The sequence below is a fragment of the Inquilinus ginsengisoli genome, from assembly GCF_050434925.1.
Lineage (GTDB): Bacteria > Pseudomonadota > Alphaproteobacteria > DSM-16000 > Inquilinaceae > Inquilinus > Inquilinus ginsengisoli_B.
This window is the reverse complement of sequence record NZ_JBNDJK010000001.1, coordinates 5983694-6037909: the sequence shown is the minus strand read 5'-3', so window position 1 is coordinate 6037909 and position 54216 is coordinate 5983694. Positions and strand designations below refer to the sequence as shown.

Here is a 54216-nt window from a genome sequence, read left to right as displayed (position 1 = left end):
AGGCGCGTGTCGGCCCGCTCGACGCTGCGCTGGAAGTCGGTCTTGGCAGTCGCCTGGACGGGCTTCAGCTGCGGCCATCTGCGGTTGTCGAGTGGAGTGACCATCCAGACGCCCTTCCAATGATGCCGACCAGCTTGGCCGATCAGGCAAGAAGAATCCAATCTCGAATTCCGGAATTACAGAGTGATTCGCCCTGTTCGACCGACACGGCGGCGACATTGAAGCAGACGGACGCGACGTCAGGCTTCCAGGAACTGGAAGAAGATCGAGGAATAATCTGCTTCTATTTGGATTTTCGGCGAATGCAATGATTCTGCAACGCTATGTCGTCCGGCCCGGACAGGCTCATTCCAGGGCGGAGCCGTCCTGGTGTAAGAGGGGGGGCATGGATGCCCTGACCGACCTCGCCATCGACGTGCTGGAGACGGCGGACCCGCTTCGCAAGATCGAGCTGAGCCATCAGGCTGCGGCGGCCTGGCGGCAGCGCGCGATCCCTGTGCTGGGCACGCGCCGCCCATCGCTGCGCCCGGCCCGGCCGGCGGCGCCGGAGCTGCGGCGGCCGGGAGACATGCCGAAGCGGCGGCTGGGCGGGGAGGCGGGGCGGATCGCCCTGCTGCACGCCTTGGCCCATATCGAGCTGAACGCGATCGACCTGAGCTGGGACCTGATCGCCCGCTTCGCCACGGCGGAGACGCCGGAGGGATTTTTCGACGACTGGGTCAAGGTCGCCGACGAGGAGGCGACGCATCACGGGCTGTTGTCGGTGCGGTTGAACGAGCTCGGCTCCGCCTATGGCGCCCTGCCGGCGCATGACGGGCTGTGGCAGGCGGCGGAGGAGACCGCGGAGGACCTGCTCGGCCGGCTCTCGGTGGTGCCGCTGGTGTTGGAGGCGCGCGGCCTCGACGTGACGCCGGAGACGGTGGAGCGGTTGGAGCGCGCCGGCGACGCCGACAGCGCCCGCATCCTGCACCGGATCTACACCGACGAGATCGGCCATGTCGCCGCCGGCCGGCGCTGGTTCGAATGGGAATGCGGCCGCCACGGCAGGGCGCCGATCCCAACCTATCACGAGCTGGTGCGGCGCTATTTCCGGGCCCGGCTGAAGCGGCCCTTCAACGTGCCTGCCCGCGACCTCGCCGGCTTCGCCGCCGCCTTCTACGAGCCGCTGGCGGAGTAGGGATACTCAACCCTTCCGCTCGTAGATCACATACAGCTTGCGGGCCGGCGTCAGGTTCCGCCAGGTGCCCTCGAAACCGGCCGGGATGACGAAGCTGGCCCCGGCCTCGAAGCGGCGAGTGTCGCCGTTGCCGTCGGCCAGCTCCACCGTGCCGGACAGCAGGTGGCAGAACTCCTCCTCGGTATAGTTGACGCGCCAGGCACCGGCCGCGCCCTCCCAGATTCCGGCGGAGAACTGGCCCGTCGGGTCGCTGTAGAAGTTGCGCGCCCTCTGCAGCGGATCGCCGTCCAGCACCTTGGTCGGGTCCGGTCGCCAGGTCGAATCCTCGGACCGGGCGGCGGCGAAGTCGATGATGTCGGCGGCGGTCTTGCTCATGCGGGCCTCGCTGGCGGGATGCGGCGAGACTGCCGGCTTCAACTGCGGCTGTCGAGGCTCCAGGACGGGCGGGCGAAGCGTTCGGCCAGGAAGTCGACGAAGCTGCGGACCTTGGCCGACAAGGTGCGGGCCGGCGGGTAGACGGCGTGGATGCCGATCTCCGGCAGCCGCCACTCCGGCAGCACCTGCACCATCCGGCCGGCGGCGAGGTCGGCGGCGGCGATGAAGTCCGGCTGCCGGGCGATGCCGTAGCCCTCACGGATCGCCGCCTGGATGGCGTCGCCGTTGTTGACCTGCAGCCGGGCGCTGACGCGCACGCGCACCTCACCCTCCGGTCCGGTCAGCACCCAATCGCCCCGGTCGCCGCCATAGGCATAGGCGATGCAGCGGTGCCGGGCGAGATCGAAGGGATGCACCGGTGTGCCGTGGGCTGCGAGATAGGACGGGGCGGCGCAGAGCAGGATGCGGCAGGGGGCGAGACGGCGGGCGATCAGCGAGGAATCGGCCAGCCGGCCGATGCGAATCGCCAGGTCGTACGCGTCTTCCACCAGATCGATGACCCGGTCGTTCAGGGTCAGGTCGACCGAGACCTCGGGATAGCGCTCGAGATAGGCGGCCATGGCCGGGGCGACATGCAGCACGCCGAAGCTCATCGGCGCGTTGACCCGCAGCAGGCCGCGCGGCCGGGCGTGCAGCGCCGTGGCCTCCTCCTCGGCCTCGGCGACGTCGGCGGTGATGCGCTGCGCCCGGCGATGGAAGGCGGCGCCGGCCTCGGTCAGGCTCAGCCGGCGGGTGGTGCGGTTCAGCAGGCGGGTGCCGAGCCGGGTCTCGAGATCCAGGATCGCCCGGCTGGCCAGCGCCCGCGACAGGCCGAGCTGCTCCGCCCCCGCGGCGAAGCTGCCGGCATCGACGATCCGCACGAACAGGTCCAGTGTGGTCAGGCGATCCATGATTGTCAAAAGTGGATCAACAATCTTTTGATGTCACGCCGGATTATCAAAATCGGCGGAAGGCGCAATATGAGCATCGGCGGATGGCCCGCCCGTGCCGCATATCCGCCTGGAGATCGATCATGTCCACGATGCCCGCGCTCTTCGTCTCCCACGGCTCGCCGATGCTGGCGCTATCGGATGAGCCGGCGGGTCGGTTCTTCGACGCGCTCGGCCCGTCGCTGCCGCGGCCGCATGCGATCCTGCTGGCCTCCGCCCATTTCGAGACCGAAGTGCCGACGCTGGGCGCGGTGCAGCAGCCGGAGACGATCCACGACTTCCACGGCTTCCCCGAGCCGCTGTACCAGGTCCGCTACCCGGCCACCGGGGCGCCCGGCCTGGCGCGCCTCGCCGCCGAGCGGATCGCCGCGGCCGGCCTGCCGGTCGCGATCGACGACAAGCGCGGCCTGGACCATGGCGCCTGGGTGCCGCTGCGCCGGATGTACCCGGCCGCCGACATCCCGGTCGCCACCCTGTCGATCCAGCCGCATCTCAACCCGACGCACCATTACGCGGTGGGGCAGGCGCTGCGCGGGCTACGTGAGGAGGGGGTGATGATCCTGGCCTCCGGGTCGCTGACCCACAATCTGCGAGCCCTGGACTGGCACGGCGGCCCGGACGCCCCGGTCTCCGGCTGGGCCCGGGCGTTCATCGACTGGGTGGCGGCGGCGGTGGACGAGGGCCGCACCGAAGACCTGCTGAACTACCGCCACCTGGCGCCCGAGGCGGTGAAGAACCATCCGGCGGACGAGCATTTCCTGCCGTTTTTCGTCGCCCTCGGGGCCGGCGACCTGCCCGGCCGCCGGCTCCATGCCAGCGTCACCATGGGCGCGCTGGCGATGGACGCGTACTCGTTCTAGAGACCAAGGGCCGGGTCAGGCTGCCAGCTTCGCCCGGCCCAGCGCGTCCTCCAGGCCGATCTCACCCCGGAAGCCGCCGGTGCCGCGGGCCGGTTCGCCGCGTTCGATGGCATGGGCGAACTGCACTGCCGGGTCGGCCTCCAGCCGCTCGAACAGGCGTTGCAGCCCCGGGTAGTCGCGGCGGTCGACCACGTCGTGATACTTGGTCCAGCGGGCGATGCCGATGAAATAGGCGTCGGCCAGCGTCCGGTCGCCCAGCAGCCAGTCCCGGCGGCCGAGCATCGCCTCCAGATCGGCATGGGCCTTCGCCACCTTGGCCGCGCCATAGGTCTTGAGCGCGTCGCGCTCCACACCCTCGGTGCCATGCTCCAGCGCGTACCACAGCGGGCTGAAGGCGTTGAAGAAGGCGGTGTTGAGAAAGCCCAGCGCCTGGTTCAGCCGGTCGAAGCCCGGCGTGCCCTGGGCGAAGGACAGGCCCTTGTCGATCCCGCGAACGCCGAGATGGTTCAGGATCGCCATGCTTTCGCTGACCAGCCGTCCGTCCGCCGTCATCAGCGTCGGCGTCTCGCCGACCGGGTTGAGGCGGCGATAGGCCTCGCCCTGCACCACCTCTGGCATCTCGATGCGGCTCAGCCGGTACGGCTCGCCGAGCCATTCCAGCGCCACGATCGAGCCGAAGGAGCAGCCCGACGGCACGCCGTAGAAGAGGATTGGTTCCATGATGGGGTTCCCTGAGTTTCGGTCACAGGAACATGCCTATGTGGACTTCGAGGCTGTAGCCGTGCTTTCGTGAACCCAAGGTCCACAGATATGGACAATGGATGTGCTCAACCTCAACGACCTGATCCTGTTCGTCCGGGCCGTGGACAGTGGCGGCTTCGCTGCGGCTGGGCGGCGGCTGGGGCTGCCGAAATCGACCATCAGCAAGCGTGTGGCGGAGCTGGAGGCGGCGCTCGGCGCCCGGCTGATCCACCGCACCTCGCGCAGCTTCGTGCTGACCGAGCTGGGGCGCGATTTCTACGACCATGCCCAGGCATCGATGATCGAGGCGGAAGCGGCCGAGGCCGTGGTCCGCCGCCGCCTCGCCGAGCCCAGCGGCACGGTCCGGATGACCGCCTCGGTGCCGACCGCGCAATCCCGGCTGTCCGAACTGCTGCCGGCGCTGGCCCGGGCCTATCCGAAGATCCGGCTGCAGTTGCATGTCACCGACCGCTTCGTCGACGTGGTGCAGGAGGGCTTCGACATCGCGGTGCGCAGCCACTTCGCGCCGCTGCCGGATTCCGAGCTGGTGCAGCGGCGAATGGCGGTCGAGCGGATCACCCTAGTGGCGGCGCCGGACTATCTGGCACACCGCGGCGTGCCGCAGGAGCCGGCGGATCTAAAGGACCATGACGGGCTGCTGACCGGCCCCTCGGCCACGGTCTGGCGGCTGCGCCACCGCGACGGCCGCGAGGCGCAGGTCGCACCGGCGTCCAGCTTCGTGGCCGATGAATCGATCGTGCTGCTGAAGGCGGCGGCCGCCGGGCTGGGCATCGCCTGCCTGCCCGAAACCATGACCGCCGACGCACGCGCCGACGGCATGCTGGCGGAGATTCTGCCGGGCTGGCGGGCGGGAACGGTATGGACGACGCTGCTGACGCCGTCCCGACGCGGCCAGCTTCCTGCCGTCCGCGCCGTCATCGACTTCCTGGCGAAGGAGGCCGGGTAGCTGATCTCATCGAGAGGAGGCGTCGCGGCTACCTCTTCCACAAATTGCGGAACGACCATATTTCTGGTGTAGGCTGACCGACAACAACCGACAGGTTCCGGCCTACATATGACCGACGAAACCACCAACCTGGTGCTGGAGCACCTGAAGCGAATGCAGGCCGAACTGACCGCAGCGCGGGAGCGCGATCAGGAGATCCTGTCGCGGCTCGCGCAAATCGAGATCGGCTTGGCCCGGCTCGCCCGCGATCAGGCGTCGAACTATGCCGAGACGATCGAAGACCGGCACGTCGTCGACAAGATCAAATCTCGGCTCGACCGCATCGAGCGGCGGCTCGACGTGGTGGAGCATCCGCCTCAATAGCAGCCGTCGGCGCCGCGGCTACCCTTTCGCCGCGGCCAGCACCGCTTCGACGTGGCCGGGCACCCGCACGTCGCGCCACAGGCCGCGGACGATGCCCTGCTCGTCGACCAGCACCGTGGACCGGTCGATACCCATGTATTTCCGGCCGTACATCGACTTCTCGACCCAGGCGCCGTAGCGCTCGACCGTGTCGTCGTCCTTGGCCGAGGCCAGGGTGAAGGTCAGGCTGTATTTCGCCGCGAACTTGTTCAGCGCCGGCACCGGGTCCTTGGAGATGCCGATGATCGCGGCGTCGACGCCCTCGAACTCCGGCAGCGCGTCGTTGAACCCGCAGGCTTCCTTGGTGCAGCCGGAGGTGTCGGCCTTCGGATAGAAGTAGACGATCACCTTCCGGCCGCGCAGGGCCGAAAGCGAGACCGTCCCGCCGCCCGCCTTGGGCAGAGTGAAATCGGGGGCGGGCTTGCCGATCTCGACGGTCATGGGGAGCACTCCAGACGGGGTTCGCTGCGCTTGACTAGGATGCCGCAGGCTTGGAGGCAAGCTCGTCCATCGGCGGCGGCCCGATCAAACGATCGAACACGGCCATGACCTCGGCGGCTTGCCGCCGCATCCCGGCCGCGGCGGCGTCGAGATCCTCCGGCGGGTCGGCGGCGGCGTCCTCGGCCACGGCGCGCAGCAGGCCGCGGATCATGGCGTCGGAGGCCTCGGCCGGGTCAAACTTGTCCTCGACGGCGAAGCGCAGGAAGGCCTGCACCCGCTGCCAGGTCGCCAGCGCCCGCAGCAAGGTCTCGGCCTCTGCATCGGGCAGGGCGCCGGCCGCCACGGCGCGACGCAGCACCTCGGCGGTGGCCTGGTACAGGATCTCGGGATGCTCGGCGGCGTGCCGCAACTGCAGGTACTGGGCGATGAACTCGATATCGACCAGCCCGCCGCGGAAATGCTTGATGTTCCAGACATCGCCGGTGTCGCGCTGGCGCGCCATCCGGTCGCGCATCTCGGCGATGTCGCGGCGCAGCTTGTCCGGGTCGCGGGACAGCCCCAGCAGCGACCGGATCTCGGCTTCGATCCGCTCGCGCAGCGGGCCGTCGGCGTGGATCACCCGGGCCCGGGTCAGGGCCATGTGCTCCCAGGTCCAGGCGTCGCCGCGCTGATAGGCACTGAAGGCCTCCAGGCTGGTCGCCAGCGGCCCGGCATTGCCGGAGGGGCGGAGCCGCATGTCGACCTCGAACAGCGCGCCCTGCGCCGTCGGCGCGGTGATCGCCGAGACAAGGCGCTGGATCAGCCGGGTGTAGTAGACCATCGGCCCGATCGGCTTCTCGCCGTCCGACATCTGATCGGCGCCGGCATCGTGGATCATGATCAGGTCGAGGTCGGAGCGGATGGTCATCTCCCGCCCGCCGAGCTTGCCCATGGCGAGCAAAGCCAGCCCGCCTTGCGGGAAGCGGCCGTGCCGCCGCGCGAACTCCGCCTCCACCCGCGGCACCAGGGCCTGCAGCGCCACCTCGGTGACGTCGGACAGGAAGGCGGCGCAGGTCGGCGTCTCGGACAGGCGGCGCAGGATATGCACCGCGGCGCGGAAGCGCTGGTCGTTGGTCCAGCGCCGCAGCACGTCGAGCATGTCCTCGAAGTCGCGCGCCGTCGCCAGCTCCGCCGCCAGTCGCTCCTGCAGCCGCTCGCGCCCCGGCAGGTTGCTGAAGAAGCCCGGCGCCAGCACCGCCTCCAGCTGGCCGGCATGGGCCGTCAGATAATCCGCGATCCGGCCGCCGAAACCGAGTATGTCGATAAGAAGATCAAGGAGATCTGGGTTGACGTTAAACAAAGCGAAGAGTTGGACGCCGGCCGGCAGCCGGGCCAGGAACCCGTCCAGCCGCTGCAGCGTGGCGTCGGGGTCGGAGGTGCCGCCGATGATCGACAGCAGCCGCGGCACCAGCCCGGTGATCAGGCCGCGCGCCCGCTCGCTGCGCAGGGCCCGGTAGCGGCCGTGCAGCCAGCCGCGCACCACCGCGATCGCCTCGGACGGCCGGGCGAAGCCCAGGCGCTGCAGCGTCTCGACCGTGCCGGGATGGTCGTCGACGCCGGCGAAGACCAGGGTGACGGCGCCCTCCGGCGGCCGATCCTCCTGGAACAGCTCGGCATAGCGGCTCTCGACCAGCCGCAGCGTGTCGGTCAGCGTGGTGCGGAACGACGCCGGGTCGGGGAAGCCCAGAAAGGTGCCCAGCGCGTCGACCTCGCGCGGATCCTCCGGCAGCGCATGGGTCTGGTGGTCCTCCAGCATCTGGATGCGGTGCTCGACCCGGCGCAGGAAGCGATAGCATTCAGCCAGGCTGGCGGCGGTGCCGCGGTCGACCCGGCCGGCCTCGGCCAGCGTGTCCAGACCGGCCACCGTGCCACGCAGACGCAGCTTCGGCTCGCGGCCGCCGAAGATCAGCTGCTGCATCTGCACGAAGAACTCGATCTCGCGGATGCCGCCGCGGCCGAGCTTCAGGTCGTGGCCCTCGATGGCGACGGTGCCATGGCCGTGATGGTGGTTGATCTGCCGCTTGATCGCGTGGATGTCCTGGATCGCCGCGAAGTCGAGATTGCGGCGCCAGATGAAGGGGGCGAGGAAGTCGAGGAAGTCGTCGCCGGCGGCGCGGTCGCCCGCCACCGGCCGGGCCTTGATCATTGCCGCGCGCTCCCAGCTCTGCGCCAGGCTGGTGTAGTAGCTCTCGGCCGCCGCCAGCGATACCGCCGGCGGCGTCGCGCCAGGGTCGGGCCGCAGTCGCAGATCGGTGCGGAACACATAACCGTCGACCGTCCGCTCCTCCATGATCCGCACCAGGTCGCGGGCCATCCGGGTGAAGGTCTGGCCCAGGTCGTCCGGCCGGTCGGTCGGCACCTTGTCGGCGTCGTAGAGGATGATCAGGTCGACATCGCTGGAATAGTTCAGCTCACGCGCGCCCAGCTTGCCCATGCCCAGCACGATCAGCCCGGACGCGTCCGGCGCCACCGCCTCGGGGCGCAGCAGGCCGCGCGCCGCGGCGCGCGCCAGGAGATGGGCGACGGCCAGGTCGAGGGTGGCTTCGGCGAGGTCGGACAGGGCGCCGGTCACCCGCTCCAGCGGCCACTGCCCGCCGATATCCGCCAGCGCGATCAACAGGGCGATGCGACGCTTGGCCAGCCGGAACGCCTGCATCAGCCGGGTGGTGTCGGTCTCGGCGGCGGCGTCGGCGCGCAGCGCCGCCAGCTCGGCGGCGACCGCGGCATCCGGTCCGTCGGCGAGGAAGCGCCGGACCGTCGCCGGGGTCTTCAGCGCCAGCTCGGTCAGGTAGGGGCTGCCGCCGAACAGGGCCTCCAGCAGCGCGCGCCCCTGCGGCTCGGCGGGCAGCGCCACGGCAAAATCGCGAAGCTCGGGATCGGATTGCTCGGTCGCGCGTTCAAGCCACCGTTCGACTCCGCGCCGGGCACGGTCGGGATCGCCCGCGCGGGGCCAGACGGCATCAGCCAATACGCTGTCGGAACGTGGCATCGCGCTGTCCATGTGCCTAAGGTGCGGGCGCAGCATCGGGGTCCCGCGGGGATGGGTCAAGCGAGGGTGAAACGTTCGGGATGAGGGCGCTGAAGATCCTGGCCGAGATCGTCGGGCTGGCGGTCGCCGGCTTCGCCCTCGCCGCCGTCGTGCTGGCGTGGCGGCTGTCCACCGGGCCGCTGGAGATCGATTTCCTGACCCCTTACGTCGAGGAGGCCCTCGCCGACCGCAACGTCACGGTCGAGATCGGCGCCCTGTCGCTGCGCTGGGAGGGGTTCGACCGGCCGGCGGTGCTGGCCGCCCGCGACGTGCGGGTGCGGCAGCGGGACGGGACGCTGGTCGCGTTCACCCCGGAGGGGACGGCCGATGTCAGCATGCCGAAGCTGCTGCGCGGGGTTGTGGCGCCGCTGCGGATCGACCTGATCCGGCCGCATCTGCGGGTGACCCGGACGGAGGCCGGCGAGTTCAGCTTCGGCCTCGGCGAAGGCGAGACCGGCGAGGGCGGGGCGTCGACGCCGGCGGAAGGGGCGCCGACCCGTGACGTGGTCAAGGACCTGCTGGCGGCGCTCGACGCCCGGCTCGGTGCCGAGGACAGCCCGATCGCCTCGCTGACCCGGCTGACGCTGGTCGACGGCAGCGTCCGCATCGACGACCGCATGCTGGGACGGAGCTGGATCGCGCCCAAGGCGTCGGCCGATCTCCGCCGCAGCACGACCGGCGTCGAGGGCCAGGCGTCGCTCACCGTCATCTCCGGCGATCGGATGGCCCAGTTCGGCGGCGAGATCCGCTATCTGCGGGCCAACCGCAGCGGCAGCGCGACGGTCACCTTCGCCAATGTCATCCCGGCGGCGCTGACCCGGATCTCGCCGGTGCTGGCGCCGCTGGAGGCGATCGAGAGCCCGGTGTCCGGCCGGCTCGAGGTCGATTTCGATTCCCGTTTCCAGCCGATGACCGGCCGCTTCTCGCTGACCAGCGTCGAGACCCGGCTGAAGCTGCCGCCCCTGTGGACCGCGCCGCTCAGCGTCGCCCGGACCAGCCTGTCGGGCTCGGTCGACCTGCCGAAGCGGCGCCTGATGCTCGATGATTTCAGCATCGATCTCGGCGGGCCGAAGATCTCGTTGTCCGGCCAGGTCGACGCGATCGGCGATACGATCGAGGCGATCACGGCCGGGACCGTCACCGACCTGCCGGTCGATCTGCTGGACAGCCTGTGGCCGCCGGGCGTGCCAAGCGGGCTGCGCGACTGGATCACCGCCAACTTGCATGATGGCGTACTCGACCGCACCGAGTTCAGCCTGCACGCCCGGGCGCCGCTGTCCAACCCCGAGGCGGTGACGCTGGTCGCGGCCGACGGCACGATGCAGGCGCGCAACATGACGGTGACCTATTTCGACGGGTTGCCGCCGATCACCGGCCTCAACGCCGCGGCCAGCTTTAACCAGTCGACCATGCGCATGGCCACGGCCGGCGGGCAGGTGCAGGGCATCGCGCTGCAGCCCTCCGACATCACCATCACCGGCCTCGACCAGCACGACCAGGTGATCGACATCGACGCCCGGGTCGAGGGGCCGGTGAAGACGATCATGTCGGTGCTCGACCTGCCGCGGCTCGGCTACGCCAAGCGGGTCGGGCTGGTGCCGGACCGCATGTCCGGCCGGGCGACGGCCCGGATGCGCTTCGGCTTCTCGCTGCTGGCCGACCTGCCGTTCGAGGCGGTCCGCATGAGCGTCGAGGGCACGCTTGCCGATGTCGGCATCGCCGCCGTCAAGCCGGGCTACGACCTGGCCGGCGCCGACGCCAGGCTGGCGCTCGACAAGTCTGGCATGACACTGGCGGGCAAAGCCCAGGTCAACACCGTGCCGATCGCCTTCTCCTGGCGCGAGGCGTTCGACGATTCGGCGGTGCAGACCAGGGTCTCGGCCCAGGTCACCCTGACTCCGGCGGCGCGGGAAGCCCTGAAGATGCCCGGGTTCGGACCGGTCGACGGCACCATCGGCGCCGATCTCGACCTCGCCAAGCGGTCCGGCGGGGCGACGACGCTCGACGCCAAGCTCGACCTCACCGACGCCCACATCGCGATCGACCCGATCGGCTGGGTCAAGCCGGCGGGCGGCAAGGCCAATGCGACGGTCAGCCTGGCCCTGGCCGGCGAGCGCGTCGCCAAGGTCTCGCAGTTCAGCGTCTCGGGCGGCGACATCACCGCCTCCGGCAGCGCCGACTTCGCCCGCGACGGATCGCTGGCGCAGCTCAGCATCGCCTCGTTCCGGCTGGGCCCGAACGACGTTAAGGGCCAGGTCGAGATGCTGGGGCCGGACAGTTACCGCCTGGCGCTCAGCGGCCCGCATCTCGACGTCTCAGGCCTGCTGGAGCAGCGCCGCGCCGCGAAGGGCAACACCGCCGATTCCGGCTCCGCCGTCGACCCGCTCCCCGGTCCGCGGATCGACGCCACCTTCGATGTCGGCGAGCTGTCCTTCGGCGAAAAGCGTTCGCTGCGGGCGGTGCATGGGCGGGCGATCGGCCGCACCACCAACCTGCAGGACGTCACCCTGGCGGCGCAGTTGCCGGGCGGGCGCCCGATCGACCTGCGCCTGACGCCGCAGCAGGGCCAGCCGGACCGCCAGATCCTGACCGTGCGCAGCGAGGATGCGGGTGAGACGCTGCGCATCTTCGACATCGCCGACAACATCACCGGCGGCAGCCTGCTGGCCACCGGCACCCGCAACGGCGTCACCGGCGCGATCGAGGGCCAGTTCGACGCCCGCAACTTCGTGTTGAGCCAGGCGCCGGGCGTGGCGCGGCTGCTGGCCGCCACCTCGCCCTCCGGCCTGCAGGACCTGTTCGGCACCAGCGGGCTGACCTTCAACCGGCTCGACGCGGACTTCACCTATGCCGCGGCGCAGCGGCGGATCACGCTGAAGCAGGGGCGGGGGGCCGGCGGCGATCTCGGCCTGGCCTTCGACGGCCTGATCGACCTGCGGGCCGAGGCGATCGACCTCGCCGGCACCATCGTGCCGATCTACCACATCAACAGCGTGATCAGCTCGATCCCGCTGATCGGCGACATCCTGACCGGCGGCGAGGGCGGCGGGCTGTTCGCCTTCACCTACACGATCCGCGGCTCCTTCGCCGACCCGTCGGTCTCGGTCAACCCGCTGTCGGTGCTGGCCCCCGGCTTCCTGCGGCGCCTGTTCTTCGAGGAGACGCCCTCCGCCTCGGACGGGGCGCCGCGGCCGCCGACGCCGCCGCGGCCACAGCAACCGCCACACGACCGCGGCAGCGACCGATAGCTACTCGCCCACCGCCAGCCCGGCCGGCCTGCGATTGTCGTTGGCGCCGTAGACGAAGCCGGGCAGCATCTTGCCGCCGAAGGCGCGGTCGTTGCCGGAGGAGGCGGCGCCGGACACCGCCGCGGCGGCCGAGGGCTGCAGCGCGATCAGCTCGGCGGCGCCCCAGGGCGATTGCACCGTCACCTTGTGGCCCATCTGCTCCAACAACTTCACCGTGTCGGGCGACAGGGAATACGGCTCGGCATAGACCTCGTCCGGCAGCCATTGGTGGTGGATGCGCGGCGCGTCCACCGCCTCCTGCGGGGCCATGCCGAAATCGATCATGTTGAGGGCCGCCTGCAGCGTGATGGTGATGATGCGCGCCCCGCCCGGGCTGCCCAGCACCAGCACGACCTCGCCGTCCCTGGTCACCAGCGTCGGCGCCATCGACGACAGCGGCCGCTTGCCCGGCGCGATCGCATTGGCCTCGCCCTGCACCAGCCCGAACAGGTTCGGCACGCCGGGCTTGGACGTGAAGTCGTCCATCTCGTCGTTGAGCAGGAAGCCGGTGCCGGGCGCGATCACCCCGGCGCCGAACAGCCCGTTGATGGTGTAGGTCACCGAGACCGCATTGCCGTCCTTGTCGACCACCGAATAGTGGGTGGTCTCGGTCTTCTCATGCGGCATAGCGCCGGGCTGGACCTCCTTCGACGGGGTCGCCTTGTCCGGCAGGATCCTGGTGCGGATCTGGGCCGCGTAATCCTTGCTCAGCAGCCGGTCGAGCGGGTTGTTCACGAAGGCCGGGTCGCCGAGATAGGTGTTGCGGTCCATATAGGCGTGGCGCATCGCCTCCACCATCAGATGCACCCCGGCGGCGGAATGCCAGCCCAGCGCCTTCAGGTCGTAGCCTTCCAGGATGTTCAGGATCTCGCACATCGTCGTGCCGCCGGAGGATGGCGGCGGCGAGGACACGAAGACGTAGCCGCGATAGCTGCAGGTCACCGGCGCCGTCTCGGTCACGGTGTAGGCGGCGAAATCCTGCGCGGTCATGATGCCGCCCCCGGCCTTCATCGCCGCCTCGACCTTCTGCGCCACCGCGCCCCTGTAGAACGCGTCCGGCCCGCCCTTGGCGATCGCCTCCAGCGTGTCGGCCAGGTCGGCCTGCACCAGCCGGTCGCCGGGCTTGAACGCCGAGCCGTCGGGGCGGAAGAAGATCTTCGCCGCCACCGGGTCCTGCTTCAGCAGCTTGGCGCCGGCGTCGAGGATGTCGGTATCGCCGCGGGTCAGGATGAAGCCCTCGCGGGCCAGCCTGATGGCGGGCGCCATCACCTGCTCGCGCGGCAGGGTGCCGTAGCGCTGCAGCGCGGTGTCGAGGCCCAGCACGCTGCCCGGCACGCCGACGGCCAGATAGCCGTACAGGCTGGCGCCCTTGATCGGGTTGCCGGCGGCGTCGAGATACATGGTCCTGGTCGCGGCCGCCGGGGCGATCTCGCGGAAGTTCAGGAAGGTGTCGCGGTCGTCCTTGGCCAGATGGATGACCATGAAGCCGCCGCCGCCGATATTGGCGCAGCAGGGGTTGGTGACCGCCTGGGCGTAGCCGGTGGCCACCGCAGCGTCGACGGCGTTGCCGCCGGCCCGCAGGATCTCCGCCCCGGCGTCGGAGGCGAGATGCTGCGACGACACCACCATGCCGTCCGGCGCCTCGACCGCGGGCGGGGAGGCGGCCTGGACGGCGACCGGCCCCAGGGCGCAAACCGCCAGCGCCAACGATGCCATTGCATGCCGGATCATCTGCCTCTCCTGTCGTCGCTTGGCCGCGCCGGCTTCGGGCGCCGGCTTTAGGACCGCATGCTGCCCTGGCCGCCCCTCCGCCGCAATGCCGGCGCAGTGCCGCCGTTCGGCCATGCTTCGGATACGGACGATACACCTAAGCGGGCGGCGCGACATCCGCCCGATACACGATGCACCCCATTCTCCTGCGTGTCCGGGCCGCCATTCTGGTGGCCCGACCATGACGGAGAACGACAATGGCGGTGTATTTCGGAGATGCCGGCGACAATGTGATCTTCGCCGGTGACGAGAACGACCTGGTGCACGGGCTGGCCGGCAACGACACGCTCGCGGGCGGCATCGGCGACGACATCCTGAACGGCGGCGACGGCAGCGATGTGCTGAACGGCGAAGCCGGGAACGACACGCTCAATGGCGATGTCGGCGACGATTTCATGCGCGGCTCGACCGGGGCTGACACGCTGAACGGCGGGGCCGGGACCGACTGGGCCATCTATGATGCGAGCCCGACGCTCGGCGGCATCACCGTCACCATCGGCGGCGGCGCCGGGGCCGGCGGCGACGCGCAAGGCGATCTGATCGGCGCGGATGTCGAGAACATCGAGGCGACCAATTACGACGACGTCCTCACCGGTTCGGCCTCGGCCAACTATTTCCGGGCCAATGACGGCAATGACATGCTGGCTGGTCTGAGCGGGAACGACCAGCTGCTCGGCGGCCTGGGCGACGATCTGCTCGAGGGTGGCGCGGGAGCGGATGTCCTGACCGGCGACGACGGAGTCGACACGGCCTCCTACGCGGCGAGCACGGCCGCCGTCACGATCGATCTCAGCACGTCTTCCGCCGCTGGCGGCCATGCCGCAGGCGACAGCATCGGCATCGATGTCGAGGACGTCCAGGGTTCGGCCGGCTTCGGCGACACCTTGACCGGCAATGCCGGGGCGAACCGCCTGATCGGCCTGGGCGGCGCCGACACCCTGAACGGCCTGGACGGCGCCGACGTTCTGGTTGGCGGCGACGGCAACGACGTGCTGCGTGGTGGTGCCGGCGGCGACACCCTGATCGGTGATGCCGGCATCGACCTGGCGAGCTACTACTACAGCGCGGCCGGCGTGACGGTCAGCCTGGCGACCGGGTCCGGCACGGGCGGTGAGGCGCAGTTGGACGTCCTGTCGGGCATCGAGAACGTCAATGGCAGCTCCGCCGGCGACACCCTGATCGGCGACGCCGGCGCCAACGCGCTGAATGGCTGGGTCGGCAAGGATGTGCTGACCGGTGGGGCCGGGGCCGACCGTTTCGTCTTCACCGCCGGCAGCCACAGCGTCGTCGGCGCCAATGCCGACCGGATCACCGATTTCAGCCACGCCCAGGGCGATCGCATCGACCTGGCGTCGCTCGACGCAAACAGCGGCGTCGCCGGGGACCAGGCCTTCAGCTTCATCGGCGCCGGCGCGTTCACCGGGGTTGCCGGGCAATTGCACTACGTCGTTTCGGGCGGACAGACCGTGATCAGCGGCGACGTCAACGGGGACTCGGCGGCCGATTTCAACATCGTCCTCACGGGCGCCCTGAGCCCCGTGGCTGGCGACTTCGTGCTGTAATCGGATGATGGCCGGCCATCATGCGGCCGGCCACCGATCTCTCCTGCTCGCGGCGGGCCTCAGGCCGGCCGCACCAGCGCGTGCTTCTTGCGGCCGGCGGACAGCTTGATCACCCCGTCAGCACCGATGTCGCCATCGCCGATCGGCTGCTCCGGATCGGCGATGGCGGTGTCGTTGACGCGGCCGCCGCCGCCCTGGATCAGCCGGCGGGCCTCACCGTTCGAGGCCGCCAGGCCGGCCCGGACGAACAGGCGGAGGGCCTGGATGCCGGCCGCCAGCTCGGCCCGCGGCACGTCGATAGAGGGCAGGCCCTCGGCCGACACGCCCTGCTCGAAGGCCTGGCGCGCGGTCTCGGCCGCCGCCTCGGCCTTGTCGCGGCCATGCACCAGCGCGGTCGCCTCGGTCGCCAGGATCTTCTTGGCCTCGTTGATCTCGGCCCCGCCCAACCCGGCCAGCCGTCCGATCTCGTCCAGCGGCAGCTCGGTGAACAGCTTCAGGAAGCGGCCGACATCCGCGTCCTCGGTGTTCCGCCAGTACTGCCAGTAGTCATAGACCGGCAGCCGCTCCTCGTTCAGCCAGACGGCACCGGCCGCGGTCTTGCCCATCTTGGCACCGGAGGAGGTGGTCAGCAGCGGTGAGGTCAGGCCGTACAGCTCGCGCCCGGCGATGCGACGCGCCAGGTCGATGCCGTTGACGATGTTGCCCCACTGGTCCGACCCGCCCATCTGCAGCACGCAGTCGTGCCGCCGTGCCAGCTCCAGGAAGTCGTAGCCCTGCAGGATCATGTAGTTGAATTCGAGGAAGGTCAGCGGCTGCTCACGGTCCAGCCGCAGCTTGACCGAATCGAAGGTCAGCATGCGGTTGATGGTGAAGTGCCGCCCGACCTCGCGCAGGAACGGGATATAGGCCAGCCCGTCCAGCCAGTCGGCATTGTTGGCCATGATCGCGCCGCCCTCGAAGTCGAGGAAGCGCGCGAAGACCCGGCGGATCGAGGCGATGTTGGCCGCGATCGTGGCGTCGTCGAGCAGCGGCCGCGCATCGTCGCGGAAGGACGGGTCGCCGATCTTGGTGGTGCCGCCGCCCATCAGCGCGATCGGCCGGCCGCCGGTCTTCTGCAGCCAGCGCAGCATCATGATCTGCACCAGATGCCCGACATGCAGGCTGTCCGCCGTGGCGTCGTAGCCGATATAGGCCGTGACCGCTCCCTTGGCCGCCAGGGCGTCCAGGCCCTCGGCATCCGTCACCTGATGGATGAAGCCGCGCGCCTCGAGGGTGCGCAGGAAGTCGGAGCGGAATCCGGTCATGATCGTCGACTGCTTGTCGGAGAGGACTGTCTGTCAGCGGGCTGACGGACAAGGGCTGTAGCACGAGCGCCGTCCGTGCCTCAAACCGAACTTCCCGGCGCGGCGGATCACGCCGTGGCGGTGACGATCCAGGCGGCCGTATCCAGCAGCACGCCATCGGCGGTCTGGTGCGGCGCCAGGGCTTCGCGTACCGCGGCGGCGACGGTGTCGCGCTTGTCCTCGTGCTCGCGCAGCAGGGCGCCGACCGGGCCGCTGCGCAGCACCAAGGCGAGGGTCTGGTCCAGGTCGCCGACCCCGGCCTTGGTGTCGAAGGCCGTGACCCCGATGCCGGAGAAGCCGGCGCGGCCGAGGATGCCGCGGACCCGGTCGGGATCGGCGAAGGCAAAGGCGCCCGGCGTGCCGGGGGGCGGAGGCGGCGGCGCCGGCAGGTGGCGCAGCGCCGCGGTCAGCGACACGGTCGCCCAGCCGTTCTCGGCCATGGTGCGCCAGCATACGAAGGCAAGGCGCCCGCCCGGCCGCAGCGCGCCGTGCAGGTTGCCGAAGGCGGCGACCGGATCGTCGAAGAACATCACGCCGAAGCGCGAGAACAGCCCGTCGAAGCCGCCCGGTTCGATCCGGGCGGTCTGGGCGTCGGCCTCGACGAAGCGGACATTGTCCAGGCCGGCCTCGGCCGCCCGGCGCCTGGCCAGGCCGAGCATCGGGGCGGAGATGTCGAGGCCGAGCACCTGACCGCCGGGGGCGACGCGGCGTGCCAGCTCCAGCGTGCTGCCGCCGCTGCCGCAGCCGATGTCGAGCAGCCGCTCGCCCGGCGCAGGGGCCAGCACCTCGACCACCTGCCGGCTGAACGGCGCGGTCATGCGGTCGAGCTGCGCCTGCATCTCGACCCAGACCGATCCGCCGGCCTCGTTCCAATAGGCGATCTGGTCGGCGTTCGGCGTCTCGGCTTCGTTGGTCGCCATGCTCGATCCCCTTTGCCCGGCGCCGACGCCGGCGGTTCAGTCCGCGGACTGCGGCGGCGCCAGCTTCACCGATTTGGTCAGATAGTCGTCGATATGGGCCAGCAGCTGCTCGTTGTGCAGCGTGAAGAAGTGGTTCGCCCCCGGGATCACCCGGTAGTCGATCTTGATGTCCTTCTGCTGGGACAGCTTGTTGACCAGCTTCTGCACCGAGTCATGCGGCACGGTGTCGTCCTTGTCGCCCTGGACGATCAGGCCGGAGGAGGGGCAGGGCGCCAGAAAGGTGAAATCGTATTTGTTCGCCGGCGGCGTGATCGAGATGAAGCCGTCGATCTCTGGCCGGCGCATCAGCAGCTGCATGCCGATCCAGGCGCCGAAGGAGAAGCCGCCGACCCAGCAGGCCTCGGCGTTCGGGTTCAGCGCCTGCATCCAGTCCAGCGCCGAGGCGGCGTCGGAAAGCTCGCCCTCGCCGCGGTCGTGGATGCCCTGGCTGCGGCCGACGCCGCGGAAGTTGAAGCGCAGCACGGTGAATTCGTGCTTCTTGAACGCCTGGTACAGCGTGTGCACGATCTTGTTGAACATCGTCCCGCCGCCCAGCGGATCCGGATGCAGCAACAGGGCGATCGGCGCGTTGGTGCGCTTGCTCGGGGTGTAGCGGCCTTCGAGGCGTCCCTCGGACCCGTTGAAGATGACGTCCGGCATCGGCCGTTAAGCTCCTCGAGATAGCGACGGGGCGGACCGGATCACCGGCTCGGCGTCTTGCGGTGCCGCCTGGCGGCGCGGTGGGGCGGCTTTCTTGACCATTGCACTCGGATATCTATATCTAAGCGGTCACTCACCCTGCCACGACGCGGACCGTGCCGGCCACTGCCGTCAACACGATCCACGGGAATTGTTCGTATAGCATCGGGACGGCCTTCGTGTTCAAGCGTCTTGATCGAGGCATACCGGGCGGGTCGGGGCTGAGAAACGCGGATTGCGCCGCAGGCCGGGGCGCCCGAGATGGTGGGCATCCGGTCGGCGGTGTGGGCAGCAGTCGCAATTTCGGTCCGGCGGGCAGGTCGGATCGTTGGGGGCGCCGAAGATGCGTTTGAGCACCAAGGGACGCTACGCCGTGATGGCGATGGTCGACCTGGCGCGGCACGGGGCCGATGGCCCGGTGGCGCTCGCCGACATCGCGCTCCGCCAGGAAATCTCGTTGCCGTATCTGGAGCAGCTGTTCGCCAAGCTCCGCCGCGGCGGCCTGGTCCGCAGCGTGCGCGGGCCCGGCGGCGGCTATCTGATGGCCCGGCCGTGCGGCACGGTGCGGATCTCCGACATCATCTTCGCGGTGGACGAGCCGATCCAGGCCACCCGCTGCGAGAAGCACAGCCCGCTCGGCTGCCACAGCGACAAGAGCCGCTGCCTGACCCACGATCTGTGGGAGGAACTGGGCAACCAGATCCACATGTACCTGTCCTCGGTCACGGTCGAGGACGTGGTCAACCGCCGCGTGCTCGGCTCCAGCCACCTGTTCTCCTCCGGCGTGACCGTCGCCGCCGAGTGAGGCGGGTGCCGCTATGAGCTCCGTCTATCTCGACCACAACGCCACCGCGCCGCTGCGGCCCGAGGCGCGCGACGCCATGCTCGCGGCGCTGGACTCGGTCGGCAACCCGTCCTCGGTGCACCGCTTCGGCCGCGAGGCCCGGCGGCTGGTCGAGGCGGGACGGGCGCAGGTCGCCACCCTGGCCGGGGTCGGCCCGGCCCAGATCGTCTTCACCGGCAGCGCCACCGAGGCCAACGCCCTGGTCCTCACCGGCCTCGGCCGGCGCCGGATCCTGACCTCCGCGATCGAGCACGACAGCGCCCTGGCCTGGGCCACGGACCGGATCCCGGTCGGCGGCGACGGCCGGGTCGACCTCGACGCCCTCGACCGGATGCTGACGGCCGATGCCGAGCCGGCGATCGTCTCGGTGATGGCGGTGAACAACGAGACCGGGGTGATCCAGCCGGTGGCCGAGGCCGCCGCGATCGCCCGCCGCCACGGCGCGCTGGCGCATTGCGACGCGGTCCAGGCCGCCGGGCGGATCGCGCTGCCCGCGGTCGGGGCCGAGGTCGACGCCCTCAGCCTGTCCGCGCACAAGCTGGGCGGGCCGCAGGGCATCGGCGCCCTGGTGCTGCGCGACGGCTTGCCGCTGGCGCCGTTGCTGCGCGGCGGGGCGCAGGAGGGGCGGCGCCGGGCCGGCACCGAGTACGTCGCAGGCATCGCCGGCTTCGGCGCCGCCGCGGCGGCCGTGGCCGACAGGGCCGAGATGCCGTGGATCGCGGCGCTGCGCGACGAGTTGGAGCAGAGACTGACCGCCGAGGGCGCGGTGGTGCTGGGTGCCGGCGCGCCGCGCGTCGCCAACACCAGCTGCGTCGCCATGCCGGGCGTCACCGCCGAGACCCAGGTCGCGGCGCTCGACCTCGCCGGGGTCGCGGTCAGCGCCGGCTCGGCCTGCAGCTCCGGCAAGGTCCGCCGCAGCCATGTGCTGGAGGCGATGGGGCTGCCGGCCGACCTGGCCGAAAGCGCGATCCGGATCAGCCTGGGGCCCGGGACCGACGCCGCCGCGATCGACCGCTGCGTTGCCGCCTGGGCCGGTCTCTCCCGGCGGAGGCGCAGCCGTGCGGTGGCCTGAGAGGAGGCATGAGGTTTCGCCGGTTGCCGCCTTTCCGCGGCTTGCGTAGAACACCACGTCTTCGAGCAGGAGTACGGGCCAGCATGCCCAGGATCATCTTCATCGAGCCGGACGGAAACCGGCGCGAGATCGACGTCCCCGCCGGGCTGTCGATCATGGAGATCGCGCACAAATACAACGTCGACCTGGAAGGTGCCTGCGAGGGCTCGCTGGCCTGCTCAACCTGCCATGTGATCGTCGAGCCGGACTGGTACGGCCGGCTGCTGCCGGCGCGGGAGGACGAGGAAGACATGCTCGACCTCGCCTGGGGGCTGACCAAGACCTCGCGCCTCGGCTGCCAGATCATCATGAGCGACGAGCTGGACGGGCTGACGGTGCGGCTGCCCGGCGGCAGCAACAACCTGATGTAGTTTGGGAACTGACGCCGGCGGGCGGCATGAGCGAGCCGCATGCCGGGGTCCAGCAAGGCGCGGCTGAGAACGACTCTCGCGGTCGGGTTTTCGCTGGCAATCGCCGTCGAAACGCCTATCTATTGGCGAGGGAAGGGCGGCAACACTGGCCCTCCAAGGACTATTCCTCGGGGCCTTCCACATCGGAGTACCCGACTAGCCAACTTGGTTAATCGGTTCTGGCACAGGGTTGAGGAGCGAGGCATGGCGGCAGTCCAGGAGACGGTCCGGCAGGTCGAAGAGATCACCAACAGCCGCTACAAGCACGGCTTCTTCTCGGACATCGAGATGGAAACGGCGCCGAAGGGGCTGACCGAGGAGACCGTCCGCTTCATCTCCGCCAAGAAGAACGAGCCCGAATGGCTCCTGGATTGGCGGCTGCGCGCCTTCCGGCTGTGGCAGACGATGGAGGAACCGCACTGGGCGCGGATCAGCCACCCGCCGATCGACTATCAGGCCGCCTACTACTACGCCGCGCCGAAGAAGAAGCCGAAGCTCGGCAGCCTGGACGAGGTCGATCCCGACATCCTGGCCGTCTATGAGAAGCTCGGCATCCCGCTGCGCGAGCAGGAGCGCCTGGCCGGCGTCGCGGTCGACGCGGTGTTCGACAGCGTCTCGGTGGCCACCACCTTCAAGGATCAGCTCGAGAAGGTCGGCGTGATCTTCTGCTCGATCTCCGAGGCGGTGCAGAAATACCCCGAGCTGGTGCGCCAGTACCTCGGCTCGGTGGTGCCCTATTCCGACAACTACTTCGCCACGTTGAACTCCGCCGTCTTCACCGACGGGTCGTTTGTCTACATCCCGAAGGGCGTGCGCTGCCCGATGGAGCTGTCGACCTATTTCCGCATCAATGCGGAGAATACGGGCCAGTTCGAGCGCACCCTGATCATCGCCGACGAGGGCAGCTACGTCTCGTACTTGGAGGGCTGCACCGCGCCGCAGCGCGACGAGAACCAGCTGCACGCCGCGGTGGTCGAGCTGGTCACGCTGGACGACGCCGAGATCAAGTACTCCACCGTCCAGAACTGGTATCCGGGCGACGAGGACGGCAAGGGCGGCATCTACAATTTCGTCACCAAACGCGCCGCCTGCCGCGGCCGCAACTCCAAGGTCAGCTGGACCCAGGTCGAGACCGGGTCGGCCATCACCTGGAAGTACCCGAGCTGCATCCTGCAGGGCGACAATTCGGTCGGCGAGTTCTACTCGGTGGCGATCACCAACAACCGCCAGCAGGCCGACACCGGCACCAAGATGATCCATATCGGGAAGAACACGACCTCCCGGATCATCTCCAAGGGCATCTCTGCGGGCAAGTCGGACAACACCTATCGCGGGCTGGTGCGGATCCTGCCGGGCGCCGAGGGCGCGCGCAACTTCACCCAGTGCGACAGCCTGCTGATCGGCGACCAGTGCGGCGCCCACACCGTGCCCTATATCGAGAGCCGCAACCCGTCGGCGCAGGTGGAGCACGAGGCGACCACCAGCAAGGTCAGCGACGACGTGCTGTTCTACTGCCGCCAGCGCGGCATCGGCACGGAAGAGGCGCTGGGCCTGATCGTCAACGGCTTCTGCCGCGAGGTGCTGCAGGCGCTGCCGATGGAGTTCGCGGTCGAGGCGCAGAAGCTGGTCGGCATCAGCCTGGAAGGCTCGGTCGGCTGAAGACACGCCGCATCCGTGCGGCTTTGCGAATTCGAGGATAGGCCGCAGTGAAGCGGCGAGGGAACGCGGAATGCTGGAGATCAAGGACCTGCACGTCGCCGTCGACGGCAAGGAGATTCTGAAGGGTGTCTCGCTCGCCCTGAACAAGGGCGAGATCCACGCCATCATGGGGCCGAACGGCTCCGGCAAGTCGACGCTGAGCTACGTCATCGCCGGCCGCGACGGCTACGAGGTCACCGGCGGGTCGATCACCTTCGACGGCGAGGACCTGCTGGCGATGGAGCCGGAGGAGCGCGCGCGGGCCGGCGTCTTCCTGGCCTTCCAGTATCCGCTCGAGGTCGCCGGCGTCGGCACGGTCACCTTCCTGCGCACCGCCTACAATGCCCACCGCAAGCATCGCGGCGAGGCCGAGCTGGACCCGATGCAGTTCACCAAGCTGCTGCGTGAGAAGGCCAAGGGCCTCGGCATTGAAACCGACATGCTGAAGCGCTCGGTCAATGTCGGGTTCTCCGGCGGCGAGAAGAAGCGCAACGAGGCGCTGCAGATGGCGCTGCTGGAGCCCGCCCTCGCGGTGCTGGACGAGACCGACAGCGGCCTCGACATCGACGCGCTGAAGGTGGTGGCCGAGAGCGTGAACAAGCTGCGATCGCCCGACCGCTCCTTCCTGGTGATCACGCACTATCAGCGCCTGCTCAGCTACATCGTCCCCGACCACGTGCACATCCTGGCCGACGGCCGGATCGTCCGGTCCGGGGGCAAGGATCTGGCGCTGGAGCTCGAGGAAAAAGGCTACGCCGGCGTGATCCCGGCGGCCGCGTGAGGCAGAGATGAGCGAACGGATCGCCCCTTCGCCGATCGTCGCCGCCCAGCGCGAGCGTTTCGCCGCCGGCCGCTCGGCGCTGCCCGGTGTCGGCCACAGCGCCGTCGCCCGCCGCCGCGAGGCGGGAATGGCCCGGTTCGAGAGCCTGGGCCTGCCGACGCGCAAGCTGGAGGCCTGGAAATACACCGACCTGCGGCGGCTGGAGAAGCTGGGACTGAACGGCGCCACCGCGCCGGCCGACGTGGCGCTGCCGGACTCCTTGCGCGTCTTCGTGCCGGCGCAGGGCCCGTCCATGGTCTTCGTCAACGGCCGGCTGCGGCCAGAGCTGTCGCATCTCGACGCCCTGCCGAAGGGGCTGCGCCTGGACGGCTATGCCGCGGCGCTGGAGGCCGGCGATCCCGAGGTCGAATCCCGCTTCGCCGCGCCGGCTGACGCCGCCTCGCTGGTCGAGTTGAACACCGCCCTGGTCGAGGACGGCGCCGTGCTGCGCATCGCCCCCGGCGCGGTGATCGAGGCGCCGGTCCGCCTGGTCTTCCTGACCGCCCCCGGCGCCGTGGCGGTGGCCAGCCATCCCCGGATCCTGGTCCTGGCCGGCGCCAACAGCCAGGCGACGGTGATCGAGGCCTATCACGGCACCGACGACACCGGCTATTTCACCAATGCGGTGGTCGATGCCGAGATCGGCGACGGTGCCCGGCTGCGCCACTACCGGCGGCAGAGCGAAGGCCTGAACGCGGTGCATCTGCTGAACGGCAGCGCCACGATCGGCCGCGACGCCACCTATGACAGCTTCACCCTCAGCCTCGGCGCCGACCTGGCGCGGACCGAGGTGGTCGCGACCTTCACCGGCCGTGGCGGCAACGGCCATGTCACCGGCGCCTATCTGGCGGACGGCACCCGCCACATCGACACCACCACGCTGATCGACCACGCGGTGCCGGACTGCCGGTCGCGCGAGGTGTTCAAGGGCGTGCTGGACGGCAAGGGCAGGGGCGTCTTCCAGGGCAAGATCATCGTCCGCCGCGACGCCCAGCGCACCGACGGCTACCAGCTGAATCGGGCGCTGATGCTGTCGAAGACGGCCGAGATCGACAGCAAGCCCGAGCTCGAGATCTACGCCGACGACGTCAAGTGCAGCCACGGCGCCACGGTGGGCGAGATCGACTCCGAGGCGCTGTTCTACCTGCGCGCCCGCGGCATCGACGAGCGCGTCGCCCGGGCCATGCTGGTCGAGGCCTTCCTGCGCGAAGCGCTGGAGGAGGTCGCCGAAGAGGCGGTCCGCGAGGAGTTCGGCTCCGCGGTCGAGCAGTGGCTCGCCGCGCGGCACCAGGAGGGTTAGGTCAGATGGACACGCGGCTGCACATGAGCGGCATCAACGCCTATGACGTGAACGCCGTGCGGGCGGATTTCCCGATCCTGTCCCGCACCGTCTACGGCAAGCCGCTGGTCTATCTCGACAACGCCGCCTCGGCGCAGAAGCCGCGCTCGGTGATCGACGCCGAGAGCCGCGTCTACGAGCAGGAATACGCCAACGTCCATCGCGGCCTGCATTATCTCAGCGGCGCCGCGACCGACGCCTTCGAGGCGACGCGCGAGGCGGTGAAGCGCTTCATCAATGCCGCCTCGATCAAGGAGGTCATCTACACCCGCGGCACCACCGAGGCGATCAACCTGGTGGCCCAGAGCTATGGCCGCGCCTTCCTGAAGGAAGGGGATGAGATCATCGTCTCGGTGCTGGAGCACCACTCCAACATCGTGCCCTGGCAGCTGCTGGCGCAGGAGAAGGGGCTGGTCCTCAAGGTCGCCCCGATCGACGACGACGGCAACTTCCTGCTCGACGAGTTCGAGAAGCTGCTGTCGCCGCGGACCAAGCTGGTCTCGATCACCTACATGTCGAACGCGCTCGGCACCATCGTCCCGGTCAAGGCGGTGATCGACCGGGCGCATGCGGTCGGTGCCAAGGTGCTGCTGGACGCCGCGCAGGCGATCACCCACATGCCGGTGGACGTCCAGGCGCTGGGCTGCGATTTCCTGGCCTTCTCCGGCCACAAGCTGTACGGCCCGACCGGCATCGGCATCCTCTACGGCCGCGAGGAATTGCTGGAGGCGATGCCGCCCTGGCAAGGCGGCGGCGAGATGATCCGGACCGTCAGCTTCTCCGGCACGACCTTCGCCGAGCTGCCGGCCAAGTTCGAGGCCGGCACCCCGGCCATCGCCCAGACCATCGCGCTGAAGGCGGCGATCGACTACGTCACCGCCCTAGGCCTCGACACCATCGCCGCGCATGAGCGCGACCTGCTGAACTACGGCGTCGAGCGGCTGTCGCACATCCCGGGCCTGACCATTGTCGGCCGGGCGAGGGAGCGTGCCTCGATCATCTCCTTCGCCATGGACTGCGCCCATCCGCACGACATCGGCACGGTGATCGACCAGGCCGGTGTCGCCGTGCGGGCCGGCCACCATTGCGCCCAGCCGCTGATGGAACGGCTGCAACTGCCGGCCACGGCCCGCGCCTCCTTCGCCCTGTACAACACCAAGGCCGAGATCGACGTCATGGCCGAGGCGCTGGGCAAGGTGGTCAAGCTGTTCGGGAAATGACCATGCAGGCCAGGCTGTCCCAGGAAGAGCTGGAGGAGAACTTCTCCCTCCTCGACGATTGGGAGGAGCGCTACGCCTACATCATCAGCCTTGGCGACGCGCTGCCGCCCTTCCCGGAGGCCGAGCGGGTCGAGGCCAACAAGGTGCATGGCTGCCAGAGCCAGGTCTGGCTGATCGCCCGGCCTGAGGACCAGGCGCCGGACCGCATCGTGTTCCAGGGCGACAGCGACGCCCGCATCGTCAAGGGGCTGATCGCCATCGTCACCGGCGTGTTCTCCGGCCGCCGGCCTGAGGAGGTGGCGGCGATGGACCTGCGCGGCCTGTTCACCCGGCTCGGCCTCGACACCCACCTGACCAGCGGCCGCCGCAACGGCCTGGCCTCGATGGTCGAACGGATCAAGGAGATCGCGCGGCGCCACCTGGCCGCGCGGGAGGCGACATCATCATGACCCGTCCTGCCTTTTTCCCCGATGACGGCCTCGGCCTGAACGACTTCATGCGCGCCGGCACGCTGGACGTGCCGGAGCCGGACTGGATCCACGTCGTCACGCCGCTGTCCAAGGTCGCCTACCCTCTGGACGTCGAGGCCACGCGTTCGGCGGTGATGGACAACCTGACCCTGGTGTTCGACCCGGAGCTGCCGGTCAACATCGTCGAGCTCGGGCTGATCTACCGGGTCGAGGTGTCGCCGGAGGGCAAGGTCGAGATCGACATGACCCTGACCGCGCCGAACTGCCCGGTGGCCGGCTCGATGCCGGCGATCGTCGAGCGCGGCGCCACGGTGGTGCCCGGCGTGACCGAGGCCAAGGTCAACCTGACCTGGGACCCGCCCTGGTCGATCGAACGTGCCAGCGAAGATGCCCGGCTGGCGCTGGGCATGTGAGGAGAGGCGGGCAGGGCGGACCAGCCCTGCAGCCGCAAACCGTTGAAGTCTTTTCCCGACCGGCCCATCTTGTGGGTCGAGGACAAGAGGTGAACAGGATGCGCGCCCTACCGCCGCCGATTTCCCTGACCGACAGCGCCGCCGACCGCGTGCGCGAGCTGATCGCGAAGTCGCCGAAGCCGATCCTAGGCCTGCGGGTCGGGGTCAAGGCGCGCGGCTGCTCCGGCCTCAGCTACTTCATGGAATATGCCGAGGAGCGGAAGAAGTTCGAGGATGTGGTCGAGAGCAAGGGCGTCACCGTCCTGATCGACCCGTCGGCGATCATGTTCCTGCTCGGCACCGAGATGGACTGGGTCCAGGAAGAGTTCGGCGCCCGTTTCGTCTTCAACAACCCGAACGAGGTCGATCGCTGCGGCTGCGGCGAGAGCTTCCGGGTCGCCCAGCCCGAGGGCAAGGAGCCGGCCCCCGTCGGGGCATGACGGATCCGGTCGGCCCCGCGCCGGACCTGACTCCCCGAACCCTCCGCCGCCTGCTGTCGCCGCCGCGCCTGCGGCGGCTTCTGCGTTTTGCCGTCGGCGGCCTGCTGGTCGGCTGCATGGCCGTCGCCTTCGCCAAGGCCGCGGACGAGGCGCAGAGCCTGTTCTTCCGGATCACCGACGGCCGGCTGTGGCTCGCGCCGGTCCTCGGCGCCGTCGGCTTCGGCGTCTCGGCCCTGGCGGCGCAGCGATGGTTCCCGGCGGCGCCCGGCAGCGGCATCCCGCAATGCATCGCCGCGATGCGCCGGCCGCTGGAACTGGTGCCGACCCAGTTGAACGTCCGCACCGGCATCGGCAAGATCCTGCTGTGCCTGGTCGGCCTCGCCTGCGGCGGGTCGATCGGGCGCGAAGGGCCGACCGTCCAGGTCGGCGCCGTGATCCTGGCCTGGTTCACGCCGCACGCCACCCCGGCCCGGTTGCGCCGGGTGATCACCGCCGGCGGTGCGGCAGGGCTGGCCGGTGCCTTCAACACCCCGCTCGCCGGCATCGTCTTCGCGCTGGAGGAGCTGGCCGGCGGCTTCGACATCCGCAACCGCATGGCGGTGCTGGCCGCGATCTTCCTGTCCTCCGCCGTCGCCATCGCCGTGCTCGGCGACTACACCTATTTCGGCCGCCACGCACTGGACTTCACGCCGGGGGCAATCCCGGTCTTCCTGCTGGTCGCGGTGCTGGCGGGCATCCTCGGTGGCCTGTTCGGCCGCTGCGTCCTGGCGCTGACCCGGCTGCTGCCGCGGCTGTTCGCCCGGTTCGGCCGCTGGTCGGTGCTGACCGCGGCCGCCAGCTGCGGCCTCCTCGCCGGGCTGATCGGCTTGGCCGCCGGCGGCGCCACCTTCGGCACCGGCTACGAGCCGACGCGGCTGGCCCTGGAGGGCGGGCAGCCCCTCGCCTGGTGGTTCTTCCCGGCCAAGTTCGCCGCCACCGCCCTGGCCTCCTCGGCCGGTATTCCGGGCGGGCTGTTCGCGCCCTCGCTCTCGGTCGGCGCCGGCTTCGGCGCCATCTTCGCGCCGCTGGTCGGCCCCGACCTGGTGCCGTCGCTGATGCTGGTCGGCATGGCCGCCTACCTGACCGGCGTCACCCATTCGCCGGTCACCGCCCTGGTGCTGCTGGCCGAGATGACCGGCGAATCCCGCGGCTTGGCGATTCTGATCCCGGCCGTCGGCCTGGCCTGGGCCGGATCGCGGCTGGTTCTGCGGCACGGCCTATATCATTTGTTGGCCGAGCGAATTCTTGCGCGAGGCGGCTGGAATCCTTCAGGGACAACCTGATATCGTCTGCCGCAAAGGAAAAAGCACCTTCGGGGGTTCAGGTGAGATTCGGTCTTCCGGCGTTGATCGCGCTGGCGCTCCTCGGCTGCGCCCAGAAACAGCCGGATGAGACGCCCGCCGTGCTGTCGCGGACGGTGACGGTGAACGGCCTCGACATCGGCGTCACCCGGCTGACGGAAACGACCTGGGGCGCCTGGCTGGTGGGGCCGAGCCTGATCGGCCCGTCCCCGGCCAAGGTCCGAGCCGCCGAGCGCAAGGCGATCGAGCAGGTGTCGGCCTGCAAGGTGACCAAGGCCACCCCCGGCGACAACCCGATGCGGGCCGAGTATGTCGAGCTGACGGTGGCCTGTTAGGCCTCAGACCAACACCGTCATCGCGAGGAGCGAAGCGACGTGGCGATCCAGCGGCTGGATCTCGGGAGCGCCACGCCCATTCGGGGGCTCGCCATGACGGCGAGAATATGAAGGCATCCGTAGCGGCCTTCACCCTGTCGGCAGCTTCAGCTCATAGCGCTCGGTCCAGCGGCTGCGGTCATAGGGCGGCTCGCCGGATTCGGCGAAGACCTCCACCGCCTCGGTGATCTGGCCGTCGCGCAGGCGGTACAGTGAGACGGCATGCACGATATCGTTGCCGTCAGTCAGCAGCACGCGGGAGACCGCCCGCTCGCCCGCCTGGATCAGCTCCTGCAGATGGCAGCGCCAGCGGCCGGGATAGTTGGCGTTGAGAGCGATGAAAGCGTCGGCACCACGGACGCGCTCACAGGTCTGCGGCCAGTCCGCCACGAAGTCGTCGGCCAGCAAACCGAGGGCACGAGCCCAGTCGCGCGCATCGAAAGCACGCCACAGAGCGGTGACGACATGGTCGTCCATGGCATTTCGGTCAATTTGTTCCCAATTTGTTCATTATGCCGAAGACAGTCCTGCCTGTCGAGGGTCCTGTTGAGGATAAAGAATGACGTTTAACTAATGTATTTTATGCAAGTTATTTCTACAGTATCCTTCGATATAAGCAATCAACAGCCCGGGATCGTTGATCCCGCCGGCCGAAAGGACCGATCATGATCACCCTGTCGCGCCGCCTGCTGCTGGCCGGCTCGATCGTCGTTGCCGCCCTGGCTCCGACGCTTGGCCGGGCCGCCGATCCGGTGTCCGGCATCACCCTCGACTGGGCCTATTACAACCCGGTCAGCCTGGTGCTGAAGGACAAGGGCTGGCTGGAGGAGGCGCTGAAGCCGCAGGGCGTGTCGGTGACCTGGGTGCAGAGCGCCGGCAGCAACAAGGCGATCGAGTTCCTGAACTCCGGCAGCGTCCAGTTCGGCTCCACCGCCGGTGCCGCGGCGCTGCTGGCGCGGATCAACGGCAGCCCGATCAAGGCCGTCTACTCCTACTCCCGGCCGGAATGGACGGCGCTGGTGACCAATGGCGACAGCCCGATCCAGTCGGTCGAGGAGCTCAAGGGCAAGCGTGTCGCCGTCACCCGCGGCACCGACCCCTACATCTTCCTGCTGCGCGCCCTGGCCGATCACGGCCTGACGGAGCAGGACATCGAGGTGGTGCTGCTGCAGCACGCCGACGGCCGCAACGCCCTGATCGGCCATCAGGTCGACGCCTGGGCCGGGCTGGACCCGATGATGGCGCAGGCGGAGCTGGAGCAGGGGGCGCGGCTGTTCTACCGCAAGCCCGAGCTCAACACCTATGGCGTGCTGAACGTGAACGAGCAGTTCGCCGCCGACCACCCGGAGATCGTCGAGACCGTGATCCGCACCTATGAGCAGGCGCGGACCTATGCCCTGGCCCATCCGGACGAGTTGCGCGCCGCCCTGGTGCAAGCCGCTGGGCTGAGCGATGCGGTGGCCGCCAGGCAGCTGGAGCGCACCGAGCTGACCGGCCCGGCGATCGACTCGCCGAAGCGCGACACCATCCTGGCCGCCGGGGTGGCGCTGCAGAAGGCGGGGGTGATCGAGTCCTCGGTCGATGTCGCGGCCACCGTCGACGCGCTGCTCGACGCCCGCTTCAAGACCGCGATCGCGAACTGACCATGGCCAGCTTGGACCCCGCCGTTGGAGCAACCATCCGCGAGCCGCGCGCGGCCGGCGCGCTCGGCGCCGTGGTGGTCGGGCTGATCCTGCCGGTCGGGCTGGCCCTGGGCTGGGAGGTGCTGGCCGCCCTCGGGGTGGTCTCCACCCGTCTGCTGCCGCCGCCGTCGCAGATCCTGAAGACGCTGGGCGACCTGGCGGCCCGCGGCGTGCTGCTCGACCATGTGCTGACGACGTTGTGGCGGGTTTGGTGGGGCTTCCTGCTCGGCGCCGCCGCCGGCACGGCTCTCGGCGCCGCCACCGGCGTCTGGCCGCTGGCGCGCCGTCTGCTGGACCCGAGCATCCAGGCGTTGCGCAGCATCCCGTCGATCGCCTGGGTCCCGCTGTTCATCCTGTGGTTCGGCATCTTCGAGACGCCGAAGGTGCTGCTGATCGCGGTCGGCGTCTTCTTCCCGGTCTATCTCACCCTGGCCAGCGCCATCGCCTCGGTCGACCGCAAGCTGGTCGAGGTCGGGCGGATCTACCGCTTCGGCACCTGGGACCTGGTGCGCCGGATCCTGCTGCCGGCGGCCCTGCCGACCTACATCACCGGCCTGCGCGGCGGGCTCGGCCTCGGCTGGATGTTCGTGGTGGCGGCGGAGTTCATGGGCGCCAGCAAGGGCCTGGGCTACCTGCTGGTCGACGGCCAGATGACCGGCCGCCCGGCCACAATCCTGGCCGCGATCCTGCTGTTCGCAGTGCTCGGCAGGCTCAGCGACATGGCCCTGGCCACGCTCGGTGCCCGGCTGGTGCGCTGGCAGGATGGGTTCCGTCCGGAGGGAGTGTGACCATGCTGTCGCTGAAGGGCGTCGCCAAGCGCTATCCGAACGGGCTCGATGCCCTGGCCGGCATCGATCTCGCGGTCGAGCCCGGCGCCATCGTCGCCGTGGTCGGCGCCAGCGGCTGCGGCAAGAGCACGCTCTTGCGCCTGATCGCCGGGCTGGAGCGGGCGACGGCCGGCACGCTGGCGGTCGCCGGCCATCCGGTCGACGGGCCCGGCGAGGATGTCGGCGTGGTGTTCCAGGAGCCGCGGCTGATGCCGTGGCTGACCGTCGAGGCCAATATCCGCTTCGGCCTCGGCCGGCTGCCCCGGGCCGAGGCGGCGCGGCTGGCGGCGGAGGCGATCGCCCGGGTCGGGCTCGCCGGTTTCGCCGACGCCTGGCCGCGCCAGCTCTCCGGCGGCATGGCCCAGCGCGTCGCCATCGCCCGGGCCCTGGTCGCCCGGCCCCAGGTGCTGCTGCTGGACGAGCCGTTCAGCGCGCTCGACACCTTCACCCGGCGCGACCTGCACCGTCACCTGCTGGAGATCCGCGACTGGCTCGAACCGACCTTGATGCTGGTGACCCACGACATCGACGAGGCGCTGGCTCTGGCCGACCGCGTGGTGGTGCTGGCCGGCCGCCCGGGCCGGATCGCCGCCGACATCGCCGTGCCGGTGCCGCGGGTGGAGCGGGCCGGGGCGCCGGAACTGCTGCGGCTGCGCGAGGCCGTGCTATCCTCGCTGGCGCCGCCGCGGGATGCTGCGGCCGGCCGCGATACGGGCGCCGCAGGGGCCCGGGTGTCGGCCGTGCCCGTCACGATCTGAGAGACGACGATGGATGCCGAGTCGCTGCGCGCCTTGCAGGCGCCGCTGAAGGACAAGTATCGCGAGGCGCCGGATGCGGCCCTGATCACCCTGCGCGCCAAAGGGCGGCTGGGTGAGGAGGGGGTGACCTGCAAGGTCGAGACAGGCAGCGCCCTCGCTGAGGCCGGGCTGCACCCGGCGACCGGCGGCGACGGCCTGTCGCTGTACTCCGGCGACATGCTGCTGGAGGCGCTGGTGGCCTGCGCCGGGGTGACGCTGAAGGCGGTGGCCACGGCGCTGGCCCTGCCGATCACCGGCGGCACCGTCTCGGCCGAAGGCGACCTCGACTTCCGCGGCACGCTCGGTGTGGCTAAGGACGCGCCGGTCGGCTTCCGCGCCATTCGCCTGAACTTCGCGGTCGAGGGCGACCTGACCGAGGAGCAACGGGCCACCCTGCTAAAGCTGACCGAGCGCTACTGCGTCGTCTACCAGACGCTGCGCCAGCCGGCCGAATTCATGGTCGATCTGGTGAATGCTTGAATTCAGGACTGATTTGCCGAAAATTCAAGCCGAATCCTTGTGTTGACACTTGCCTAATATTTGCCTGGTCCGGTGCCTTTTGGTTCGGCACCGGATGGGAATCCGATCGACCGCTGTGACGCCGGGGACAAGGCTTTCCCGTTCTGGCATCGTTCTTGCCACTTCTGGCATCGTTCTTGCTGTGGTCGTCATCCGCGGCGGATCGCTCCGCCGCGACTGTCGAAGGGGCACGATCGATGCAAGAGGAACAGGGGGACGGCGTCAGCCGCCGCGGCCTGCTGTCGCTGATCGGGATGACGGCGGGCAGCGCCGCCATGTACCAGGCGATGACCAGCCTCGGCCTGGCGGCGGAGTCCGGCTACAAGGGGCCGGTCGATCTGGGCGGCGACCCGAAGGGCGCCACGGTGCTGGTGCTCGGCGCCGGCCTGGCCGGCATGACCGCGGCGCTGGAGCTGCGCCAGGCCGGCTATTCGGTCCAGCTGCTGGAGTTCAACGACCGGCCGGGCGGCCGCAACTGGACGCTGCGCGGCGGTGACCGCTTCATCGAGCTGGGCGGCGCCACCCAGACCTGCGGCTTCGACCAGGGGCTGTACATCAACCCCGGCCCCTGGCGCATCCCGTACCATCATCACGGCGTGCTGGCCTATTGCCGGCGCCTGGGCGTGGCGCTGGAGCCGTTCCAGCAGCTCAACCACAACGCGCTGCTGCACAACACCAAGGGCTTCGGCGGCAAGCCGCAGCGCATCCGCGAGATCAAGACCGACTTCCAGGGCCATGTCTCCGAGCTCCTGGCCAAGGCGACGCAGCAGGGCAAGCTGGACCAGGCGGTGTCGAAGGAGGATCGCGAGATCCTGCTGCAGGCCCTGAAATCCTGGGGCGCCTTGGACAAGGACTACGGCTACAAGGCGGGCGAGACCGCGTCCGAGTTCCGCGGCTTCCAGAAGGATGCCGGCGGCGGCCTGGGGGCCGAGCCGGTGCCGGGCGAGCCGATCGGTCTGTCCGACATCCTCAATTCGCGGCTGTGGCGCAGCCTGCAGAGCTTCGCCCTCTACGAGTTCCAGACCACCATGTTCCAGCCGGTCGGCGGCATGGACATGATCGGCAAGGCCTTCGCCGCGCAGCTCGGCGGCCTGATCCGCTACAATTCCAAGGTCACCCGGATCCAGCAGGGCGAGGGCGGGGTGACGGTGACCTATGAGGACGCCAAGAGCCCCGGCGGCCCGCTGCAGGCCAAGGCCGACTGGTGCGTCTGCACCATCCCGCTGACCGTGCTCAGCCAGATCCCGATCGATGTCGGCGCCAAGATGCAGGCGGCGATCGAGGCCGTGCCCTATGCCTCCTCGGTCAAGGTCGGGCTGCAGTTCAAGCGCCGCTTCTGGGAGGAGGACGAAGCGATCTACGGCGGCATCAGCTACACCGACCTGCCGATCCGCCAGATCTCCTACCCCAGCACCGGCTACAACCTCGGCGGCAAGGGCGTGCTGCTCGGCGCTTATAGCTGGAACGGCCCGAACTCCTACGAGTTCACCGCCATGGACCCGGCCGAGCGGGTGCGCCGCGCGATCGAATACGGCAAGCAGATCCATCCGCAATACGAGACGGAGTTCGAGACCGGGATCTCCGTGGCCTGGCACCGGGTGCCCTTCACCCTGGGCTGTGCCGGCGACTGGACCGACGAGGCACGGGCCCAGCATTACGACAATCTGTGCCAGATCGACGGCCGCATCGTGCTGGCCGGCGAGCACGCCTCCTACATCCCGGCCTGGCAGGAGGGGGCGATCCTCTCGGCGCTGAACGCGATCGAGCGGCTGCACCATCGGGTGATCGCCGCATGACCCGCCTGTCCCTGAGGAGCCCTGTCATGATCGTCCGTTCGGCGGCCCGGCTGGCCGCGATCCTGCTGCTGCCCGCGGCCGCGGGCGCCGCCCAGGACGCCCCGATGCTCAGCCCGGCCTCGACCTTTGCCGAAGCCGATGGCGCCGCGTTGTTCGCCAATGTCTGCCAGGCCTGCCACATGCCGGCGGGGCAGGGGGCGGCCGGCGCCGGCCACTACCCGGCCCTGGCGAAGAACGCCAATCTCGAGACCGGGGCCTATCCGGTCTATGTCGTCGTCCACGGCCTGAAGGGCATGCCGCCGGTCGGCAAGATGATGACCGACGACCAGGTGGCCGCGGTGGTGAACTACCTGCGCACCAGCTTCGGCAATTCCTACACCGATCCGGTGACGGCCAAGGACGTGGCCGACGCCCGCAACTGACCCAAACGCCTGAGGGGGAGAGAGCCTTGAACAAGACGATGATGATGGCCGCGATCGGCTTTGTGGCGATGCTGGCGGCCGGCGGGGCGGCGGCCCAGGACGTGATCCGCCACAAGACCCCGAACTCGGACTTCCCGATCGCCCGGGCGGTGGAGATCCTGGCCGGCAAGACCACGGTCTATGTCAGCGGCGCGGTGCCGCCGGTGGCCGATGCCAACGCGGCCAAGAACACAGTCGCCGCCTATGGCGACACCAAGGCCCAGACCATCGCGGTGCTGAAATCGATCGAGAAGACGCTGAAGGATCTCGGCCTCGGCCTGGGTGACGTGGTGAAGATGCAGGTCTTCCTGGTCGGCGACCCGGGCAAGGAGGGCAAGATGGACTTCGCCGGCTTCATGGAGGGCTATCGCCAGTTCTACGGCACGGCGGAGCAGCCGAACCTGCCGGCGCGCTCGGCGATGCAGGTCGCCGCCCTGGTCAATCCCGGCTATCTGGTCGAGATCGAGGTGACCGCCGTTCGCCCCTAGCGCAGGCTGGCGGTTCATGCGATCAGGGCGATAAGATCGGACAAAACCACGGAGACTTCGACGTGATCCATGTCATCGCCCTGCTCACCGCCAAGCCGGGCAAGCGCGCCGCCCTCCTGGAGGAATTCCGCAAGATCATCCCCGAAGTCCATGCCGAGCAGGGCTGCATCGAATACGGCCCGGCGATCGACGCTGCGGGCAGCCCCGATAGCTTCGGCGACGACACTTTCGTCGTGGTCGAGAAGTGGGAGAGCCCGGAGGCGCTGAAGGCGCATTCGGTCGCGCCGCACATGAAGGCCTATGGCGAGCGTGCCAAGGACCTGCTCGCCGGCCGGGCCGTCCACGTCCTGACGCCGGCCTGACCGGTCACCGGCGGCGGGCCTTCTGAAAATGGTCGATGAAGGCCCGCAGCCCGGCTGAGGGCAGGCGCTGGCGTGGGTAGTAGAGGCACAGGCCCGGGAAGGGCGGGGTCCAGTGCGCCAGCACCTGCCGCAGCCGGCCCGACGCAAGATCCGCCGTCGCCGTCCGGCCGCTGACGAAGGCCAGGCCGACGCCGGCCAGTGCCGCCTGCTGGCTCAGCTCCGGGCTGCCGATGGTCAGCCGGCCGGGCGGGTCGATGCGGATCTCCTCGCCCTGGCGCTCGAACTCCCAGCGCAGGATCGCGCCGCTCGGCAGCCGGGCGCGGATGCACTCATGCGTGAACAGGTCGGCCGGGGCCTGCGGCACGCCGCGTGCCGCCAGATAGCCCGGCGCGCCGACCACGATCATCGCCTCGTCGATGCCCAGCGGCACCGAGACCATGTCCTGCGGCACCGCCTCGGCCAGGCGGATGCCGGCGTCGAAGCCGGCGGCGACGATGTCGATCATGCGGCCCTCGGTCACCAGGTCGACCCGCATCTCCGGACAGGCGGCCATGAAGTCCAGCACCACCGGCAGGATCCGCGCCGACCCGCCCTCGGAGCTGTTCAGCCGCAGCAGCCCGGCGGGGGTATCGCGGAACCGGTTCACCGTCTCCACCGCCTCGGCGATCTCGCGCAGCGCCGGCTGGATCCGGGCCAGGAACTGCTCGCCCGCCTCGGTCACGGCCACGCTGCGGGTGGTGCGGTTGAACAGGCGCACGCCCAGCCGCCGCTCCAGGCTCGCCACCATGTGGCTGAGCGAGGAGGGCGACAGCCCCAGCTCCGCCGCCGCGGCACGGAAGCTGCGATGCGCTGCCACAGCGCCCAGCGCCGTCAGCTCGGTCAGGGCAAGGTCGGCCATTATCCGGCTACCTTCATCAACTCATCCAAGATTGAACGGATTATCACAATAGCGGGCCATAGGCATATCGAGGGCTCACCCAGGAGCTTTCGATGACCCGCACCGTACTCATCACCGGCTGTTCCACCGGTTTCGGCGAGGCCACCGCCCGCCTGTTCGCCGCCCGCGGCTGGAACGTCGTCGCCACCATGCGCCGGCCCGAGGCGGGTGCCGCCCTGGCTGCGCTCGGCGACAACGTCCTGGTCACCCGGCTGGACGTGCAGGACCCGGCCAGCATCGACGCTGCCGTGGCCGAGGCGATCGCCCGATTCGGCCGCATCGACGTGCTGGTGAACAATGCCGGCTTCGGCCTGTTCGGCGTGTTCGAGGCCGCCCCGCGCCAGAAGATCCAGGAGCAGTTCGACGTCAACGTCTTCGGCGTCATGGACGTGACCCGCGCCCTGCTGCCGCATTTCCGGGCCAACCGGGCCGGGACCATCGTCAACATCAGCTCCGGCGCCGGCGTCTTCGCCCTGCCGATGATCTCGCTGTACTGCGCCTCGAAATTCGCGCTGGAGGGCTTCTCCGAGGCGCTGTCCTACGAGCTCGGGTCGCTCGGCATCGCAGTGAAGATCGTCGAGCCCGGCGGCGTCACCAGGACCGGCTTCGGTGAGCGCAGCGCCGCGGAGGCCGGGAGCTCGGCCGACCTGCCGGACTACGGACCCTTCCTGAAGGGGGCGATGGAGGTCTTCGCCGGGCTGCGCGCATCCCGCGCCGACGCCACCAGCGAGGAGGTGGCCGAGGTGATCTACACGGCGGCGACCGACGGCACCGACCAGCTGCGCTACATCGCCACCGAGGACATCAAGCCGCTGGTCCGGGCCCGGCGCGAGACCTCGGAGGCCGAGTACATGGCCTTCATGCGCGAGCGGGTGACGCCGCGCGGCTAATGCCCCGGCCGGCCCGTGCGGCGGCTGTGGCGCTCGACCAGCGCCTTGGCCGCCAGCGTCACCAGGGCCAGCAGCGCCAGGGTCGAGGCGGCGGCGAAGGCGCCGACGGCGTTGTAGTCGTTGTACAGCAGCTCGATCTGCAGCGGCAGCGTGTTGGTCTGGCCGCGGATATGGCCGGACACGACCGAGACGGCGCCGAACTCGCCCATCACCCGGGCGTTGCACAGCACCACGCCGTACAAGAGCGCCCATTTGATGTTCGGCAGGGTGACGCGGAAGAAGGTCTGCCAGCCATTGGCGCCCAGCGTCGCCGCCGCCTCCTCCTCGTCGCGGCCCTGGGCCTGCATCAGCGGGATCAGCTCGCGCGCCACATAGGGCGAGGTCACGAACAGGCTGACCAGCACGATCGCCACGGGCGTGAACATCAGGCGGATGCCGTGGTCCTGCAGCCAGGGGCCGAACAGGCCGTTGGCGCCATACAGGAACAGGTAGACGACGCCGGCCACGATCGGCGACACCGAGAACGGGATCTCGACCAGCGTGGTCAGCAGGCGCCGGCCGCGGAACTGGAACTTGGCGATCACCCAGGCGGCCATGATGCCGAACACGGTGTTGACCGGCACCACGATCAGCGCCGTGGTCACGGTCAGGCCGATGGCGTCCAGCGTCTCGCTCTGGCCGATGTTGCGGGCGAAGACGGTAAGGCCGGCGGAGAAGGCCTGGGCGAAGATCACCACGATCGGCGCCACCAGCACCAGGGCCGCGGCCAGCAAGGCGATGCCGATCAGGATGCGCCGGGTCCAGCGTCCCTCGCCGATGCGCGGCGACCGCCGCCGGGCGGCCGCGGCAGCAGTCGCTGTCGGGGGCACAGCCGCCACGGCCGGGTCGCGGTCAACGGCGATCGACATGGCGCAGGAACCGGGCCTGGAGGATGTTAGTGGCGAGCAGCAGGATGAAGGCGGCGGCCAGGATGGTCAGCGCCAGCGCCGCGGCAGCGGCATAGTCGTATTCCTCGAGCCGGATGAACACCAGCAGCGCCGCGATCTCGGTCTGCATCGGCCGGTTGCCGGCGATGAAGATGACGGCGCCGAACTCGCCCAGGCTGCGGGCGAAGGCCAGGCTGCAGCCGGCCAGGAAGGCGGGCAGGATCGCCGGCCACACCACATGGCGCAGGGTCGGCCAGTCGCCGGCGCCCAGCGTCCGGGCCGCCTCCTCGACGCCCGCGTCGAGATCCTCCAGCACCGGCTGCACGCTGCGCACGACGAAGGGCAGGCTGGTGAAGGCCATGGCCACGGCGATGCCCAGCGGCGTGTAGGCGACGGACAAGCCGATCGCCGCCAGCGGCGCGCCGAACCAGCCATTCTTGGCGAACAGTGCCGTCAGGGCGATGCCGGCCACCGCGGTCGGCAGCGCGAAGGGCAGGTCGACGATGGCGTCGAGCAGCCGCCGGCCGGGGAAGCGGTAGCGCACCAGCACCCAGGCCAGCAGCAGCCCGACCACGCCGTTGAACAGCGTCGCCGCCAGTGCCATGCCGAGGGTGACCTCGTAGCTGGCAAGAGCGCGGGGCGAGGTGACGATGGCCAGGAACTGGGCCGGCGTCAGGCTGGCCGCCTTCAGCGCCAGGGCGCCCAGCGGCAAGAGGACGATCAGCACGAGGTAGACCAGCGTGCAGCCCAGCGTCAGCCGGAATCCGGGCAGCACCCGGCGCCGGGCGGGACGGGGCGCGGCGAGGGCGACGCTGGTCATAGGGCGCCGCCGATCACTGGTTCACGAACACGGTGTCAAGGATGCCGCCGGAGACGAAATGCTCGGCATTCACCTTGTCCCAGCCGCCGAACACCTCGTCGACGGTCGCCAGCGTCACCGCCGGGAACTGGTCGGCGTGCTTGGCGGCCACATCGGCCAGGGTCGGGCGGTAGAAATGCTCGGCCAGGATCTCCTGCCCCGCCGGCCGGTACAGGAAGTCGAGATAGCCCTTGGCGACCTCGGTCGTGCCGCGGGCGTCGGCGACCTTGTTGACCACTGCAACCGGAAAGTCGGCCTTCAGGCTGCTCGGCGGCACCACCACCTCGAAGCCGCGGTCGCCGTATTCCTTCTGGATGCCGCGGGTCTCCGCCTCGAAGGTGATCAGCACGTCGCCGGTCTCACGCTCGACGAAGGTGGTGGTGGCGCCGCGCCCGCCGGTGTCGAACACCGGCACATGCGACAGCACGGTCTTGACGAAGGCCTGGGCCTTCGCCTGGTCGCCGCCATTGGCTTTCAGCGCCCAGGCATAGGCGGCGAGGTAGGTGTAGCGGGCGTTGCCGGAGGTCTTCGGGTTGGGGAAGACGATCTGCACGTCCTCGCGCGCCAAGTCGCCCCAGTCCTTGATCCCCTTCGGGTTGCCCTGGCGCACCAGGAAGGCGGGGAAGGAGTAGTAGGGCGAGGCGCCGTTCGGGAAGGCCGACTGCCAGCCCGGCTTGACCGCGCCGCCCTTCTCCAGCGCGGTGATGTCGGTCGCCTGGTTGAAGGTGACGACATCGGCCTGCAGCCCCTCCAGGATCGACCGCGCCTGCTTCGAGGTGCCGGCATGCGACTGCTCGACCGTCACATCCTGGCCCGACTTGCCCTTCCAATAGCTCTGGAACGCCGGGTTGATGTCGACGAAGAGCTCGCGCCCGACATCGAAGGAGGCATTGAGGATGGTGGTCTGGGCCCCGGCCGTGCCGCCGCTCAGCAGGCCGGCGGCCAGCGCCAGCGCCAGGAAGGAACGCTTCATCGAAATCTCCAGAATGCTCAGGCAGCTTGGCGCGCAGGGAACAGGCCGAAATGGCTGGCGCCGACCTGCAGCGTCTCGCCCGCAACGGGCAGGCGGGCGGCGAGCTGGCGCCGGTGCCATTCCAGGTCGAGCGGGATGGCGCCGTGCTGGGTCACCGCCTCGACCCGCACCAGCGGGCCGATGACGTTGACGCTGCGGATCGCGATCGGGAAGGCGTCGCCGCGCGCGTCCTGCGGCACCAGGTCGTGCGGGCGGACGAAGATCTCGCCGGCGCCGTCCGGCCCGGCATAGCCTGCGGGCCGGGGCAGCACCGCGCCCTCGACATCGACCCGGTCGGGCCCGATGCGGCAAGGCAGGCGCACGGCCTGGCCCAGGAACTCGTAGACGAAGGGCGTCGCCGGCCGCTCATAGACCTCGGTCGGGCTGCCGATCTGCTCGACCCGGCCGTGATCCATCACCACCACCTGGTCGGCCAGCTCCAGCGCCTCCTCCTGGTCGTGGGTGACGAATACGGTGGTCAGCTTCAGCGTCTGGTGCAGCTCGCGCAGCCAGCGGCGCAGATCCTTGCGCACCCGGGCGTCGAGCGCGCCGAAGGGCTCGTCCAACAGCAGGATGCGCGGCTCGATCGCCAGCGCCCGGGCCAGGGCCACGCGCTGGCGCTGGCCGCCGGACAACTGGTCGGGGTAGCGATCGCCGAACTTCTCCAGCTGCACCAGCTGCAGCAGATCCTTGGCGCGGGCGCGGATCGCCTCGGCCTCCGGCCGGGTCTGGCGCGGCCGCACCTTCAGGCCGAAGCCGATATTGTCCAGCACGCTCATGTGCCGGAACAGGGCGTAGTGCTGGAACACGAAGCCGACCTGGCGGTCGCGGACATCGACCGCCGACATGTCGGTGCCGCCGATCCGCAAGCTGCCGGCATCGGCATGCTCCAGCCCGGCGATGATGCGCAGCAGCGTCGTCTTGCCCGAGCCGGAGGGACCGAGCAGGGCGCAGAGATGCCCTGCCTCGATGTCTAGGCCGATCCCCGACAGGGCGCTGAACTCCTGAAACCGCTTCTCGATCCCGCGAAGCTCGACGCGCATCGATTGTGCCTGTGGTTACTGTAAATAAAGGTCTTCCATCATAGCGGAGCGTAGAAAGCGCGCCAGCGGAAAATCCGGCATTCGCTGGATAGGTCGTATATTGAACAACCCATCATTGGATTATGGATGCAAGCCCACTCCTTCCTGTCATCCTCGGGCTTGACCCGAGGATCCAGGGGCTTCCGGGAACAGCTCCTGATGGCCCTGGATTGCCGGGTCAAGCCCGGCAATGACAAGAGAGGAGAAAGCGATCCCCTACGCCTCCTCAGCCAGCTCCAACTGGATCACCGAGCCGTCGATCAGCACCTTGCCGCGGTTCTCGAAATTCACCGTGATCCGGCTGCCGATCACCGACTGCACTTGGCCGAGGCCCCAGTCGGGCTGGTCGGGGTGCCGCACCCACATGCCGGGTGCCAGCCCCAGATCGATTCCGAACCCGTTCTCGAAACTCATCTGCATGCTCCCGCGACCGACCGGCCACGTTGCCATGGATTGCAGGGGCGCGTCAGCGGGGTTACACCCGGAAGGCAATCGGAGTTCCCATGGTCGATCGGCCGCCCTGCCGCCCCGAAACCCTCGCCGCCCGCCTCGACGGCTATCTCTGCGGCGACACCGGCGCGATCGTGCCGCCGATCCATCCGTCCTCGACCTATGCCCGCGATGCCGGCTACGCCCAGGTTGGCGGCCGAGGCTACAGCCGCGACGACAACCCGACCTACCTGCAGGCCGAGGCGCTGCTGGCGCGGCTGGAAGGCGGGTCCGAGGCGATGCTGTTCGCCTCCGGCATGGCGGCGATCGCCACGCTGTTCCAGGCGCTGGCGCCGGGCGATCACGTCGTCTGCTCGCGCGACATGTATTTCGGCACCGCCAAGCTGCTGCGCGAGCTCCTGATCCCCTGGGGCCTTGCCTGCGACCTGGTCGACACCACCGACCTCGACGCCCTGCGCGCCGCGATCCGCCCCGGGGTGACCAAGCTGGTCTATGTCGAGACCCCGGCCAACCCGATCTGGTCGGTCACCGACATCGCCGCCGCTGCCGCGATCGCGCATGAAGCCGGGGCGCTGCTGGCGGTCGACAGCACCTCGGCCTCGCCGGCGCTGTGCCGGCCGATCGCGCATGGCGCCGACCTCGTCGTCCATTCCGCCACCAAATACCTGAACGGCCATTCCGACGTGGTCGCCGGCGCGGTGGTGACGGCGGCCGACGGCCCGCTGTGGCAGCGCATCGGCCGGATCCGCTTCCTGGCCGGCCCGGTGCTGGGCCCGTTCGAGGCCTGGCTGCTGCTGCGCGGCATGCGCACGCTGTTCGTGCGGGTGCGCGCCGCCAGCGCCAGCGCCCAGCGCATCGCCGAGCGCTTCGGCGGCCACCCGGCGGTGGCGCAGGTGTGCTACCCCGGCCTGCCGGGCTTTCCCGGCCATGCCGTCGCGGCACGGCAGATGGAGGGCGGCTTCGGCGGCATGCTGTCGCTGCGTCTGGCCGGCGGCCGCGAGGCGGCGCTGCAAGCGATCTCCCGCGTCCGCATCTTCATCCGCGCCACCTCGCTCGGCGGGGTCGAGAGCCTGATCGAGCACCGCGCCACGATCGAGAAGGAGGACGGCACGGTGCCCGACGACCTGCTGCGCCTGTCGATCGGCATCGAGGCGGTCGAGGACCTGATCGGGGATCTGGAGCAGGCGCTGGCGGAGTAGGGGCTGCGGTATCGGCTGGGATTCCCCTTTATTGTCATGCCCGGGCTTGACCCGGGCATCCAGAGACTGTCGACATCTTCTGGATTGCCGGGTCAAGCCCGGCAATGACAGGTTTGGGTGAAGCGTAGAACAAAGAAGACAGGGACGGCATGGCGGACAGGGAAGCGGAGGCCTTCGTCGAATTCGTCGACGTGGCCAAGACCTATGACGGCGAGACGCTGGTGGTGCGGGGGCTGGACCTCGCCATCCGGCAGGGCGAGTTCCTGACCCTGCTCGGCCCCTCCGGCTCGGGCAAGACCACGACGCTGATGATGCTGGCCGGGTTCGAGACGCCGACCCGCGGCCGCATCCTGCTTGAGGGCAAGACGATCGACACGCTGCCGCCCTGGCGGCGCGACATCGGCATGGTGTTCCAGAACTACGCCCTGTTCCCGCACATGACCGTGCGCGAGAACGTGGCCTTTCCGCTGAAGGTGCGAGGCACCGGCGGCGCGGATGCCGCGGCGCGGGTCGAGCGCGCGCTCGACATGGTCAAGCTCACCGGCTTCGGCGGCCGTCGCCCGGCCCAGCTCTCGGGCGGGCAGCAGCAGCGCGTCGCCCTGGCCCGGGCCCTGGTGTTCGGCCCGCGCCTGGTGCTGATGGACGAGCCGCTGGGCGCGCTCGACAAGCAACTGCGCGAGCATATGCAGCTCGAGATCAAGCATCTGCACCGCTCGCTCGGCGTCACCGTGGTCTATGTCACCCACGACCAGGGCGAGGCGCTGACCATGTCGGACCGCATCGCCGTGTTCCATGAGGGCGCGATCGACCAGCTGGCGGCGCCGGACGACCTGTACGACCGGCCGGAGACCGCCTTCGTCGCCCAGTTCATCGGCGAGAACAACAAGCTGGCAGGGACCGTCGAGACCCTGGGCGGCGGGCAGTGCACGGTTGCGGTCGATGGCGGCTTCTCGGTGCTGGCGACGCCGGTCGGGGCGGGCGGGCAGGGCGCCCGCGCCACCCTGTCGATCCGGCCGGAGCGGGTGCGCCTGTCGCCCGGCGCCGAGGCCGGGCCGAACCGCTTCCCGGCCCGGATCGAGGAACTGATCTTCCATGGCGACCACACCCGCGCCCGGCTGTCGCTGCTCGGCCGCGACGATTTCGTGCTCAAGCTGCCGAATGCGGACGGCCGGCCGGCCCTGGCGGCGGGCGAGTCGGTGACGGTCGGCTGGGCCGCCGCCGACTGCCGGGCGCTGACCGCTTGATGCACGGGAATCATTGAGCGACCGCCATCCCGGTTGTAGGACGGATTCCACCCGCCGACTCACCCAGGGATGCCGCGATGCCGGATCCGATCGTGCCGGTCGAGACCGAGAGGCTGATCCTCCGCCGCTTCGTGCCGGAGGACTTCGAGGCGTTCCACGGCTATCACCGCCTGCCCGAGGTCGCCCGCTTCCTGTACCGCCATCCGCGCACGCCGGAGCAGTCGCGGTCGGCGCTGGAGCGATTCGGCACGATGAAGTTCGAGGGCGAGGGCGACGAGATCGTGCTGGCGGTGGAGGCCCGCGAGACCCGCGCCCTGCTCGGCGATGTGGTGCTGAAATGGGTCAGCCGCGAGGCCCGGCAGGCCGAGCTGGGCTACACCTTCGCGCCGGAGGCGGCCGGCCGCGGCTACGCCACCGAGGCGGCGCGGGCGGTGCTGGGCCTCGGCTTCGGCCGGTTCGACTTCCACCGCATCTTCGCCCGCTGCGATGCGCTGAACACCGGTTCGATCAACGTCCTCAAGCGGCTCGGCATGCGCCAGGAGGCGCATCTGGTCCAGAACGACCGGTTCAACGGCGTCTGGGGCGACGAGCTGGTCTTCGCCATGCTGCAGGAGGAATGGCAGCCGTCAGGCTGAGGCCGGGCCGGCCTGCCCCGCCGTTCCGGTCTCGCGGCGGAGCGGATAGAGGATCCGCACCGAGGTGCCGCGGCCTTCCGCGGAGTCGATGCGGAAGCGGCCGCCCAGCGCCTTGACCATCTCGGCGCAGCCGGTCAGGCCGAGCCCGACATGGCTGCCGGCCCGCATCGAGAAGAACGGCTCCGCCGCCTTGGCGCGCACCGCGCGGGACATGCCGAGGCCGTTGTCGATCACCTCGATCGCCAGGCGGCGCCCGAACGGAAAACGCCGGGTCAGGCGGGCGCGGAGGATCACCCGGGAGTCCGGCTTCCCCGCCGCGGCCACGGCGTGCTCGGCGTTGCGGATCAGCTCGTCCAGGATCAGGTGGAACTGCGGCGACGCCACCAGCGCCGTCCGCGCCTCTGCGGGGACGTCGAACTGGATCCGCCCGCCGTGATCCTGCGACAGGGCGTCGAGGATGCTCTGCAGCGCCACGTTCCGGGCCGGCTTGGCCGAATAGCCGATCTTCACCAGGCCGTTGTTGATGCTGTCAAGCTCGGCCGCGGCCCGCGCGGCGGCGGCGACCATTTCCGGGTCGGGTGGCTCGCCGTCGCGCAGGCCCCTGATGAACAGCGCCAGCGCCGCGACCCGCGACCGCGTCATGTGGGCGAACAGCGACGAGAAGGAGCGGATCTGCTGGTCCTTGCGCCGCGCCATCATCGATTGCTGGTGGATGATCACCCCGACGACGATGACGGCCGACAGCGCCAGCACGAAAATGGCCACGTTGCGCAGCGCGTTCTCGGCGATATGCGCGGTCTCGTTCAGGGTGCGGCTGTGCGCGCCCGTGGTGCCCGAGACCTGGAACATGTCCTGCTGGATGTCGGTCAGCAGGGACAGCGTCTCCTGGTCGTTCGCCGCCGCGCTCAGATTCGGCAGGATCCGGGTCCGGATGGTCTGGATGCTGCGGTCGATCCGGGCGAAATCCTGCGGGTCGAGGAAGTGGTCGATATATTGCAGGTTCCGCAGCGCCACCATGTTGAACTGCAGCAGCCCGACCTCCTGCGCCAGCTGCGGCTCACGGTCCCCCGTTGCCATCGACAGGCGCAGCAGCCCGACGATGTTGGCCAGCCTTTCCCGGATCTGCGAGCCCCGCCACTGCACCTCGTAGGACTGCATCAGCAGGATGTCGGTCTCTTCGCGGTAGTGCTCGGACCGCATGAACGACCAGGATCCCAGCAGGATGGCGACGGCCAGGCCGAGATAGGGCACGAAGTCCAGCCACCGCCGCAGCGCCTTCATGGGCTGGGCCGCAGGGCGACGACGAACCAGACCCAGATCGCGTTGCGTCCGGCCGTGTAGGATTTGGGCAGCTTGTCGAGCGGCCAGATGATCGAATAGGGGCCGGAATCCGCCAGATCGAGCGGCCGGAACTCCTGACCTTCGGCGCACCGGGCGGTCTTGTGGTCGGCCGCGGAGCAGGCCCGCTCGATGGCGAGGATCGGCTCGTAGTCCTTGATCTCGTCCATCCGGATGGTGGTGATGAAATCGTCGTAGGCGAACACCTCGATCGAGGCGGTCTCGCCCAGCCCGCTGCGGGCCAGGACGTCCTTGAGGTCCGGGCCGCGGTAGCGGATGGTCTCGCCGGCCTCGCTCCACGGCGTGCCGGTGTCGATTTCCCGCTGCGGGAAGGCGGTCCGGATCTGGTCCGGCGTGTAGGTGGCGATGGCCTGGCCCGGAGAGCTCTCGACCCGCAGGATGTGGGGATCCTCGTAGCCGACCGGGGCGGCGGCCGCGGCGCCGGCGATGGCCAGCATGGCGGCGGCGGTCAGCGCCAAGCGGAGAAAATGGAGCATCAGCCGGCCCGGACGGGGAAAAGACGGGGATCGGGCACGGCGGTCATGCTCAGGCGCCTTTCGGGAACAACCCGTTCTTCAGCAGCTTGGCGCGGGCCTGTTTGTAGTACTTCTCCACCGTATAGGGGTCGATGCCGAACCGGTCGCCCATCTTCTCGTAGATCTCCTTGCGCTTGACCCCCTTCGGCCGGCTCCGCATGAAATCGATGATCTCCTGCTCCCGAGGGGTGAGGCCGGAATAGTAGAACTCCGGCGTCACCGCCTTGACCGCTGAGAGCGACAGCGAGAAGCGGGTGTCCGAGATCTCGTCGATGATGCTGGACAGCGTGTCCCGGTCGAGGCCGGTCTTGCCGACATAGGCATTGGCCCCGAGCATCCGGCACGCCTCGCCCTCCTCGACTGAATCCGATCCGGTGACGACGATGTGCAGCGCGTCGGGCGAGGCGTCGACCACCGCCTTGACCACGGCCAGCCGGTGCTGCGGCGAGGTCGGGTCGAAGCCGGGCAGGCCGGGATCGATGATCACCAGGTCGAAGCTGTGCTCGCGCAGCAGGACGGCGGCGATCTCCCAGGTTGCGGCGCCCTGGACGATGCAGTCCCGCAGCGCGGCCTTCAGCTCGCCGATCAGGGCGAGACGCATCAGGTCCTGGTCCTCGATCACCAATGCGCGGGATGTCTGTTCACCGGCCGTCATGGCAGCATCTTCCAGGATGGGAGTGGCCGGGAATCCTAGTCCTGCTGCCCGGTTCGCACCAGGATCAGGTTTCGGCTGAAATGCCGTGCTGAAAAAGGGGGGCGGTCCCCCCTTTCTTCGGGGTCGGAATCAGGACTGAAGTGATGACTTGGTCACGGTCGTGATTCCGCAGGTGTATCGTTTGTGGAAGTGTCGGGCGGATGGAAAATTTACTAAAAAACGTCAGATCTTTTGTCAACTGGAACCTTGGGGCGTTGGCAGAGTTCCTTGATGGAGTCTTAAGTCCACCGCGGCGCGGCGGGCATCGGGCGCTAGTCACTGCCAGGGCGGTTGTACGGACCGGCCGGGCGCGCGGCTCTGTCACTGGGAACCAGCAATGACCACGATCGGCATCGGCACGCTCTACCGCAACCGCGACGTCATCGAGGGGCCGGTCAAGACGCTGCTGTTCCAGGATCGGATCCGGCTGGTTCCGAACCCGCAGGCCGCGGGCAGCCCGAAGGCGCCCGACTTCCTGATCTATTCGGGCGAGAACGAGATCGGCGGCGCCTGGGCCTGCCGGCGGGAGGAGCCGCCGGTCGCCTACAACGTGCAGATCCGCGACCCGCACGTCTCCCGGCCGATCCATGCCACGCTGTGCCAGTCGGACCAGGACGACGACCGCTTCGACCTCTTCTGGTCGCACTGACGGTCGGGCCGACTGGACGCCGGCCCTGACGCCCGGCCTATTGGCCACCCAGCGCCTGATACACCTTGAGCCCGGCCCGGCCGGTCTGCGGCATGCCGAGGCGCTGCTCGGCCGCCGAGATCGCGGCCCGGGTGGCCGGGCCGATCTTGCCGTCGGCCTGGCCGCCGATGTCGTAGCCCTGGGCCAGCAGCAGCTGCTGCAGCCGCAGGCGCTGGGCCCGCGACAGGCCCGGATCGTCGGTCGGCCACGGCGTGCGCAGCGCCGGCCCGCCGGCCAGCCGGTCGGCGAGGTGGGAGATGGCCAGCGCGTAGGATTCCGCCGCGTTGTAGGAATAGATCGCGTCGAAGTTGCGGAACACCAGGAAGCCCGGCCCCTGCGGCCCGGCCGGCAGCAGCAGCCCGGCCTGGGCGTTGCCCGACAGCGGCGCGCCGTCGGCGCGGATCACGCCGCGCTGGGCCCAGGCCGACAGCGGGTCCTTGTCCTTGCGCCCGGTCGGGCCGTTGTAGCCGGCCGGGACCTTGACCTCGATCATCCAGGGCTGGCCTTCCTGCCAGCCGGAGCGCTTCAGGTAGTTGGCGGTGGAGCCGAGCGCGTCGGCGATCGAATTGACCAGGTCGCGCCGGCCGTCGCCGTCGAAATCGACCGCCAGGCGCTGATAGGTCGACGGGATGAACTGGGTCTGGCCGAAGGCGCCGGCCCAGGAGCCGTAGAGCTCGTCCAGCCGCAGGTCGCCGGCGCTGACCAGCTTCAGCGCCGCCATCAGCTCGCCGCGCCAGAAATCGGTGCGCCGCTCGCCGGCACAGACCAACGTGGCCAAAGCATGCGGCAGGAAGTAGTTGCCGCGCTCTTTGCCGTAGTCGCTCTCGACGCCCCAGACCGCGACGATCACGGTGCGGTCGACGCCGTAGCGCTGCTCCGCCTGCTGCAGCACCCGGCCGTATTTCGACATCATCGCCCGGCCGTCGGCGATGCGCTGGTCGTCGACCAGGAAGGCGAGATAGTCCCAGATCGGCGTCTTGAACTCCGGCTGCGCCTCCAGGAAGCGCAGCACCTTGTCGTCCGGCTGGGTCAGCCCGTCGAAGGCGCGGGCGGTGACCTCGCGGTCGACCCCGGCCTTCACCGCGGCATCGGCCAGGCCGGAAACGCAGGACCCGAAATCGGCCAGGGCCGGGCCCGCGGCCAGGAGCGGCAGGAGCAGCGCCGCCCCGAAGGTCCAGCCGGATCTGAACAGGCGAGACGTCATACTCTTCCTCCGCGATCGAATCCTGCACCTCAGCGCGGCGCGATCCTGTCCCATCCGGGCGGTGGGCACAACCCGCGGCGCCTGGATCAGGCTGCCGCCTCGGGCCAGACGCGGCCGGGACGGTCGGTGTCGATCAGATAGTCCGAGGCGTAGCGGTCGAAGAAGCCGCGCCCGAGCCGGCGGGCCTCGGCCAGCGGGTCCAGCGGGTCGCGGCGCACCTCGCCCCGGGCATTGCCGTAACCATGCACCACCCCGACGAATCGCGACCGGGTGTAGCGGCTGTATTCCTGGATCTGATGCACGATCGCGCCGGCGACCGCGGGATAGGCCTCCTCGGAGCTGAGCACGAGGCCGACCCGCTTGCCGGTCATCCGCACCTTCACCGTCTCGGAGTCGGGGTAGGAGGCGGCGACGTAGCAGAACATCCGGTCGAAGAACGCCTTGAGCTGGGCCGACATCCCGTACCAGTAGATCGGCGTGGCCACGACCAGCCCGTCGGCGGCGAGGAAGCGGTCGAGGAACAGCGGCCGGTACCCGTCGTCGATGGCGCAGTTGCCGTCCGGCCGCCGGCACTGCCGGCAGTCGCGCAGGAAGCCGCCGATGGCGTCGGCCAGATGGACCGTCTCGGCGGCATGGCCGGCTTCGGCCAGCCCGACCGCGACCGCGCCGGCGAGGGCGGCGGAGTTCCCCTCTCGCCGGGGGCTGGAACTGAGGATGAGCGCCTTCACTTGTCTCCTCACGAGGCTTGCAATCCACGATAGGAGTCCATGTATCGGGAAGGGGGCCGCGGCCCGCAATTACGCACCTCGAGGTAACCATGGCGCCCCAGGCCCGGGCCGAACCCGACACCGCGCCGGATGTTTTCGACGAGACCTGCTCGGCCCGTCATGCGCTGGAGCTGGTCGCGTCGAAATGGTCGGTGCTGATCCTCTCGGCCCTGGCCGATGGGCCGACGCGCAACGCCGCCCTGCTGTGCCGGATCGGCGGCATCTCGCAGAAGATGCTGGCCCAGACCCTGCGCGACCTGGAGCGCAACGGCCTCGTCCTGCGCCAGGACTTCCACACCGCCCGGCCCCGCGTCGAATACCGGCTCAGTCCGCTCGGCGAATCCCTGAGCGAGACCCTGACCGCCCTGGACCGCTGGGCCGAGCGCCACTTCCCGGCGCTCGACGCCGCGCGGGAGGCGTTCGACGCGCAGAAGGCGGAGGAGTGAGGCGGCCTATCCGTGGTCGGGATAAGGGCCGGGCCGCGGCGGTCCGGCTTGGCCGCCGATGCCGTAGCCGGTGCGGACGATTTCCATCAATTCCTGAATCACAAGTTCCAGGTCGTCCTGGTCGGCGAAATACTGGTCGATCGTGCCGTAGGTTGAGTAACGAGAGAAATTGAACCCGTCCTCGATGTCGTTGAACCAGACCACGATCCGGCCCAGCATCGCCACGGCCCAGAAGCCGCCGCCGAGTTTGCCATAGGGTTCCTGCGCCCATTTCTCGGGAAGGATCCGGATCGCCTCCCAGAAACGCTCCTGCGGCACGGTCATGCGGCCAGCGGCCTGGTTGATCTCGTCCCAGATCTCCGCTTCGGATATCGGCTCCCAGCCCATGCTTGACTCCAGCCCGATCGTGCCAGCCGACTCTTACATCTCGGCGGTGGCCCCAGCCGCCGACCTTAGATCTGGACCGATTGCATTCCGGCGGCGGAATAGCGCGTGCCGGCGGCGGCGCCCGGCGGGATGGCGGCGTCCAGCCGGGCCAGGTCTTCGGCCGTCAGCGTCACCCGCAGGGCGCCGAGATTCTCCTCCAGCCGCGCGATCGACCGGGTGCCGGGGATCGCCACCACGTCGTCGCCCTGGGCCAGCACCCAGGCGAGGGCGAGTTGCGATGGCTTGCAGCCCTTCTCCGCCGCCAGCGCCTCGAACCGGTCGACCAGCCCGCGGTTGTGGGCGAAGTTCTCGGGCTGGAACCGCGGATGCGCCGCCCGGCGGCCGTCGATCTGGGAGAGGTCCTGGATCGCCCCGGCCAGGAAGCCGCGGCCGAGCGGGGAGTAGCCGACGAAGCCGATGCCGAGCGACCGGGTGACGGCACGGGTCGCCTCCGCCTCGGCCCGGTACATCAGCGAGTATTCGGTCTGCACCGCCGCGATCGGGTGCACGGCATGGGCCCGGCGGATGGTCTCTGCCCCGGCCTCGGACAGGCCGAGATGGCGGACCTTGCCCTGTTCGACCAGCCGGGCCATGGCGCCGACCGTGTCCTCGATCGGCACTGCCGGGTCGACCCGGTGCTGGTAGTACAGGTCGATGGTCTCGACGCCCAGGCGTCGCAGGCTGGCCTCGCAGGCCTGGGCCACATACTCCGGCCGGCCATCGACGCCGTTCGGTCCGCCCTCGCGCCGGATCTGGCCGAATTTGGTGACCAGCACGACGCGGTCGCGCCGGCCCTTGATGGCGCGGCCCAGCAGTTCCTCATTGTGGCCCCAGCCATACATGTCGGCGCTGTCGAGATGGTCGACGCCGAGGTCGATGGCGTAGCGGATCAGGTCCTCCGAGGCCGCGTCGTCGGCGGCGCCGTAGACACCCGAGAGCGGCATCAGGCCGAGCCCGATGGCGGAGACCGCCAAGCCGCCGAGCCGGCGATGCGCAATGCTGGAATCCGTCGTCATGCGTCCGTCCTTCCGATCAGGCCGTTCTGCGTTCTGTGGGAGCGGCCGCTGCGAGGAGGGCAGGGGGGCGCGGGCGGACCGTTCGGGTCAGTGTGACTCCCGATCGGCAGAACGCCAAGTCCGCCGGAGGTCCAAGACGGGCGAAAGTCAGCCCTTCGGTCCGCCCGCCACCAGGTTGAACGGTTTGCCCTGCTGGAACGCGTCGATCAGGTCGACCAGCTGGTCGGCCAGGGCCTGCATGGCGCCGCGCGCGGCCCAGGCGACATGCGGCGTCAGGATGAAGTTCGGCAGGTCCAGCAGCTGCATCAGCGGCGCGTCGGCCGGCGGCGGCTCCGGCATCGCCACGTCGAAGCCGGCGCCGCCGATGCGGCCGGCCCGCAGCGCCTCGGTCAGCGCCTCTTCGTCGACCAGCCCGCCCCGCGCCGTGTTGATCAGCAACGCCTCCGGCTTCATCCGGGCGAATTCGGCGGCGCCGATCAGGCCGCGCGTTTCCGGCCGCAGCGGGCAGTGCAGCGAGAGCACGTCGCTGGTCGCGATCACCTCGGCGAACGGGACGCGGCCTTCGGCCGGCGCCGTGTCGCCCTTGCGGCCGGCGAAGACCGCGTCCATGCCGAAGGCCTGGCCGATCGTCGCCACCGCATGGCCCAGCGACCCGCCGCCGATCAGCCCCAGCCGGGCGCCGTGCAGGTCGAGGATCGGGTGGTCGAAGAAGCAGAACTGCTTCGCCTCCTGCCAGCGCCCGGCCTCGACCGAGCGGCGATAGGGCAGCAGCGAGCGGCGCAGCGCCAGGATCAGGGTGAAGACATGCTCCGGCACCGTGTGCACGGCGTAGCCGCGGATGTTGCAGACGGCGACGCCATGCCGGTCGCACCAGGCGGTGTCGACGCAATCCGTGCCGGTGGCGGCGACCGCGATCAGCCGGAGGTCCGGCAGCTGCGCCAGCACCGGCTCGCGCAGCTGGACCTTGTTGATCAACGCGACGCTGGCGCCGCGCAGACGGTCCAACACCTGGTCCGGCGCGGTCCGCTGGTGCTCCTCCCAGCGATGCGGGAAGGCGGGCGGACGCAGCCGGATCGCCGGCGCCAGGGTCTCGCGGTCGAGGAAAACGATCTTGGGTTCGGGCGGCAGCGTCATGGGTCGGCCTCGCAGGAATCTGTCACCAGCATGCCGATCCCGCTGCGGCCGGCCAGTCCGATTGCGACATCGTCAATCTCTGGTATGACCTGGGGTTTGGCGGGCCTGCGACATCACAGGTCGCGGCTGGGTTAGCCCGGAACCGGCCCCGCCCGGACACTCGTCTCAGGATGGCCCTATAGGCCCGCAGGGAGCGGTTCGAGCGATGAAGTCAACAGCGCGCGTGGTGGTGATCGGCGGCGGCGTGGTGGGCGTGGGCACGCTCTATCACCTGGCCAAGAAGGGCTGGACGGACGTCGTCCTGATCGAGCGCAGGGAGCTGACCTCGGGCTCGACCTGGCATGCCGCCGGCCTCTTGCCGCTGTTCAACATGAGCTACTCGGTCGGGCAGATCCACAAGCACTCGGTCAAGCTCTACAATTCGCTCGAGGCCGAGACCGGCCAGCATGTCGGCTTCCGCCAGGTCTCCAACATCCGCCTCGCCCGGACGAAGGACCGCTGGGACGAGTTCATGTACTACAAGGGCGTGGCCGACACGATCGGGATCAAGGTCAACATCCTGACCCCGGCCCAGGTCAAGGAGATCTGGCCGCTCTGCGAGACCGACGGCATCATCGGCGCGATCCAGCACCCGGATGACGGCT

General features: G+C 69.6%; 58 protein-coding genes (2 of these 58 only partly in view). 33 read left to right on the top strand and 25 right to left on the bottom strand.

Annotation, left to right across the window (positions count from 1 at the left end; genetic code table 11):
• On the bottom strand, window positions 1-104 hold the beginning of the coding sequence (locus tag QFZ27_RS28860) for a hypothetical protein (RefSeq protein ID WP_429229897.1). Its footprint begins 2776 nt before the window's first position; the window shows 104 of its 2880 coding nt (coding positions 1-104); its start codon is at window positions 102-104; the stop codon falls past the left edge of the window.
• Window positions 105-385: 281 nt separating this feature from the next.
• Here QFZ27_RS28860 and QFZ27_RS28855 point away from each other — a divergent pair, with 281 nt between their 5' ends.
• Complete coding sequence (locus tag QFZ27_RS28855) at window positions 386-1177, top strand: ferritin-like domain-containing protein (protein ID WP_429229896.1); 792 nt, start codon at window positions 386-388, stop codon at window positions 1175-1177.
• A 6-nt stretch (window positions 1178-1183) separates the two neighbouring features.
• Here the strand turns inward: QFZ27_RS28855 and QFZ27_RS28850 are convergent, their stop codons facing one another.
• The gene (locus QFZ27_RS28850; RefSeq protein WP_429229895.1) at window positions 1184-1552 is read right to left on the bottom strand and encodes a cupin domain-containing protein; all 369 of its coding nucleotides are present in this window, start codon (window positions 1550-1552) and stop codon (window positions 1184-1186) included.
• Between the two features lie 38 nt (window positions 1553-1590).
• Window positions 1591-2502 (bottom strand): LysR family transcriptional regulator, encoded by a 912-nt coding sequence (locus tag QFZ27_RS28845; RefSeq protein WP_429229894.1) that lies wholly within the window; start codon window positions 2500-2502, stop codon window positions 1591-1593.
• Between the two features lie 122 nt (window positions 2503-2624).
• On the opposite strand from QFZ27_RS28845, the gene QFZ27_RS28840 reads away from it, so the two are divergent.
• Window positions 2625-3401: a dioxygenase family protein gene (locus QFZ27_RS28840; protein ID WP_429229893.1), complete on the top strand. Its 777-nt coding sequence runs from the start codon at window positions 2625-2627 to the stop codon at window positions 3399-3401.
• 15 nt (window positions 3402-3416) lie between these two features.
• On the opposite strand, the gene QFZ27_RS28835 is transcribed toward QFZ27_RS28840, so the two are convergent.
• On the bottom strand, window positions 3417-4121 hold the full coding sequence (locus tag QFZ27_RS28835) for a glutathione S-transferase family protein (RefSeq protein ID WP_429229892.1): 705 nt from the start codon (window positions 4119-4121) through the stop codon (window positions 3417-3419).
• Between the two features lie 97 nt (window positions 4122-4218).
• Here QFZ27_RS28835 and QFZ27_RS28830 point away from each other — a divergent pair, with 97 nt between their 5' ends.
• Together QFZ27_RS28830 and QFZ27_RS28825 are read left to right on the top strand one after the other, a co-directional pair.
• Entirely contained in the window at window positions 4219-5109 is an 891-nt protein-coding gene (locus QFZ27_RS28830; protein ID WP_429229891.1) for a LysR substrate-binding domain-containing protein, read from the top strand.
• Between the two features lie 108 nt (window positions 5110-5217).
• The gene (locus QFZ27_RS28825) at window positions 5218-5472 is read left to right on the top strand and encodes a hypothetical protein (RefSeq protein WP_429229890.1); all 255 of its coding nucleotides are present in this window, start codon (window positions 5218-5220) and stop codon (window positions 5470-5472) included.
• An 18-nt stretch (window positions 5473-5490) separates the two neighbouring features.
• Here QFZ27_RS28825 and QFZ27_RS28820 read toward each other — a convergent pair whose 3' ends face one another.
• On the bottom strand, window positions 5491-5952 hold the full coding sequence (locus tag QFZ27_RS28820) for a peroxiredoxin (protein WP_429229889.1): 462 nt from the start codon (window positions 5950-5952) through the stop codon (window positions 5491-5493).
• A 34-nt stretch (window positions 5953-5986) separates the two neighbouring features.
• Window positions 5987-8980, bottom strand: a complete 2994-nt coding sequence (locus QFZ27_RS28815) for a bifunctional [glutamine synthetase] adenylyltransferase/[glutamine synthetase]-adenylyl-L-tyrosine phosphorylase (protein WP_429229888.1) — start codon at window positions 8978-8980, stop codon at window positions 5987-5989.
• Between the two features lie 80 nt (window positions 8981-9060).
• Here QFZ27_RS28815 and QFZ27_RS28810 point away from each other — a divergent pair, with 80 nt between their 5' ends.
• Window positions 9061-12267 (top strand): YhdP family protein, encoded by a 3207-nt coding sequence (locus tag QFZ27_RS28810; protein ID WP_429229887.1) that lies wholly within the window; start codon window positions 9061-9063, stop codon window positions 12265-12267.
• Here QFZ27_RS28810 and ggt read toward each other — a convergent pair whose 3' ends face one another.
• Window positions 12268-14037, bottom strand: a complete 1770-nt coding sequence (gene ggt / locus QFZ27_RS28805; RefSeq protein WP_429229886.1) for a gamma-glutamyltransferase — start codon at window positions 14035-14037, stop codon at window positions 12268-12270. It lies immediately after the preceding gene.
• A 236-nt stretch (window positions 14038-14273) separates the two neighbouring features.
• Here ggt and QFZ27_RS28800 point away from each other — a divergent pair, with 236 nt between their 5' ends.
• Window positions 14274-15638 carry a calcium-binding protein gene (locus QFZ27_RS28800; RefSeq protein ID WP_429229885.1) on the top strand — a complete coding sequence of 455 codons (1365 nt, stop codon included), beginning with the start codon at window positions 14274-14276 and terminating at the stop codon, window positions 15636-15638.
• Between the two features lie 59 nt (window positions 15639-15697).
• On the opposite strand, the gene tyrS is transcribed toward QFZ27_RS28800, so the two are convergent.
• The 3 genes from tyrS to QFZ27_RS28785 form a co-directional block, all read right to left on the bottom strand.
• On the bottom strand, window positions 15698-16942 hold the full coding sequence (gene tyrS / locus QFZ27_RS28795; protein ID WP_429229884.1) for a tyrosine--tRNA ligase: 1245 nt from the start codon (window positions 16940-16942) through the stop codon (window positions 15698-15700).
• 107 nt (window positions 16943-17049) lie between these two features.
• Window positions 17050-17901, bottom strand: a complete 852-nt coding sequence (locus QFZ27_RS28790) for a class I SAM-dependent methyltransferase (RefSeq protein ID WP_429229883.1) — start codon at window positions 17899-17901, stop codon at window positions 17050-17052.
• 36 nt (window positions 17902-17937) lie between these two features.
• Window positions 17938-18600 carry an alpha/beta hydrolase gene (locus tag QFZ27_RS28785; protein ID WP_429229882.1) on the bottom strand — a complete coding sequence of 221 codons (663 nt, stop codon included), beginning with the start codon at window positions 18598-18600 and terminating at the stop codon, window positions 17938-17940.
• A 382-nt stretch (window positions 18601-18982) separates the two neighbouring features.
• Here QFZ27_RS28785 and QFZ27_RS28780 point away from each other — a divergent pair, with 382 nt between their 5' ends.
• The 12 genes from QFZ27_RS28780 to QFZ27_RS28725 all read left to right on the top strand — a co-directional run bounded on the left by QFZ27_RS28780 (window position 18983) and on the right by QFZ27_RS28725 (window position 29118).
• Window positions 18983-19444: an Rrf2 family transcriptional regulator gene (locus QFZ27_RS28780; protein ID WP_429229881.1), complete on the top strand. Its 462-nt coding sequence runs from the start codon at window positions 18983-18985 to the stop codon at window positions 19442-19444.
• Between the two features lie 13 nt (window positions 19445-19457).
• Window positions 19458-20555 carry a cysteine desulfurase family protein gene (locus tag QFZ27_RS28775; RefSeq protein WP_429229880.1) on the top strand — a complete coding sequence of 366 codons (1098 nt, stop codon included), beginning with the start codon at window positions 19458-19460 and terminating at the stop codon, window positions 20553-20555.
• A gap of 83 nt (window positions 20556-20638) precedes the next feature.
• Complete coding sequence (locus tag QFZ27_RS28770) at window positions 20639-20965, top strand: ferredoxin family 2Fe-2S iron-sulfur cluster binding protein (protein ID WP_429229879.1); 327 nt, start codon at window positions 20639-20641, stop codon at window positions 20963-20965.
• 243 nt (window positions 20966-21208) lie between these two features.
• Window positions 21209-22663, top strand: coding sequence for a Fe-S cluster assembly protein SufB (gene sufB, locus QFZ27_RS28765; protein ID WP_429229878.1), 1455 nt, complete (start codon window positions 21209-21211; stop codon window positions 22661-22663).
• A gap of 70 nt (window positions 22664-22733) precedes the next feature.
• Window positions 22734-23483, top strand: a complete 750-nt coding sequence (gene sufC, locus QFZ27_RS28760; protein ID WP_429229877.1) for a Fe-S cluster assembly ATPase SufC — start codon at window positions 22734-22736, stop codon at window positions 23481-23483.
• Between the two features lie 7 nt (window positions 23484-23490).
• Complete coding sequence (gene sufD, locus QFZ27_RS28755) at window positions 23491-24822, top strand: Fe-S cluster assembly protein SufD (protein ID WP_429229876.1); 1332 nt, start codon at window positions 23491-23493, stop codon at window positions 24820-24822.
• A gap of 5 nt (window positions 24823-24827) precedes the next feature.
• Window positions 24828-26081 (top strand): SufS family cysteine desulfurase, encoded by a 1254-nt coding sequence (locus tag QFZ27_RS28750; RefSeq protein ID WP_429229875.1) that lies wholly within the window; start codon window positions 24828-24830, stop codon window positions 26079-26081.
• Between the two features lie 2 nt (window positions 26082-26083).
• Complete coding sequence (locus QFZ27_RS28745; RefSeq protein WP_429229874.1) at window positions 26084-26530, top strand: SufE family protein; 447 nt, start codon at window positions 26084-26086, stop codon at window positions 26528-26530.
• Complete coding sequence (locus QFZ27_RS28740; protein ID WP_429229873.1) at window positions 26527-26964, top strand: iron-sulfur cluster assembly protein; 438 nt, start codon at window positions 26527-26529, stop codon at window positions 26962-26964. The genes QFZ27_RS28745 and QFZ27_RS28740 overlap by 4 nt, the downstream gene beginning before the upstream one ends.
• Before the next feature lie 98 nt (window positions 26965-27062).
• Window positions 27063-27443 (top strand): HesB/IscA family protein, encoded by a 381-nt coding sequence (locus tag QFZ27_RS28735; RefSeq protein WP_429229872.1) that lies wholly within the window; start codon window positions 27063-27065, stop codon window positions 27441-27443.
• Window positions 27440-28765, top strand: coding sequence for a chloride channel protein (locus QFZ27_RS28730; protein ID WP_429229871.1), 1326 nt, complete (start codon window positions 27440-27442; stop codon window positions 28763-28765). Before QFZ27_RS28735 ends, QFZ27_RS28730 begins: the two co-directional genes overlap by 4 nt.
• A gap of 41 nt (window positions 28766-28806) precedes the next feature.
• A complete protein-coding gene (locus tag QFZ27_RS28725) occupies window positions 28807-29118 on the top strand; it encodes a hypothetical protein (protein ID WP_429229870.1) in 312 nt (103 codons plus the stop codon).
• Window positions 29119-29247: 129 nt separating this feature from the next.
• Here the strand turns inward: QFZ27_RS28725 and QFZ27_RS28720 are convergent, their stop codons facing one another.
• Window positions 29248-29634, bottom strand: coding sequence for a nuclear transport factor 2 family protein (locus tag QFZ27_RS28720; protein WP_429229869.1), 387 nt, complete (start codon window positions 29632-29634; stop codon window positions 29248-29250).
• A 188-nt stretch (window positions 29635-29822) separates the two neighbouring features.
• On the opposite strand from QFZ27_RS28720, the gene QFZ27_RS28715 reads away from it, so the two are divergent.
• From QFZ27_RS28715 to QFZ27_RS28680, 8 genes are all read left to right on the top strand, one after another.
• Entirely contained in the window at window positions 29823-30800 is a 978-nt protein-coding gene (locus QFZ27_RS28715; protein WP_429229868.1) for an aliphatic sulfonate ABC transporter substrate-binding protein, read from the top strand.
• Between the two features lie 2 nt (window positions 30801-30802).
• A complete protein-coding gene (locus QFZ27_RS28710) occupies window positions 30803-31627 on the top strand; it encodes an ABC transporter permease (RefSeq protein ID WP_429229867.1) in 825 nt (274 codons plus the stop codon).
• 2 nt (window positions 31628-31629) lie between these two features.
• Window positions 31630-32424 (top strand): ABC transporter ATP-binding protein, encoded by a 795-nt coding sequence (locus QFZ27_RS28705; RefSeq protein WP_429229866.1) that lies wholly within the window; start codon window positions 31630-31632, stop codon window positions 32422-32424.
• Between the two features lie 9 nt (window positions 32425-32433).
• Window positions 32434-32943, top strand: a complete 510-nt coding sequence (locus QFZ27_RS28700) for an OsmC family protein (RefSeq protein WP_429229865.1) — start codon at window positions 32434-32436, stop codon at window positions 32941-32943.
• A 236-nt stretch (window positions 32944-33179) separates the two neighbouring features.
• Window positions 33180-34778 carry a flavin monoamine oxidase family protein gene (locus tag QFZ27_RS28695; RefSeq protein ID WP_429229864.1) on the top strand — a complete coding sequence of 533 codons (1599 nt, stop codon included), beginning with the start codon at window positions 33180-33182 and terminating at the stop codon, window positions 34776-34778.
• Between the two features lie 26 nt (window positions 34779-34804).
• A complete protein-coding gene (locus QFZ27_RS28690; RefSeq protein WP_429229863.1) occupies window positions 34805-35200 on the top strand; it encodes a c-type cytochrome in 396 nt (131 codons plus the stop codon).
• A gap of 26 nt (window positions 35201-35226) precedes the next feature.
• Window positions 35227-35727 carry a RidA family protein gene (locus QFZ27_RS28685; RefSeq protein ID WP_429229862.1) on the top strand — a complete coding sequence of 167 codons (501 nt, stop codon included), beginning with the start codon at window positions 35227-35229 and terminating at the stop codon, window positions 35725-35727.
• 62 nt (window positions 35728-35789) lie between these two features.
• The gene (locus QFZ27_RS28680; protein ID WP_395674045.1) at window positions 35790-36089 is read left to right on the top strand and encodes a putative quinol monooxygenase; all 300 of its coding nucleotides are present in this window, start codon (window positions 35790-35792) and stop codon (window positions 36087-36089) included.
• Between the two features lie 4 nt (window positions 36090-36093).
• On the opposite strand, the gene QFZ27_RS28675 is transcribed toward QFZ27_RS28680, so the two are convergent.
• Window positions 36094-36987, bottom strand: coding sequence for a LysR family transcriptional regulator (locus QFZ27_RS28675; RefSeq protein ID WP_429229861.1), 894 nt, complete (start codon window positions 36985-36987; stop codon window positions 36094-36096).
• A gap of 92 nt (window positions 36988-37079) precedes the next feature.
• On the opposite strand from QFZ27_RS28675, the gene QFZ27_RS28670 reads away from it, so the two are divergent.
• Entirely contained in the window at window positions 37080-37916 is an 837-nt protein-coding gene (locus QFZ27_RS28670; protein WP_429229860.1) for an SDR family oxidoreductase, read from the top strand.
• Here the strand turns inward: QFZ27_RS28670 and cysW are convergent.
• The 5 genes from cysW to QFZ27_RS28645 form a co-directional block, all read right to left on the bottom strand.
• Window positions 37913-38824, bottom strand: a complete 912-nt coding sequence (cysW, locus tag QFZ27_RS28665) for a sulfate ABC transporter permease subunit CysW (protein ID WP_429229859.1) — start codon at window positions 38822-38824, stop codon at window positions 37913-37915. The genes QFZ27_RS28670 and cysW overlap by 4 nt on opposite strands.
• Window positions 38808-39662, bottom strand: coding sequence for a sulfate ABC transporter permease subunit CysT (gene cysT / locus QFZ27_RS28660; RefSeq protein ID WP_429229858.1), 855 nt, complete (start codon window positions 39660-39662; stop codon window positions 38808-38810). The genes cysW and cysT overlap by 17 nt, the downstream gene beginning before the upstream one ends.
• A gap of 13 nt (window positions 39663-39675) precedes the next feature.
• Window positions 39676-40674: a sulfate ABC transporter substrate-binding protein gene (locus QFZ27_RS28655; RefSeq protein WP_429229857.1), complete on the bottom strand. Its 999-nt coding sequence runs from the start codon at window positions 40672-40674 to the stop codon at window positions 39676-39678.
• 17 nt (window positions 40675-40691) lie between these two features.
• Window positions 40692-41756 (bottom strand): sulfate/molybdate ABC transporter ATP-binding protein, encoded by a 1065-nt coding sequence (locus tag QFZ27_RS28650; RefSeq protein ID WP_429229856.1) that lies wholly within the window; start codon window positions 41754-41756, stop codon window positions 40692-40694.
• Between the two features lie 255 nt (window positions 41757-42011).
• Complete coding sequence (locus QFZ27_RS28645) at window positions 42012-42209, bottom strand: DUF3553 domain-containing protein (RefSeq protein ID WP_429229855.1); 198 nt, start codon at window positions 42207-42209, stop codon at window positions 42012-42014.
• A gap of 89 nt (window positions 42210-42298) precedes the next feature.
• On the opposite strand from QFZ27_RS28645, the gene QFZ27_RS28640 reads away from it, so the two are divergent.
• The 3 genes from QFZ27_RS28640 to QFZ27_RS28630 all read left to right on the top strand — a co-directional run bounded on the left by QFZ27_RS28640 (window position 42299) and on the right by QFZ27_RS28630 (window position 45323).
• Window positions 42299-43444, top strand: coding sequence for a trans-sulfuration enzyme family protein (locus tag QFZ27_RS28640; RefSeq protein ID WP_429229854.1), 1146 nt, complete (start codon window positions 42299-42301; stop codon window positions 43442-43444).
• A 149-nt stretch (window positions 43445-43593) separates the two neighbouring features.
• Window positions 43594-44688, top strand: a complete 1095-nt coding sequence (locus QFZ27_RS28635; protein ID WP_429229853.1) for an ABC transporter ATP-binding protein — start codon at window positions 43594-43596, stop codon at window positions 44686-44688.
• A 77-nt stretch (window positions 44689-44765) separates the two neighbouring features.
• On the top strand, window positions 44766-45323 hold the full coding sequence (locus tag QFZ27_RS28630) for a GNAT family N-acetyltransferase (RefSeq protein ID WP_429229852.1): 558 nt from the start codon (window positions 44766-44768) through the stop codon (window positions 45321-45323).
• On the opposite strand, the gene QFZ27_RS28625 is transcribed toward QFZ27_RS28630, so the two are convergent.
• From QFZ27_RS28625 to QFZ27_RS28615, 3 genes are read right to left on the bottom strand one after another with little or no spacing between them, the layout of a single operon-like run.
• Window positions 45315-46604 (bottom strand): sensor histidine kinase, encoded by a 1290-nt coding sequence (locus QFZ27_RS28625; RefSeq protein ID WP_429229851.1) that lies wholly within the window; start codon window positions 46602-46604, stop codon window positions 45315-45317. The two genes, QFZ27_RS28630 and QFZ27_RS28625, sit on opposite strands and share 9 nt — an antisense overlap.
• Window positions 46601-47158, bottom strand: a complete 558-nt coding sequence (locus QFZ27_RS28620; protein WP_429229849.1) for a putative pterin-binding protein — start codon at window positions 47156-47158, stop codon at window positions 46601-46603. The genes QFZ27_RS28625 and QFZ27_RS28620 overlap by 4 nt, the downstream gene beginning before the upstream one ends.
• Before the next feature lie 49 nt (window positions 47159-47207).
• Window positions 47208-47852 (bottom strand): response regulator transcription factor, encoded by a 645-nt coding sequence (locus QFZ27_RS28615; RefSeq protein WP_429229848.1) that lies wholly within the window; start codon window positions 47850-47852, stop codon window positions 47208-47210.
• Between the two features lie 376 nt (window positions 47853-48228).
• Between QFZ27_RS28615 and QFZ27_RS28610 the strand changes: the two genes are divergently transcribed.
• Window positions 48229-48540: a DUF736 domain-containing protein gene (locus QFZ27_RS28610; protein ID WP_429229847.1), complete on the top strand. Its 312-nt coding sequence runs from the start codon at window positions 48229-48231 to the stop codon at window positions 48538-48540.
• Window positions 48541-48577: 37 nt separating this feature from the next.
• On the opposite strand, the gene QFZ27_RS28605 is transcribed toward QFZ27_RS28610, so the two are convergent.
• Both QFZ27_RS28605 and QFZ27_RS28600 read right to left on the bottom strand, forming a co-directional pair.
• Complete coding sequence (locus tag QFZ27_RS28605; protein ID WP_429229846.1) at window positions 48578-49783, bottom strand: lytic murein transglycosylase; 1206 nt, start codon at window positions 49781-49783, stop codon at window positions 48578-48580.
• 86 nt (window positions 49784-49869) lie between these two features.
• The gene (locus tag QFZ27_RS28600; protein ID WP_429229845.1) at window positions 49870-50511 is read right to left on the bottom strand and encodes a flavodoxin family protein; all 642 of its coding nucleotides are present in this window, start codon (window positions 50509-50511) and stop codon (window positions 49870-49872) included.
• Between the two features lie 89 nt (window positions 50512-50600).
• Between QFZ27_RS28600 and QFZ27_RS28595 the strand changes: the two genes are divergently transcribed.
• Window positions 50601-50996 carry a winged helix-turn-helix transcriptional regulator gene (locus tag QFZ27_RS28595; RefSeq protein ID WP_429229844.1) on the top strand — a complete coding sequence of 132 codons (396 nt, stop codon included), beginning with the start codon at window positions 50601-50603 and terminating at the stop codon, window positions 50994-50996.
• Window positions 50997-51002: 6 nt separating this feature from the next.
• Here the strand turns inward: QFZ27_RS28595 and QFZ27_RS28590 are convergent, their stop codons facing one another.
• The 3 genes from QFZ27_RS28590 to QFZ27_RS28580 all read right to left on the bottom strand — a co-directional run bounded on the left by QFZ27_RS28590 (window position 51003) and on the right by QFZ27_RS28580 (window position 53572).
• The gene (locus QFZ27_RS28590) at window positions 51003-51383 is read right to left on the bottom strand and encodes a hypothetical protein (RefSeq protein WP_429229843.1); all 381 of its coding nucleotides are present in this window, start codon (window positions 51381-51383) and stop codon (window positions 51003-51005) included.
• 65 nt (window positions 51384-51448) lie between these two features.
• Window positions 51449-52438: an aldo/keto reductase gene (locus QFZ27_RS28585; RefSeq protein ID WP_429229842.1), complete on the bottom strand. Its 990-nt coding sequence runs from the start codon at window positions 52436-52438 to the stop codon at window positions 51449-51451.
• Window positions 52439-52585: 147 nt separating this feature from the next.
• Window positions 52586-53572 carry a D-2-hydroxyacid dehydrogenase gene (locus tag QFZ27_RS28580; RefSeq protein WP_429229841.1) on the bottom strand — a complete coding sequence of 329 codons (987 nt, stop codon included), beginning with the start codon at window positions 53570-53572 and terminating at the stop codon, window positions 52586-52588.
• A gap of 205 nt (window positions 53573-53777) precedes the next feature.
• On the opposite strand from QFZ27_RS28580, the gene QFZ27_RS28575 reads away from it, so the two are divergent.
• Window positions 53778-54216, top strand: the beginning of a protein-coding gene (locus QFZ27_RS28575; protein ID WP_429229840.1) for a GcvT family protein. 2072 nt of this gene lie beyond the right edge of the window; only the first 439 of its 2511 coding nucleotides appear in the window; the start codon lies at window positions 53778-53780; its stop codon lies off the right edge, out of view.

Bases quoted from the DNA above. Each gene is read 5' to 3' on its own strand.
- QFZ27_RS28810 (WP_429229887.1), top strand. From the start codon at position 9,061: ATGAGGGCGCTGAAGATCCTGGCCGAGATCGTCGGGCTGGCGGTCGCC.
- sufB (WP_429229878.1), top strand. From the start codon at position 21,209: ATGGCGGCAGTCCAGGAGACGGTCCGGCAGGTCGAAGAGATCACCAAC.
- QFZ27_RS28730 (WP_429229871.1), top strand. From the start codon at position 27,440: ATGACGGATCCGGTCGGCCCCGCGCCGGACCTGACTCCCCGAACCCTC.
- QFZ27_RS28830 (WP_429229891.1), top strand. From the start codon at position 4,219: ATGGATGTGCTCAACCTCAACGACCTGATCCTGTTCGTCCGGGCCGTG.
- QFZ27_RS28630 (WP_429229852.1), top strand. From the start codon at position 44,766: ATGCCGGATCCGATCGTGCCGGTCGAGACCGAGAGGCTGATCCTCCGC.
- QFZ27_RS28585 (WP_429229842.1), bottom strand. From the start codon at position 52,438: ATGACGACGGATTCCAGCATTGCGCATCGCCGGCTCGGCGGCTTGGCG.
- QFZ27_RS28620 (WP_429229849.1), bottom strand. From the start codon at position 47,158: ATGCTCCATTTTCTCCGCTTGGCGCTGACCGCCGCCGCCATGCTGGCC.
- QFZ27_RS28835 (WP_429229892.1), bottom strand. From the start codon at position 4,121: ATGGAACCAATCCTCTTCTACGGCGTGCCGTCGGGCTGCTCCTTCGGC.
- QFZ27_RS28855 (WP_429229896.1), top strand. From the start codon at position 386: ATGGATGCCCTGACCGACCTCGCCATCGACGTGCTGGAGACGGCGGAC.
- QFZ27_RS28625 (WP_429229851.1), bottom strand. From the start codon at position 46,604: ATGAAGGCGCTGCGGCGGTGGCTGGACTTCGTGCCCTATCTCGGCCTG.
- QFZ27_RS28610 (WP_429229847.1), top strand. From the start codon at position 48,229: ATGACCACGATCGGCATCGGCACGCTCTACCGCAACCGCGACGTCATC.
- QFZ27_RS28815 (WP_429229888.1), bottom strand. From the start codon at position 8,980: ATGCCACGTTCCGACAGCGTATTGGCTGATGCCGTCTGGCCCCGCGCG.
- QFZ27_RS28605 (WP_429229846.1), bottom strand. From the start codon at position 49,783: ATGACGTCTCGCCTGTTCAGATCCGGCTGGACCTTCGGGGCGGCGCTG.
- QFZ27_RS28790 (WP_429229883.1), bottom strand. From the start codon at position 17,901: ATGGCGACCAACGAAGCCGAGACGCCGAACGCCGACCAGATCGCCTAT.
- QFZ27_RS28655 (WP_429229857.1), bottom strand. From the start codon at position 40,674: ATGAAGCGTTCCTTCCTGGCGCTGGCGCTGGCCGCCGGCCTGCTGAGC.
- tyrS (WP_429229884.1), bottom strand. From the start codon at position 16,942: ATGACCGGATTCCGCTCCGACTTCCTGCGCACCCTCGAGGCGCGCGGC.
- QFZ27_RS28615 (WP_429229848.1), bottom strand. From the start codon at position 47,852: ATGACGGCCGGTGAACAGACATCCCGCGCATTGGTGATCGAGGACCAG.
- QFZ27_RS28690 (WP_429229863.1), top strand. From the start codon at position 34,805: ATGATCGTCCGTTCGGCGGCCCGGCTGGCCGCGATCCTGCTGCTGCCC.
- QFZ27_RS28750 (WP_429229875.1), top strand. From the start codon at position 24,828: ATGGACACGCGGCTGCACATGAGCGGCATCAACGCCTATGACGTGAAC.
- QFZ27_RS28820 (WP_429229889.1), bottom strand. From the start codon at position 5,952: ATGACCGTCGAGATCGGCAAGCCCGCCCCCGATTTCACTCTGCCCAAG.
- QFZ27_RS28650 (WP_429229856.1), bottom strand. From the start codon at position 41,756: ATGCGCGTCGAGCTTCGCGGGATCGAGAAGCGGTTTCAGGAGTTCAGC.
- QFZ27_RS28745 (WP_429229874.1), top strand. From the start codon at position 26,084: ATGCAGGCCAGGCTGTCCCAGGAAGAGCTGGAGGAGAACTTCTCCCTC.
- cysT (WP_429229858.1), bottom strand. From the start codon at position 39,662: ATGACCAGCGTCGCCCTCGCCGCGCCCCGTCCCGCCCGGCGCCGGGTG.
- ggt (WP_429229886.1), bottom strand. From the start codon at position 14,037: ATGATCCGGCATGCAATGGCATCGTTGGCGCTGGCGGTTTGCGCCCTG.
- QFZ27_RS28635 (WP_429229853.1), top strand. From the start codon at position 43,594: ATGGCGGACAGGGAAGCGGAGGCCTTCGTCGAATTCGTCGACGTGGCC.
- QFZ27_RS28595 (WP_429229844.1), top strand. From the start codon at position 50,601: ATGGCGCCCCAGGCCCGGGCCGAACCCGACACCGCGCCGGATGTTTTC.
- QFZ27_RS28705 (WP_429229866.1), top strand. From the start codon at position 31,630: ATGCTGTCGCTGAAGGGCGTCGCCAAGCGCTATCCGAACGGGCTCGAT.
- QFZ27_RS28700 (WP_429229865.1), top strand. From the start codon at position 32,434: ATGGATGCCGAGTCGCTGCGCGCCTTGCAGGCGCCGCTGAAGGACAAG.
- QFZ27_RS28675 (WP_429229861.1), bottom strand. From the start codon at position 36,987: ATGGCCGACCTTGCCCTGACCGAGCTGACGGCGCTGGGCGCTGTGGCA.
- QFZ27_RS28775 (WP_429229880.1), top strand. From the start codon at position 19,458: ATGAGCTCCGTCTATCTCGACCACAACGCCACCGCGCCGCTGCGGCCC.
- QFZ27_RS28740 (WP_429229873.1), top strand. From the start codon at position 26,527: ATGACCCGTCCTGCCTTTTTCCCCGATGACGGCCTCGGCCTGAACGAC.
- QFZ27_RS28695 (WP_429229864.1), top strand. From the start codon at position 33,180: ATGCAAGAGGAACAGGGGGACGGCGTCAGCCGCCGCGGCCTGCTGTCG.
- QFZ27_RS28825 (WP_429229890.1), top strand. From the start codon at position 5,218: ATGACCGACGAAACCACCAACCTGGTGCTGGAGCACCTGAAGCGAATG.
- QFZ27_RS28840 (WP_429229893.1), top strand. From the start codon at position 2,625: ATGTCCACGATGCCCGCGCTCTTCGTCTCCCACGGCTCGCCGATGCTG.
- QFZ27_RS28715 (WP_429229868.1), top strand. From the start codon at position 29,823: ATGATCACCCTGTCGCGCCGCCTGCTGCTGGCCGGCTCGATCGTCGTT.
- QFZ27_RS28800 (WP_429229885.1), top strand. From the start codon at position 14,274: ATGGCGGTGTATTTCGGAGATGCCGGCGACAATGTGATCTTCGCCGGT.
- QFZ27_RS28770 (WP_429229879.1), top strand. From the start codon at position 20,639: ATGCCCAGGATCATCTTCATCGAGCCGGACGGAAACCGGCGCGAGATC.
- sufD (WP_429229876.1), top strand. From the start codon at position 23,491: ATGAGCGAACGGATCGCCCCTTCGCCGATCGTCGCCGCCCAGCGCGAG.
- sufC (WP_429229877.1), top strand. From the start codon at position 22,734: ATGCTGGAGATCAAGGACCTGCACGTCGCCGTCGACGGCAAGGAGATT.
- QFZ27_RS28710 (WP_429229867.1), top strand. From the start codon at position 30,803: ATGGCCAGCTTGGACCCCGCCGTTGGAGCAACCATCCGCGAGCCGCGC.
- QFZ27_RS28845 (WP_429229894.1), bottom strand. From the start codon at position 2,502: ATGGATCGCCTGACCACACTGGACCTGTTCGTGCGGATCGTCGATGCC.
- QFZ27_RS28580 (WP_429229841.1), bottom strand. From the start codon at position 53,572: ATGACGCTGCCGCCCGAACCCAAGATCGTTTTCCTCGACCGCGAGACC.
- QFZ27_RS28670 (WP_429229860.1), top strand. From the start codon at position 37,080: ATGACCCGCACCGTACTCATCACCGGCTGTTCCACCGGTTTCGGCGAG.
- QFZ27_RS28720 (WP_429229869.1), bottom strand. From the start codon at position 29,634: ATGGACGACCATGTCGTCACCGCTCTGTGGCGTGCTTTCGATGCGCGC.
- QFZ27_RS28735 (WP_429229872.1), top strand. From the start codon at position 27,063: ATGCGCGCCCTACCGCCGCCGATTTCCCTGACCGACAGCGCCGCCGAC.
- QFZ27_RS28785 (WP_429229882.1), bottom strand. From the start codon at position 18,600: ATGCCGGACGTCATCTTCAACGGGTCCGAGGGACGCCTCGAAGGCCGC.
- QFZ27_RS28850 (WP_429229895.1), bottom strand. From the start codon at position 1,552: ATGAGCAAGACCGCCGCCGACATCATCGACTTCGCCGCCGCCCGGTCC.
- QFZ27_RS28780 (WP_429229881.1), top strand. From the start codon at position 18,983: ATGCGTTTGAGCACCAAGGGACGCTACGCCGTGATGGCGATGGTCGAC.
- QFZ27_RS28590 (WP_429229843.1), bottom strand. From the start codon at position 51,383: ATGGGCTGGGAGCCGATATCCGAAGCGGAGATCTGGGACGAGATCAAC.
- QFZ27_RS28640 (WP_429229854.1), top strand. From the start codon at position 42,299: ATGGTCGATCGGCCGCCCTGCCGCCCCGAAACCCTCGCCGCCCGCCTC.
- cysW (WP_429229859.1), bottom strand. From the start codon at position 38,824: ATGTCGATCGCCGTTGACCGCGACCCGGCCGTGGCGGCTGTGCCCCCG.
- QFZ27_RS28645 (WP_429229855.1), bottom strand. From the start codon at position 42,209: ATGAGTTTCGAGAACGGGTTCGGAATCGATCTGGGGCTGGCACCCGGC.